Here is a 42,199-nt window from a genome sequence, read left to right as displayed (position 1 = left end):
GGTATCAACATATCTGGCGTTGATTTTTGGCACGCTGTTGAGTTCTCAAGGAACGGACGCTTTCTTTGTACTCACCCTCTCGGGCTTTCCTCCGGGCGCTTCCCTTCGGTCCTGCTGTCTTGCGTTTCCGACTCTATCAGACCGTTTCCGGTTCCGATTTCCTCGGTGCTTTCCAGGTTTTCGCTTTCGCGTTTCCCTTTCCGGCGAGTCCGACTCTATCAGACCCTTTCAGGCCCGATTCCCAGTCGAAGTGGGGGTTGTCGTCCCGGCTGTTGGGCCGTTCCGACGAGTGAGACTTTAGCGGAATCCTGGCCCCCGAGCTAATCGGGGTTACGCCCTCTCGAACGCGGATTCCTCATTTCGCAAACACGCATGAAAGCGAACCGACGACGGATCGTCGATCGCTGTGTGCTTGTTGCGGAATGGCTGTCCGGGGACCAACCGAAGTCGGCGCTCACGTCGGACAACTCGGAGAACACTACGTAGCGGGCAGGGGCGTGTCAACTCGGGTACGGGGACCACCCCTGAGGCGTACGCTCGGTCCCATGACTACGCACGCGTGCACCCAGCTGTGGTGGGCCGCCTGACGGCGGCCGTACATACGCGTGTACTCAACGGCCGCCCCCTCGGCGGCCGTTTTTGTATCTCCTTCCTGGAGCGCCGGCCGGCGGTGGTGGCGGCCTCGACCAGGAGGTAGAGGGATGAAGCGGGTCTTCAGCGGGATCAAGCCGACCGGGCATCTGACGTTGGGCAACTACCTGGGGGCGATGCGGCGCTGGAGCGCGGTCGACCAGCACGAGGCCGACGCGTTGTTCTGCGTCGTCGACCTGCACGCGCTGACCGTGGACCACGATCCCGGACGCGTACGCAGGCTGAGTCGGCAGGCGGCCACCCTGTTGCTGGCCACGGGGCTCGATCCCCAGCTGTGCACCGTCTTCGTACAGAGTCATGTGGATGAGCACGCGCGGCTGTCGTATCTGCTGGAGTGCGTGGCCACGGACGGCGAGATGCGCCGGATGATCCAGTACAAGGAGAAGGCGGCGGCCGAGCGGGCGCGGGGCGGGAGTGTGCGGCTGTCGCTGCTCACCTATCCCGTGCTGATGGCCGCGGACATCCTGGCGTACGGGACCGACGAGGTGCCGGTGGGGGACGACCAGACCCAGCACGTGGAGCTGACGCGGGATGTCGCGGTGCGGTTCAACCAGCGGTACGGGCGGACGTTCGTGGTGCCGCGGACCACGCATCCGGAGGTGGCGGCCCGGGTCATGAACTTGCAGGACCCGACGTCGAAGATGGGGAAGTCCGACGACGTGGGGCCCGGGGTCGTCTATCTGCTCGACGAGCCCGAGGCCGTGCGGAAGAAGATCATGCGGGCCGTGACGGACAGCGGGAGCGAGGTCGTTCACGACCGGGAGGCCCGGCCCGGCGTCTCGAACCTGCTGGAGATCCTCGCTGCCTGTGAAGGTGGGAACCCGAACGACCTGGCCGGTGTATATGAGACGTACGGATCCTTGAAGAAAGACACCGCCGAGGCCGTGGTGGAGTTCCTCAGGCCCGTACAGCAGAGGCACAAGGAGTTGTGCGCCGATCCTGCTTACGTGGAAGGGGTGTTGCGCGAGGGTGCGGAGAAGGCCAGGGAGATGGCGCGGCCGAGGGTGGACGCGGCGTACCGGGCGATCGGGTTGCTGCCGGCAGGTTGAAGCTCGGTGACGGGGACGGACACGGTCACGGTCACGGTCACGGCGCGGGACGGCGACGGCGGCGGCGACCTTGAGCGGTGAGGAGCGGAGGGGGGCCGCTCCCGCACCGTCGGGTTCTAGCTGTTGCCGGAGGCCAGTGCGCGGCTGCGGTCGCGGGCTGCTTCGAGAGCCGCGATGAGGGCGGCCCGTACACCGTGGTTCTCGAGTTCGCGGATGGCGTTGATCGTGGTGCCCGCGGGGGACGTGACGTTCTCGCGGAGCTTCACGGGGTGCTCGCCGCTGTCGCGGAGCATCACGGCGGCGCCGATCGCGGACTGGACGATGAGGTCGTGGGCCTTGTCGCGGGGCAGGCCGAGCAGGATGCCGGCGTCGGTCATGGCCTCGACCAGGTAGAAGAAGTACGCCGGACCCGAGCCGGAGAGGGCGGTGCAGGCGTCCTGCTGGGACTCGGGGACGCGGAGCGTCTTGCCGACGGCGCCGAAGATCTCCTCGGCGTGCGCGAGGTGATCGGCGGTGGCGTGGCTGCCGGCGGAGATGACGGACATGGCCTCGTCGACGAGGGCGGGGGTGTTCGTCATGACACGGACGACGGGGGTGCCCTGGGCCAGGCGCTCCTCGAAGAAGGAGGTGGGGATGCCCGCCGCGCCGCTGATGACCAGGCGGTCGGCGGGGACGTGCGGGGCGAGTTCGTCGAGGAGGGTGCCCATGTCCTGGGGCTTGACCGTGAGGATCAGCGTGTCCGCCGTCTTGGCGGCCTCCTGGTTGCTGACCGGGGTGACGCCGTGGCGCTCCCGGAGTTCCTGGGCGCGCTCGGGGCGGCGGGCCGTGACCAGGAGGTCGGCGGGGGCCCAGCCGGCTCGGATCATTCCGCTGAGCAGGGCCTCGCCGATCTTGCCGGTGCCGAGCACTGCGACTTTCTGGGTCATGTTCGGTTGCCCTCCGGGGGTGCGTCGTCCGGGGCCCATCCTCGCACCGGGGGCATGGGTACGGGCCGCGCTGTCCGCTGGGCGGGACGCGGTCAGGCCGTGCGGCGGCGGAGGGTTGCCGCGCCGAGTGTCAGTACGAGCAGGGCGCAGGCCGCGACGATCAGGGCGTCGCGGACGAAGGCGGCGGTGACGTCGGTGTGCTTGAGGACTTCGTTCATGCCGTCGACGGCGTACGACATGGGGAGGACGTTGGAGATGCCTTCGAGTACGGGGTGCATGTCGGGCCTCGGGGTGAACAGGCCGCAGAGGAGGAGCTGGGGGAAGATCACGGCCGGCATGAATTGGACGGCCTGGAACTCGGAGGACGCGAACGCCGAGACGAAGAGGCCGAGGGCGGTGCCGAGCAGGGCGTCGAGGAGGGCGACGAGGAGGAGCAGCCAGGCCGAGCCGGTGACGTCGAGACCGAGGGCCCAGACGGCGAGGGCGGTGGCGAGGACCGACTGTATGAGGGCGATCGCCCCGAAGGCGAGGGCGTAGCCGGCGATGAGGTCGCCCTTGCCGAGGGGCATGGCGAGGAGGCGTTCCAGGGTGCCGGAGGTGCGTTCGCGGAGAGTGGCGATGGAGGTCACCAGGAACATCGTGATGAGGGGGAAGATGCCGAGCAGTGAGGCGCCGATGGAGTCGAAGGTGCGCGGGCTGCCGTCGAAGACGTAGCGGAGCAGCAGAAGCATCAGGCACGGGATGAGGATCATCAGCGCGATCGTGCGCGGGTCGTGGCGGAGCTGGCGCAGGACGCGGGTCGCGGTGGCGGTGGTACGGGCGAGGTTGATCGCGCGCGGCTCGGGGAGCGCGGTCGGGCTCGTGCGTGGGGTGGCGGTCGTGGTCATCGGACGGACTCCTTGCGGGACTGGTTGTCGGCGGCGGCCGCGATCGCTTCGTCGACCAGGTGGAGGAAGGCCGCCTCGACGGTGTCGGTGCCGGTCCGGGTGCGCAGGGCGTCCGGGGTGTCGGCGGCGAGGATCTCGCCCGCGCGCATCAGGAGCAGGCGGTGGCAGCGTTCGGCCTCGTCCATGACGTGGGAGGAGACGAGGAGGGTGGTGCCCCGGTCGGCGGCGATGGTGTGGAAGAGCTGCCACAGGTCGCGGCGGAGTACGGGGTCGAGGCCGACCGTGGGTTCGTCGAGGACGAGGAGTTCCGGGGTGCCGAGGAGGGCCACGGCGAGGGAGACGCGGCTGCGCTGGCCGCCGGAGAGGTTGCCCGCGAGGGCGTCGGCGTGGGAGGCGAGGTCGACGTCGGAGATGGCGTGCTCGACGTTCTCGTGGCGGCGGTCGGCGGCGGCGCGACCGGGGTCGAGGATCGCGGCGAAGTAGTCCAGGTTCTGGCGGACCGACAGGTCGTCGTAGACGGAGGGGGCTTGGGTGACGTAACCGATGCGGGAGCGGAGGGCGGCGTGGCCCGCGGGGAGGCCGAGGACGTCCAGGGTGCCGGTGACCTTGGCCTGGGTGCCGGCGATCGACCTCATCAGGGTGGATTTGCCGCAACCCGAGGGGCCCAGCAGACCGGTGATCCGGCCGCGGGGGACGTCGAAGTCGAGTCCGCGCAGGACTTGGCGAGGGCCTCGGACGACGGTGAGGCCGGCGGCGTGGACCGCGGGGTGGTCGGAGGGTGGTGGCGTGGGGGCAGGGGTGCCGGACGCATTATTCATCATGTGATGAATAATGCGCCTGGGCGGAGACCCCGTCAAGCAGCCTGGGCGACGATCAGGATGATCTTGTAGCTCTCCTCCACCTGGCCGTCCGGGAAGGTCTTCAGGAGGTGTGCGCGCTCTTCGGCGAAGAAGGCGGCCGTCGCGTCTTCTCCGAGGACCAGGAAGACGGAGTAACTGCTGATGTTGGCGAGGTGGGTGTCCAGGGGGACGGTTCGGCTCCAGCGGATTTCGTGGCGGGTGCAGGCGGGCATGTACGGGGCGCGGGCGAAGACGTCCTCCGTATGGGCCCGGCGGCCCGAGCCGCGCTTCTCGGCGACGTCACCGCCGATGAACTCCTCCACGCGCCGGTTCTGCTCCGCCTGCCAGGGGACGTCGAGGGCGGGGTTGTTCCACCAGAGGGCCAGGGCGCCGGAAGGGCGCAGGACGCGCATGGCTTCGGGGAGCGAGCGGGACGGGTCCGTCCAGTGCCAGGACTGGGCGTAGGTGAGGAAGTCGACGGAGTCGGTGGCCAGGGGCAGCGAGTCGCCGTCGCCCCGGACGATGGGGGTGTCGGGGAGGGAGCGGCGGAACTGGGACGCCTCCGTCGCCGGGTTCGACCGCGATCACCTCGGCGCCGCGGGCCAGGAGGAGCGCGGTGGCTATGCCCGTACCGGCGCCCACGTCCGCGATGCGGGCGCCCTTGAGCGGGCGGGCGGCGGCTCGTTCGATGGTGTCGAAGAGGGTGGGGGGATAGGAGGGGCGGTTGGCGGCGTACTGGGCTGCCGCGCGGTTGAAGGAGTGGGCGTAGGTGGGGCGGGAGGGGGTTTCGGCGGTCATGGGTTCATCGTGGCCGTCCGCGCCGTTCCCCGCGCCCCCTTGCGGGCGGGGCTGTGCTCTAGCCCTGTCGCCGGGTGCGGGCCGTTCGCGCAGTTCCCCGCGCCCCCCAAACAGGCGGGGCTGGTCGCGTCGTTTCCCGCGCCTCCGGTGCGTTCCTCGTGCGCCTCGGAAGCGGGGTGTAGCCCGTTTTTTTGGGGGTGCGGGGAACTGCCCGGGTGCTCCCGACCGGGCCCGCAGGTGATGGCGGGTCTAGTTGCGTTTGCGGTGGGGTGTCGTTTCGTGTTCCTGGCGGTGGAGGCTTTCGCCCGGGGCCTCCGTCAGCGAGCGGAAGAAGTACGCGGTGAGGGTGCCGACGAAGCCGATGGTCAGCAGGCCCCGCAGTGCGGACTGGCTGTCCGGAGCCGGGCGTTTCGTGTAGCCCGCCCACGTGTGGCGGAATGCGAGCGCGCTGCAGACGGCGAACATCACCACGACCAGTCCGGTGACGAAGCCGCCCACAGCCGCGATCTCCAGTCCCTCGTACGCGAAACGCAGGACCAGGCAGCTGACCGCGATCGCGACGAGCGAGCCGATGGTCACGGCCGCGCGGCGGACCGCGTAGCCGCCGTCGTGGTCCACCCAGGTCGTCCCGAAGAAACGGATCGGTTCGGGGCGGGGTCCCGCAGAACCTGCGCGGCCTGCGGGACCGGTAAGACCGGCGGAAGTCGTGCCTGGTTTGTCGCTCACGACTCGATTATCGCCTCGGCGACGGCGTCAGGCGCAGCGCGATGCCACGTACCCGTCGCTTCCGGTGCGCACGTACGCGTCGGAGACGTACTCCCCGACCTCGATGTTGTCCCAGATCTTCGTCGTCCCGTAGGGACCGCTGATCGTCTCCCCCGGGCGCTGGCAGAAGATCGGGACCTTGGAGCCCGGCGCCAGGGTGCGGATCAGGCGGTACTGGGTGCCGGGGCCGCTGCGGACGTTCAGGGTGTAGCCGGGTGCGATCGAGTAGAGCGTCTGTGCCGCGACCGCCGCGGCCGCCTGAGCGCTCGCCTCCGCACTCGCCTCCACGATCTCCGCGCTCTCCGCCGTGGTCCCCGTCTCCACGGTTCCCTCGGCTCCCTCGGTCGCTTCGGTCGCTTCGGTTTCTCTCACTTCTTCAACAGCCATGTGTGTCTCCCCGTTGGATGTGGTGCACGCGGTGTCTCGAATGTGGTGTCTCGAAACGCTGTCTTTGTTTTGTGCACGCGGAGGCTAGCAAGCCGCGTGGGTCTCGTACGAACCATCGACTAGGCTCCGTGCGTCGCGCGTGCGTACGCAATTCACGGGGGTGGACGATGCCGCCAAGACGCATCGCCGGATCGGATGCCGAAGCGGAACTTCCCGAGTACGCAGGGCAGTACCGCCTTGAGTCACGCCTCGGCTCGGGCGGCATGGGCGTGGTCCATCTGGCCCGCTCGGCGTCGGGGCTGCGGCTCGCGGTGAAGGTCATCAACGTCGAGTTCGCCAGGGACCCGGAGTTCAGAGGGCGTTTCAAGCAGGAGGTGGCGGCCGCGCGGCGGGTCAGCGGCGCGTTCACCGCGCCGGTCGTGGACGCCGACCCTGAGGCGGACCGGCCCTGGATGGCCACCCTGTTCATACCGGGGCCGACCCTCGCGGAGCATGTGAAGCGGAACGGTTCGCTGTCGTCGGCCCAGTTGCGTCAGGTGATGGCCGGGCTCGCCGAGGCGTTGCGCGACATCCATCGTGCCGGTGTGGTGCACCGCGACCTCAAGCCGAGCAACGTTCTCCTCGCCGAGGACGGCCCCAAGGTCATCGACTTCGGTATCTCACGGCCGTCGGACAGCGAACTGCGCACGGAGACCGGCAAGTTGATCGGCACTCCGCCCTTCATGGCCCCCGAGCAGTTCCGCCGCCCGCGCGAGGTGGGACCGGCCGCCGACATCTTCGCGCTCGGGTCCGTGCTGGTGCACGCGGCGACCGGGCGCGGGCCCTTCGACTCCGACAGCCCTTATGTCGTGGCCTACCAGGTCGTCCATGACGAACCGGACCTGACGGACGTCCCCGACGACCTGGCTCCGCTGATCGCCCGCTGCCTCGCCAAGGAACCCGACGAACGGCCGACGCCCGACCAGCTCATGACCGAGCTGCGGCATGTCTCGTCCCTCTACGACACGCAGGCGTTCATCCCGGCGCAGCGCACGGCGGAGGCAACGGAGGCGGACGCGGGTGCGGGGGCGGGTGCGGCGAAGTCGGCGGCCGAACCGGGGGACGTCGTGGTCGACTCCCGTGACCGTACGACTCACGTGCGCGGCAAGCCGCGTACGCCCGCGGCCCCCGACGACAACGGCGGCAGCGACAGCGGCAGCGGACGCCGTCGGGGACTTCTCGCCGCCGCGATCGGTGTCGTGGCCGTGCTCGCGGTCGGCGGTGCGCTGCTGGCCGGGTTGCCGGGCGACGACCGTGACGGGGGCTCCGGAGTTCGCGCCGGGGCCGGGCGCGCGTCCGGCGCCGAGGCGTTCCGGCCGTGGGTCACGAAGGTGGGCACGGGCCGGGAGGGCATGGCCAAGTGCACGTACGGCGGTGGAGCCCTGCTCTGTGCCGGTCCCGGTGTGCTCGCCGGCGCCCTCGGTCCGCGGGACGGAAAGGTGCGGTGGACGCGCTCGGCGGAGACCGGGGAGGACAGTTCGGTCTCCGCGCCCGTCCTGTCCGGGGGTCTCGTGCACGCGGTCACCGCGGCCGGCGGGCAACTGGTCGCACTCGACCCCGCCACGGGCAGGACCCGCTGGAAGCTGAACACCTCGGTGTACGGGGGCGGTGCGCAGTACGCGGGCGACACCGTTCTGCTGACCTCGGGCGACGGCACGGTCACCGGCGTCGACGGGAAGACCGGGAAGCGGCTCTGGAGCGGGCGCGTCGCCGACGGGGCCCAGCCCGCCTTCGCGTACTTCGGCGGCGACCTCGCGTACGCGACGACGCTGACGTCCGACGGTACGGGCACGCAGGTGATCGCGGTCGATCCACGGACCGGGGACGTGCGCTGGCGACACCGCCTCGACGGGCTGCTCACTCCGGTCGGCACGCGAAAGGGCACTCTCTGGCTCACCGCCGAGAACGCGTCCCAGGAGACGCGGAGCATCGTCGGATACACGCCGGGCGGTGCGTCGGGCAGCGCATCCGGCGGCACATCGGGCGGCGAGAAGGAGCAGCGGATTGCGCTCGACCTCCCGCTTCCGTCCGCCTCGGCCGCCCTGCACGGCGACGCGGTCTATTTACTGGCCGCGGGTGGTGCGCTGGTGGCCGTCGACATCGAGGCCGGCAAGCAGCGCTGGCATCGTGAGACCTCGGTCAGCAGAGCGTCGGCGCCGACCGCCGACGACCGGAACGTGTACGTCAGCGCCCCTGACGGCCGGCTGCTCGCGGCCGATGTCCGTACCGGGAAGCTCGTGGGCCAGACGCCTCCTCGGCTCGGCGACGACGGCGAACGGGTCGTGGCCGAGGTGCTCGCACCCATGGTCGTGGGCGACCGGGTCTACGCGAGCGCGCCCGACGGCAGCGTCTTCGCCGTGGACGCCCGCAAGCCCGCCGACTGGTGACCGATGACTGGTGACTGGGTGACTGGTCCCGGGTCCCATGTCCCTGGTCTCCGGTGACTGCTGACACGTCCCGGTGAAACGGCGAACCCGCCCGGTGCGGAGAACCGGGCGGGTTCGGTGTGCCGAGAGGCGGCGGCGAGCCAGTCAGGGCGAGCCCCGGGACGGCCGCTGCGGCGGCGGACTAGCCGAGCATCGAGACGTCCCGGACGGCGCCCCTGTCCGCGCTGGTCGCCATCGCGGCGTACGCGCGCAGGGCGGCCGAGACCTTGCGCTCGCGGGCGACCGGGGCGTACACGCCGTTCAGTGCCTCGCGGCGCTCGGCCAGTTCCTCGTCGGAGACCAGGAGCTCGATGCTGCGGTTCGGGATGTCGATGCGGATGCGGTCGCCGTCCCGGACGAGGGCGATCGTGCCGCCCGACGCCGCCTCGGGCGACGCGTGACCGATGGACAGGCCCGAGGTGCCGCCGGAGAAGCGTCCGTCGGTGACCAGGGCGCAGGTCTTGCCGAGACCGCGGCCCTTGAGGAACGACGTCGGGTACAGCATCTCCTGCATGCCGGGGCCGCCCTTGGGGCCCTCGTAGCGGATGACGACGACGTCGCCGTGCGTGATCTCCTTCTTGAGGATCTTGTCGACGGCCTCCTCCTGCGACTCGCAGACGACCGCCGGGCCCTCGAAGGTCCAGATCGACTCGTCCACGCCCGCCGTCTTCACGACACAGCCGTCGACGGCGAGGTTGCCCTTGAGGACCGCGAGGCCGCCGTCCTTGGAGTACGCGTGTTCCGCCGAGCGGATGCAGCCGCCCTCCGCGTCCTCGTCGAGGGCCGCCCAGCGCTCGGACTGGGAGAAGGCCGTGGACGAGCGGACGCCGCCGGGCGCCGCGTACCACAGCTCCAGGGCCTCCGGGGAGGGCGAGCCGCCGCGGACGTCCCAGGTCTTGAGCCAGTCCGACAGGGACGGGCTGTGCACGGCGTGCACGTCCTCGTTCAGGAGGCCGGCGCGGTGGAGTTCGCCGAGCAGGGCGGGGATGCCGCCGGCCCGGTGCACGTCCTCCATGTAGTACGTCCGGTCCTTGGCCACGTTCGGGGCGACCTTGGCGAGGCACGGCACGCGGCGCGAGACCGCGTTGATCTCGTCCAGGCCGAACGGGACGCCCGCCTCCTCGGCGGCGGCCAGCAGGTGCAGGATCGTGTTGGTCGAGCCGCCCATGGCGATGTCGAGGGCCATGGCGTTCTCGAAGGCCGCCATCGTGGCGACGTTGCGCGGCAGGACCGACTCGTCGTCCTGCTCGTAGTAACGCCGGGTGACGTCCATGACCGTGCGCGCCGCGTCCTCGTACAGGCCTTTGCGGGCCGTGTGCGTGGCGAGGACCGAGCCGTTGCCGGGGAGGGAGAGGCCGATGGCCTCGGTCAGGCAGTTCATGGAGTTGGCCGTGAACATGCCGGAACACGAGCCGCAGGTCGGGCAGGCGTTCTCCTCGATACGGAGGATGTCCTCGTCCGAGATCTTGTCGTTCACGGCGTCGGAGATCGCGTCGACCAGGTCGAGCGTGCGGACCGAGCCGTCGACCAGCGTGGCGCGGCCGGACTCCATGGGGCCGCCGGAGACGAAGACCGTCGGGATGTTCAGGCGCAGGGCCGCCATCAGCATGCCGGGGGTGATCTTGTCGCAGTTCGAGATGCAGATCAGGGCGTCGGCGCAGTGGGCTTCCACCATGTACTCCACGCTGTCCGCGATCAGGTCGCGGGAGGGGAGGCTGTAGAGCATGCCTCCGTGGCCCATCGCGATGCCGTCGTCGACGGCGATCGTGTTGAACTCACGCGGGATGCCGCCCGCGGCCGTGATGGCCTCGCTCACGATCCGGCCGACCGGCTGGAGGTGGGTGTGGCCGGGCACGAACTCCGTGAAGGAGTTGGCGACCGCGATGATCGGCTTTCGGCCGATGTCCGCGCCCGGTACACCGGAGGCGCGCATAAGGGCGCGGGCGCCCGCCATGTTGCGTCCGTGGGTGACTGTGCGGGACCTCAGCTCGGGCATGGCCGCTCGCTCCTTCGGAGAGTGTTGACTGCTGTCGAGCGTACGCCCGGCATCCAGGGTTCGGACATGGTGTCCGGTATGCGGGATTGCTGTCTCGGCGGTTGACTCGGGTTCGAGGGGTGCGGGGCGCTCAGCGCTGGGCGACGGGCGGGCGGGTGGGCTTCGGGTCCGGGGCCGCTGTGGGTGGTCGTGCGGTTCCCCGCGTCCCTGGAGGCAGCGGAGGCAGCTCAGGGAGCTGTCAGGTGGGACTGGATCACTGGGGAGACCCGGGTGATGATCTGTTCCGGGGCCGCGGAGGCGAGGGGTTCCACCTTGATCACGTAACGGAGCATCGCGATGCCCACGAGTTGCGCGGCGGCCAGTTCGGCGCGTAGTTCGGCGTCCGGGAGGTCCAGCTGGAGGGCTACGCGGCGCAGCAGCTGGGTGGAGATCAGCCGGCGGAAGACGCCGGCGGCGGTCTCGTTGTTCACGGCGGAGCGGACGATCGCGAGCAGGGCCTTGCGGGTGGCCGGGTTCTCCCAGACGCCGAAGAAGAAACGGGCCAGCCGCTCGCCCACGCCGTCGAGGGGGCCCTCGCCGATCGAGCCGGGCGCGCTCAGCAGGGGGCCGATGGCGACCTCGATGGCCGCCTCGAAAACCTGCTCCTTCGTACCGAAGTAGTGATGTACGAGCGCCGCGTCCACGTCCGCCGCCTTCGCGATGGCGCGCATGGAGGTCTTCTCGAAGCCCCGTTCCGCGAACTCCTCGCGGGCCGCCGCCAGGATGCGGTCGCGGGCCGCGGGGGTGTCCTGCGAGTCCGTACGGGAGGGGCGTCCCCGGCGGCGCGGGGTGGCGGCGGTCATGTACGCGGGACCCGGACCGCCGAAGCCAGGTGGAGGCGGGTGAAGGCGAGGGCCTCCGCGAGATCGGCCTCGCGCTCGGCGCTCGACATGGCCCGGCGGGTGTTGACCTCGATGACGACGTGGCCGTCGTAGCCGGACAGGGCGAGCCGTTCGAGCAGCTCGGCGCAGGGCTGGGTGCCGCGGCCGGGGACCAGGTGCTCGTCCTTGATGGAGCCGCTGCCGTCGGCGAGGTGGACGTGGCCGAGGCGGTCGCTCATGCGGTCGATCATCTGGAGCGCGTCCGTGCGGGCCGTCGCGGTGTGGCTCAGATCGATCGTGAAGTGCCGGTAGTCGTCCTTCGTCACGTCCCAGTCGGGTGCGTAGGCGAGCATCTCGCGATCGCGGTAGCGCCAGGGGTACATGTTTTCGACGGCGAATCGTACGTCCGTCTCGTTGGCCATCTGCCAGATTCCGGTGACGAAGTCACGGGAGTACTGGCGCTGCCAGCGGAACGGGGGGTGTACGACCACCGTGCTCGCGCCGAGCTTCTCGGCTGCCGCCCGGGCGCGCTGGAGTTTGGTCCACGGGTCGGTGGACCAGACGCGCTGAGTGATGAGCAGGCAAGGAGCGTGTACGGCGAGGATCGGGATGCGGTGGTAGTCGCTGAGGCGGCGCAGGGCTTCGATGTCCTGGCTGACCGGGTCGGTCCACACCATCACCTCGACGCCGTCGTAGCCGAGGCGTGCGGCGATCTCGAAGGCCGTCGCTGTCGACTCCGGATAGACGGAGGCCGTGGACAGGGCGACCTTCGCATCCGGGATGCGCACGACTGGTTCTGCCACGGGGACAGGTTACGGGGTGGGTCCGTCGGGTGTGGCGGGGTGGGGTTGTTTGGCCGAGGGCCGTCGGTTTGGGGGGTGGGGGTGAGGTGGTGGCCGGTTCGGGGATTGTTGCGCCGTTCCCCGCGCCCCTTAGGGAGTCGGGGGTGGCCTCGTACGGTGGGTGATCGTGGGTCGGGGGTGCCCGCGCCGTTCCCCGCGCCCCTTAGGGAGTCGGGGTGGCCTCGTACGGCGGGTGATCGTGGGTCGGAGGTGCCCGCGCCGTTCCCCGCGCCCCCTAGGGAGTCGGGGGCGGCCCCGTGCGGCGGGTGATCGTGAGTCAGGGGTGCCCGCGCCGTTCCCCGCGCCCCTTAGGGAGTCGGGGTGGCCTCGTACGGTGGGTGGTCGTGAGTCGGGGGTGCTCGCGCCGTTCCCCGCGCCCCTTAGGGGCGGGGGTTAGGTCGGGGGCATTTGGTCCAGGGTTCGGAGGATTACTCCCTCTCGGAGGGCCCAGGGGCAGATCTCCACCGTTTCCACTCCGAACAGGTCCATCGCGCCCTCGGCCACCACCGCGCCGGCGAGGAGCTGGTTGGCGCGGCCCTCGGAGACGCCGGGGAGTTCCGCGCGTTCGGCGGTCGTCATGGAGGCCAGGCGCGGGACCCAGTCCTCCAGGGACCGGCGCTTGAGCTCGCGCTGGACGTACAGGCCGTCGACCGAGCGGGCGGCACCCGCGAGGCGGGCGAGCTGCTTGAAGGTTTTGGACGTGGCGACCACGTGGTCGGGCGCGCCGAAACGGCTGAACTCCCCGACCGTACGGGCGATCTGCGCCCGCACATGGCGGCGCAGGGCCTTTATGTCCGCCGGGTCCGCCGGATCGGTCGGCAGCCAGCCCGCGGTCAGCCGGCCCGCGCCCAACGGCAGCGAGGCCGTCGCGTCGGGCTCCTCGTCTATCCCGTACGCGATCTCCAGCGAACCGCCGCCGATGTCGAGGACGAGCAGTTTCCCGGCCGACCAGCCGAACCAGCGGCGCGCGGCGAGGAAGGTCAGCCGTGCCTCCTCGGCGCCGGTGAGGACCTGGAGTTCCACCCCGGTCTCCTCGCGCACCCGGGCCAGTACCTCGTCGGCGTTACTGGCCTCACGCACCGCGGAGGTCGCGAACGGCAGCAGGTCCTCGACGCCCTTGTCCTCGGCGGCCTGCAACGCCTCCTGGACGACGGCGATCAGTTTGTCGACACCCTGGGCGTCGATCGCGCCGCTGTCGTCGAGGAGTTGGGCGAGCCGTAGCTCCGCCTTGTGCGAATGCGCGGGCAGCGGGCGCGCGCCGGGGTGTGCATCCACCACCAGCAGGTGCACCGTGTTCGAACCCACGTCCAGGACACCGAGTCTCATGTACGGCACGCTACTGCGCCCGGGCCGCTCGGCCGTCCCCAGAGTGCTCGTCAGCGACTTACTCTGGACTGGTGCCAAAGACGAAAAAGGCGAAGAGCGACAAATCGGACGAGGGTTCCGCCACGGGGTCCGCGGAGGATCCGCTTCGGGTGAACACGTCCGGGTCCAAGAGGACAGTGAAGTCGGAGAAGGCGGAGAGGGTGGAGAAGGCCGGGAAGGCGGGGAAGCTTCCCAAGCCTCCCAAGGGCGACGAGAAGGGGCTCGACTTCGCGCGCGCGTGGGTGGAGTTCCCGGATCCGGCCGACGACGAGCAGATCTTCCGCTGCGATCTGACCTGGCTGACCTCTCGCTGGAACTGCATCTTCGGAAGCGGCTGCCAGGGGATCCAGGCGGGCCGCGCGGACGACGGATGCTGCACGCTGGGCGCCCACTTCTCGGACGAGGACGACGAGAAGCGCGTGGCCGGTCACGTGGCGAGGCTCACGCCGGACATCTGGCAGCACCACGACGTGGGGACCGCGACCGGCTGGGTCTCGCAGGACGAGGACGGCGACCGGCAGACGCGCCCGTACGAGGGGTCCTGCATCTTCCAGAACCGCCCCGGTTTCGCCGGCGGCATGGGCTGCTCGCTGCACATCCTGGCCGTCAAGGAAGGCCGGGAGCCCCTGGAGACCAAGCCGGACGTCTGCTGGCAACTGCCGGTCCGGCGGACGTACGAGTGGATCGACCGGCCCGACGACACGCGGGTGCTGCAGGTCTCGATCGGCGAGTACGACCGCCGCGGGTGGGGTCCCGGCGGGCACGACCTGCACTGGTGGTGCACGTCGGCGACGTCCGCCCACGGCGCGGGCGACCCGGTCTACGTCTCGTACCGCCCGGAACTGATCGAACTGATGGGCAAGTCGGGCTACGACCGCCTGGTGGAACTCTGCGAGGAACGCCTGGCTTCCCAGCTCCCCCTGCTGGCCCCCCACCCGGCGGACCCACCCCACACCCTCAACTAGAGCCCACGGCAAGGCCGCACCCCCGAAGGGGCGCGGGGAACTGCGCGGCCGGCCACAGCGGACCCGCGCCGCCCAGAAAACCACCCGCGGAAGCGGTCAACTCCCCGACGGGCGCGGCTCACCGCTGCCGTCACCGGTGCCGCCGCCCCCCGGCGCAGACCCTCCGGGGGAACCCGGCGGAGGCTCCGGCTCCGGATCGGACGGCTCCGGCCCGCTGGGCGTCGGCTCCGACCCGGGATCCGACGGCCCGGGATCGGACGGCGTCGGCTCGGACGGCGACGGCTCAGGATCCGACGGCCCCGGACCGGGTCCGGGTCCAGGCCCGGGATCCGACGGCCCGGGCCCACTCGGCGCGGGCGGATCCGGCCGGGGCCCCGGCTGCGAGGGCCCCGCGGTCCCGTACCCGCCGATGGTGACCACCGCCCCCGCCGGCCCCACCGACACCCGCGCGCTCCACGCCCCGATCGGCTCCCGCAGCGGATCGACGTACACCTTGATCGTCAGCGACTCCCCCGGTTCCAGCGTCCCCGACGACTGGCTCAGATAGAGCCAGGACGCCCCGGTCCGCGCCGACCAGCGGACCGCTGAATCGCCGGTCGCCGTGAGGGTGATCAGTGTCGTGTCACCGCTGGAACCGGCCGCCACGGAGAGCCCGCTCCGCTGCCCCGGCGCCACACTGACGACCTCTACGGAGACGTCGGACGAGCCGCTGCGCGGGGTGAAGCGGGAGCCGGGCCGCGTATGGGCGTTGCCCGCGTTCTCGTAGCCGGCCGCCCCGCCGCCGAGTTCGTCGGGGCCCTGCGCCTCGTTCGCGGTGACCGGTCGGCCGTCGGCGCCCTCACCGATGAGGGGCGCCCCTCGATAGGCCGCCCACAGGGCGAGTACCGGGGCCGCCACGACGGTGGCGACGACCGTGGTCGTGACGGCACGCGCGCGCAGCCGGTCACGACGGGCCGCGTGGTCCTTGGGGTCCATCGGGAAGCCGCGCCGGTCGAAGCGCGGACCGGCGCCCCGCGCGCGCGGCAGACGCGTCATCGCCAGGTGGAGGGCCGCGCGCGGGGCTTCGAGTACAGGCAGCGCGGCGGGCGTGACGCTGGTGCCGGGCCAGGAGCCGGGGCCCGCGCGCTCGGCGGTCCGGCGGCAGCGCGGGCAGTCGTCGACGTGCCGGACCAGTTCGCGGCGCAGGGCCGTGCTGAGGACGAGGTGGTGGTCGCCGGTGAGCCGGGTCACGCCCGGACAGGTACCGGTCTCGACGACGGCCAGGGCCGCGCGCGTGCGCTCGACCTCGCAGGCGCCCGCCGCGAGGAGTTCCCGGGCGGCCACCGGGTCGGTGCCGAGGACGGCGGCGACCTCGTGCGCGGCGAGCTGGTGGCGTACGGCGAGTTCGAGCGCCTCGCGCTGCTCGGGCGTCGTACCGGCCGCCTCCGGCCAGGCGAGCAGGGCGAGTTCGCGACGGCGACGGTCCTTCTCGGCGTCGTCGAGGAGGTCGGCGGCCCGCTCGCCGTCCCGCCCACCGACGTGCTCGTGGACGCCCGCACCGCCTCGGTCGCCGGCACGGCCACCGGCGGTACGGCCGCCGACGCGCCCGCCGGTCCGGTCTCCGGCACGGTCTCCGGCATGGTCATCGACGTGCGCACCGGCCCGCCCCCTGGTACGCCCCGGTCCCGCGGAAGCGGCGGCACGGGCGGCGGCGGGGGCACCCTCGGCCCGGGCTTCGGGACGAGGGCCGTCCGGGGCAGCCGGGCCGGCGCCGGAGCGGCCGGCGGCGTGGGCGCCGTGGGGCCGCTGCCTGGCCTCGGCGAGCTTGCGCAGGCAGGACCAGCGGGCCAGCGCGTACAGCCAGGCCCTGCGGTCGTCGGGCGTCTCCCGGCCGCGATGACCGCGGCGCTCGGCGAGTGCGAGGACGTCCCCGAGGGCGGCGGTCGCCGTGTCGTGGTCGCACAGCACGGACAGGCAGTAGGTGAACAAGCCGTCCAGGTAGGGCTCGTAACGGGTCGGCGGGCACTGCGCCACCGTGCGCGCCGCTGCCCGGTCGCGCGCCTCGCGGTGCGCCCGGTGTGCGCCGGTGGTGCGGGTCGAGGTCTCGGGACTGCTGCTCATCACCCGTGCGACCGTAGGTGCCTTGTGGCGGCCCCTTCTCCCCGCTTGAGCACATTTAATCCATACGGGTGAAACGATCCCTCATAAGAGGGCAGGGGCCCTGTATCGCGTGTCGTGTCCCTGCGTTTCTCGGTCACGCTCCTGTCGCATCTCTGTCGTGCCCCTGCCGGATCACCGTCGCACCGTGGCCGGTTCGCGAGGAACGCCCCGTTATCGGCATCGGTCGGCGAACGGGCCGTCACCGCTCTGTCAGTGGCGGCGGTTACGGTTCGTGTCATGGCTGCCCGTACGAAGACCGCGAAGGACCGGCCGTCCTACCGCTGCACCGAGTGCGGCTGGCAGACGGCCAAGTGGCTCGGCCGCTGCTCCGAGTGCCAGGCCTGGGGCACGGTCGAGGAGTACGGCGCGCCCGCGGTGCGTACGACGGCCCCCGGCCGCGTCACCACGAACGCGCTGCCCATCGGTCAGGTCGACGGCCGGCAGGCGACCGCCCGCTCGACCGGTGTGCCCGAGTTGGACCGCGTGCTCGGCGGCGGCCTCGTACCGGGCGCGGTGGTGCTCGTGGCGGGCGAACCGGGCGTCGGCAAGTCCACGCTGCTGCTGGACGTGGCGGCCAAGGCGGCTAGCGACGAGCACCGCACGCTCTACATCACGGGTGAGGAGTCGGCGAGCCAGGTCCGGCTGCGCGCCGACCGCATCAAGGCGATCGACGACAACCTCTTCCTGGCGGCGGAGACCGACCTGTCGGCGGTCCTCGGCCATCTGGACGCGGTGAAGCCGTCGCTGCTCATCGTCGACTCCGTACAGACCGTGGCCTCTCCGGAGATCGACGGCGCCCCCGGCGGCATGTCCCAGGTCCGCGAGGTGGCCGGGGCCCTGATCCGCGCCTCCAAGGAGCGCGGCATGGCCACCCTCCTGGTCGGCCATGTCACCAAGGACGGCGCCATCGCGGGACCGCGTCTCCTGGAACACCTGGTGGACGTCGTGCTGAGCTTCGAGGGCGACCGGCACGCGCGCCTGCGCCTCGTACGAGGCGTCAAGAACCGGTACGGCACCACGGACGAGGTCGGCTGCTTCGAACTGCACGACGAGGGGATCACCGGGCTCACCGACCCCTCCGGGCTGTTCCTCACCCGCCGGGCCGAGCCCGTCCCCGGCACCTGTCTGACCGTCACCCTCGAAGGCCGCCGCCCGCTGGTGGCCGAGGTGCAGGCGCTCACCGTGGACACCCAGATCCCCACCCCGCGGCGTACGACCTCCGGGCTTGAGACCTCCCGGGTCCAGATGATGCTCGCCGTCCTGGAGCAGCGCGGCCGGATCAGCGCCCTCGGGAAGCGGGACATCTACACCGCGACGGTCGGCGGCGTGAAGCTGTCCGAGCCCGCCGCGGACCTCGCGATCGCGCTCGCGCTGGCCAGCGCGGCGAGCGACACCCCGCTCCCGCAGAACCTCGTCGCGATCGGTGAAGTGGGGCTCGCGGGCGAGGTCAGACGGGTCACGGGCGTCCAGCGCAGACTCGCCGAGGCCCACCGTCTGGGCTTCACCCACGCCCTCGTTCCGAGCGACCCGGGCAAGATCCCTCCCGGTATGAAGGTCCTGGAAGTCGCCGACATGGGGGACGCTCTCCGGGTCCTCCCGAGGTCGCGTCGGCGAGACGCCCCACGGGACGAGGAAGACCGCCGGTAGACTTTGCCCAGGTCTCGCCCGTCCGTACGAACCGAGGGCGCCCTCAAAAAGCCTGCGACCGGAGGAGTGCAGTGGCAGCCAACGACCGGGCAGCAGTTCCCGGCAAGTCCGGCGGGAGTTCCGGCACCGATGGCCTGATGCGCACGGCTCTCAGCGCTGTGGCACCCGGCACAGGGCTGCGTGACGGCCTGGAGCGAATCCTCCGCGGCAACACCGGCGGGCTCATCGTGCTCGGCTGGGACAAGACCGTCGAGGCCATGTGCAGCGGCGGATTCGTGCTGGACGTCGAGTTCACGGCGACGCGGCTGCGCGAGCTGTGCAAGCTCGACGGCGGCATCGTGCTGGACAAGGACATCACCAAGATCCTGCGGGCCGGTGTGCAGCTGGTGCCCGACCCGACGATCCCCACCGAGGAGACGGGTACGCGGCACCGCACGGCGGACCGGGTGAGCAAGCAGGTCGGCTTCCCCGTCGTCTCCGTCTCCCAGTCCATGCGCCTGATCGCGCTGTACGTGGACGGGCAGCGGCGGGTCCTGGAGGACTCGGCCGCGATCCTCTCCCGTGCCAACCAGGCGCTGGCCACGCTGGAGCGGTACAAGCTCCGGCTCGACGAGGTCGCGGGCACGTTGTCCGCGCTGGAGATCGAGGACCTGGTCACCGTCCGGGACGTGTCCGCGGTGGCGCAGCGGCTGGAGATGGTGCGCCGGATCGCCACGGAGATCGCCGAGTACGTGGTGGAGCTGGGTACGGACGGGCGGCTGCTGTCCCTGCAGCTGGACGAGTTGATCGCCGGGGTCGAGCCCGAGCGGGAGCTCGTCGTGCGGGACTATGTGCCCGAGCCGACGGCCAAGCGGTCCCGCACGGTGGACGAGGCGCTGTTCGAGCTGAACGCGCTCAGCCATGCGGAGCTGCTCGAAATGCCCACCGTGGCGCGGGCGTTGGGGTATACCGGGTCGCCCGAGGCGCTCGACTCCGCGGTGTCGCCGCGCGGGTTCCGGCTCCTGGCCAAGGTGCCGCGGCTGCCGGGCGCGATCATCGACCGGCTGGTCGAGCACTTCGGCGGGTTGCAGAAGCTGCTCGCGGCGAGTGTGGACGACCTGCAGACCGTGGACGGGGTCGGGGAGGCGCGGGCGCGCAGCGTGCGGGAGGGGCTCTCGCGGCTGGCGGAGTCGTCGATCCTCGAACGCTACGTGTAGCCGTCCGGCGGTTTGGCGGGGCCCTCCGGGGGGCGGGCTCGATCGTGGGGTTCGGGTGCGCCCCGGTGCGGGCCGTTCGCGCAGTTCCCCGCGCCCCTAAAAGCAACGGGGCGGCAGTCTGACCCGTTCGTCGGGTGCGCCCCGGTGCGGGCCGTTCGCGCAGTTCCCCGCGCCCCTGAAAGCACCAGGTCGGCGTGTGGGCGGGCTTCTTGGGGGCGCGGGGAACTGCGCGATCTTTTGGGTGCCCCCGGCGGGCCCGCGCCCGTGGCGCAGAACGGACGTCGTGCGTCGTCTTCGCGAGGCGGGTGGTCAGTCCTTCTTCAGGACGAAGGACGTCTGGGACTTGGGCAGCCCCGCCGGCTTCGCTTCGACCAAGTACGTGCCCGGCGTCGCCGACAGCGCCGGCGGAGTCGCGCACTGCGGCGCACTCGCCTTGCGGTTCCACTCGACCGTGCGGATGACCTGATCGTTCGCCGGGATGCGGAACAGAACGCTCGCCGCACCCGTCGGGCAGTCCGCCGAGGACCAGATCTCGTCGTCGCTCTTCGCCTGAGTGATCGTCAGGACCGCGCTCTTCGGACCGAGATCGAGCTTGCAGTCACTGCCCGAGGAGTTCTTCGCGATCAGTTCGAACGTGGGCTTCTCGTCGGGCGTGTACGAGTTGTGGACGCTGCGCAGCGTCAACTTCACCGACCCGGGCGTGCAGTTGGGAAGGCTGGACCCGGCCGGAACCGTGTCGCCCGACCCACCGCCACCCTCGCCGTCGTCTGCGCCGCCCCCACCGGAACCCGAGCCGGAGCCGGAACCCGAACCGGCCCCGCCCGCTCCCGCGGAACCGCCGGAGCCCCCGGAGCCTCCCGAACCCCCGGAGCCCCCCGACCCTTCGGAGCCGCCGTCGCTCGACTCGTCGCGCCCGCCCGGCGCTTGGCTGATCGCGGACTCCGAGTCCGAGGGGCCGGGCGTGATCGACGCGGTGGGGTTCTTGCCGTTGTCCCCGTCGGCGTCGTTCCTGCCGCCGCCTCCGCCGTCGGAGGTCACCACCCAGGTGACCAACAAGGCCATCACGGCGAACATGGACGCCAGAATGGCCCTCCGTCGCCAGTAGATGGAGGAGGGAAGCGGCCCGACCGGATTGCGCAGAGATCCCACGGCGCAAACTGTACGAGAGATCGGGGAGTTCACTGGCCCCACCCGCCGTCAACGGCCCCAACTTTTTCCGATCATCAGCTCGGAGGGCCGTCAGGGAGCACCTTCAGGGGCGTTTCGGGGGCGCGGACACCACACGACGCACCCCGGCCACCCGCACCCGCACACGCACCCCCGCATGAAAGAATCGGCCGTGCCATGACTGCGCCCACGAAACCCTCCCCCCACGCCCAGGCCGGCACAGCCGAGACCATCGGCGACGACCTGCACGCCCCCGTCATCGACTGGTTCGAGGAGAACGCCCGCGACCTCCCCTGGCGGCGGCCCGACGCGGGCCCGTGGGGGGTGATGGTCAGCGAGTTCATGCTGCAGCAGACCCCGGTGAGCCGCGTGCTCCCGGTCTACGAGCAGTGGATGGCCCGCTGGCCGCGCCCCGCCGATCTCGCCGAGGACACCCCGGGCGAGGCCGTCCGCGCCTGGGGCCGCCTCGGCTACCCCCGCCGCGCCCTGCGCCTGCACGGCGCCGCGGTCGCCATAACGGAGCGGCACGGCGGCGACGTACCCACGGAGCACGCGCAGCTGCTCGCGCTGCCCGGCATCGGCGAGTACACGGCGGCGGCGGTGGCCTCGTTCGCGTACGGGCAACGGCACGCCGTCCTCGACACGAACGTGCGGCGGGTGTTCGCGCGCGCGGTCACCGGCGTCCAGTACCCGCCGAACGCCACGACCGCCGCCGAGCGGAAGCTCGCCCGCACGCTCCTGCCCGACGACGAGCGCACGGCCGCGCTCTGGGCCGCCGCGTCCATGGAACTCGGCGCGCTCGTCTGCACGGCGAAGAACGAGACGTGCGTACGGTGCCCGATCGCCGCCCTGTGCACGTGGCGGCTGGCCGGGAAGCCCGCGCACGACGGACCGCCGCGGCGCGGCCAGACGTACGCGGGTACGGACCGGCAGGTGCGCGGCCAGCTGCTCGCCGTACTGCGCGAGGCGGTCGACCCCGTCCCCCAGCCGGTCCTCGACCGTGTCTGGGAGGAACCGGTGCAACGGGCCCGCGCGCTGGACGGACTGGTCGCCGACGGACTCGTCGAACCGCTCGCCGGCGGTCTGTACCGGCTCCCGCAGAGCTGACCCACAGCCGTCACCGAGCCCGGTGACAGGCCCGCGGCGGGCAAAACGCCCCGTACCCGCCCCAGTCGGCACCTCGTTTTACCCAGGCCCTACTTCCGTTACACAACCTATGGACAGCCGAGCGCTTGTCGCATGCTCGCTCGGACAACCCCGTGACAACAGCTCCGTAACTTCAGTGCCGTACCGCGGACCAGCGGTACGGCAGGCAACGGACAGCCGGCAGCACCCAGGCCGGTACGGGGACGGAGGCGGTTGGAATGGCGCACGGCGAGGTGCTTGAGTTCGAGGAGTACGTACGCACTCGGCAGGACGCGTTGCTGCGCAGCGCACGCCGTCTGGTCCCCGACCCGGTCGACGCCCAGGACCTCCTGCAGACCGCGCTGGTACGGACGTACGGACGCTGGGACGGCATAGCGGACAAGCGCCTCGCCGACGCCTATCTGCGCCGCGTCATGATCAACACGCGTACGGAGTGGTGGCGGGCCCGCAAGCTGGAGGAGGTCCCCACCGAGCAGCTGCCGGACGCGAGCGTGGACGACTCCACCGAGCAGCACGCGGACCGCGCGCTCCTGATGGACATCATGAAGGTGCTGGCTCCCAAGCAGCGCAGCGTCGTCGTGCTGCGACACTGGGAGCAGATGTCCACGGAGGAGACGGCCGCCGCCCTCGGCATGTCGGCCGGCACGGTCAAGAGCACACTGCACCGGGCACTCGCCCGGCTCCGCGAGGAGCTGGAGCGCCGGGCCCGTGACGAGGACAGCGACAACAACGGGAACGGCGGGCTCGGCGCAGGTGTGCCGGAGCGTGAGGAGCGGGAGCGTTGCGCGGCCTAGACCCAGAGGCTCCGCGGACCCGTGGGGTCCGAAAGGCGGTGATCACGGCAGCGGCCGTGTTCGCCGCCCTCGGCCTTTCCGTGTCCGCCTGCGGTACGGGCGGCACCGGCGCCCGCGACGAGGGCCCCGCCCTCTCCGACTCGGCTGCCGGGAGCGCCCGGGACGCGGACCCCTCCGTATCGGCAGCGGCGTCGGCCTCTGCCTCGCCGACGCCCGACCGGGTGGACGCGGTACGTCTGGTCAGGGCCGACCCCGGGGTCAGCACGGCGGTCAAGCGCGACCTGAAACCGTGCGTCGGCGACGAGTACCCGGTCGACGTGTCGTACGGCAACCTCACCGGCGGTACCGCGGCCGACGTCGTGATCAACGTGATGACCTGCGGGGACGCGGTCGGCGTCGGCTCGTACGTGTACCGCGAGGAGGGCGACGAGTACAAGAACGTCTTCCGCGCCGAGGAGCCGCCCGTGTACGCGGAGATCGACCGGGGCGATCTGGTGATCACACAACAGGTGTACGAGAAGGACGACTCGGTGACGTATCCGTCCGGCGAGGAAGTGATCACGTACCACTGGCGGGCGACCCGCTTCACCGAGCAGGCCAGGACGCACAACGACTACAGCAAGGTGGTGGGCGGCGAGTCGGCGGCCCCCACCGATCAGTAGCGCCGTCGCAGACCCGTGGCGCCGTCGAGATCAGCAGTGCCGTAGCCCGCAATCGACCGACCGCCCGATGGACCGATGGACCGACCGAGAAACTGAGAGCACCCGGATGGCAGAGCACACCCATGTCCTGTTCGTCGAGGACGACGACGTCATCCGCGAGGCCACCCAGCTCGCGCTGGAACGCGACGGCTTCGTGGTCACCGCCATGCCCGACGGGCTGTCGGGACTGGAGGCGTTCCGCGCGGACCGGCCCGACATCGCGCTCCTCGACGTGATGGTGCCCGGCCTCGACGGGGTGTCGCTGTGCCGCCGGATCCGCGACGAGTCGACCGTCCCCGTGATCATGCTGTCGGCCCGCGCCGACTCCATCGACGTCGTACTGGGCCTGGAGGCGGGCGCCGACGACTACGTGACCAAGCCCTTCGACGGGGCCGTGCTGGTCGCGCGCATCCGGGCCGTGCTGCGGCGCTTCGGACACGCGAGCGGACCGCGTTCGGGCGCCGACGGGACCGACGGCGCGTCGCACGAGCCCGCCGGCGGCGTGCTGACCTTCGGCTCCGGTTCCGGTGCCGGCGAGCTGGAGATCGACACGGAGGGCATGGAGGTGCGCAGGGGCGGCGCCCCGGTGTCCCTGACGCCCACCGAGATGCGGCTGCTCCTGGAGTTCTCGTCCTCGCCCGGTACGGTCCTGTCGCGCGACAAGCTTCTTGAGCGGGTGTGGGACTACGGCTGGGGCGGTGACACCCGGGTCGTCGACGTCCATGTGCAGCGGCTGCGTACGAAGATCGGCCAGGACCGGATCGAGACGGTCCGCGGCTTCGGCTACAAGTTGAAGGCCTGAGCGGAGCGGTCGATGCGGGCGATGCGGGGGACGAACGGCAACCCGGCGGACGGGCGGCAAGGTGAGTTCGGCGACGACGGACGCGGACGTGGGAACGGGCACGGACACGGTGGGCGGGACGGGGCCGGGGACGGTGAAGGACACGGGCAGACGGTTCGGTTCGGTGCGGGCGGGCGGCGCGAGAGACTCGGGCGCCTGATGCCGCGTACGGGGATCAGATGGAAGCTGAGCGCCGCCATCGCGGCGGTCGGGGCGCTGGTGGCCGTCGCGCTGAGCCTGGTCGTGCACAACGCCGCCCGCGTCTCGATGCTCGACAACGCGCGCGACCTCGCCGACGAACGCGTCCAGATCGCGCAGCGCAACTACGAGGCGTCCGGGCGGCCGAACTTCCCCGGCGTCAAGATCGACGACCCGGCCCTGCCGAAGGACCTGCTGGCGAAGGCGACGGCCGGGCGCCGGGCGACGTATGTGACGGAGCACTCCGACGGCGTGCCCGACATCTGGGCGGCGGTACCGCTCAAGGACGGCCGCATCCTGTCGCTGCACACGAACTTCACCGACCGCAGCACGACCGTCCTGAAGGATCTCGACGAGGCGCTGCTCATCGGTTCGATCGCGGTGGTCTTCGGCGGCTGCGCGCTCGGCGTACTCATCGGCGGCCAGCTCTCGCGGCGGCTGCGCAAGGCGGCCACGGCGGCCCGGCGGGTCGCGCAGGGCGAACCGGACGTACGCGTACGGGACTCCATCGGCGGGGTCGTGCGCGACGAGACGGACGACCTCGCGCGGGCCGTGGACGCGATGGCGGACGCGCTGCAGCAGCGCATCGAGGCCGAGCGGCGGGTGACCGCGGACATCGCGCACGAGCTGCGCACCCCGGTGACCGGGCTGCTCACCGCGGCCGAGCTGCTGCCGCCGGGGCGCCCCACGGAGCTCGTACGGGACCGGGCGCAGGCCATGCGGCAGCTGGTCGAGGACGTGCTGGAGGTGGCCCGGCTGGACAGCGCGTCCGAGCGGGCCGAGTTGCAGGACATCCTGCTGGGCGAGTTCGTGACGCGGCGGGTGATCGCGCGGGACCCGGGGATCGTGGTCCGGGTGGTCCACGAGTCGGCGGTCACGACCGACCCGCGCCGTCTCGAACGGGTCCTCATCAACCTGCTGGTCAACGCCGCCAAGCACGGCAAGCCACCCATCGAGGTGACCGTCGAGGGGCGGGTCATCCGGGTCCGCGACCACGGGCCCGGCTTCCCCGACGCGCTCCTCGCCGACGGGCCGAGCCGCTTCCGTACCGGCAGCAGTGACCGGGCTGGGCACGGGCACGGTCTGGGGCTGACCATCGCGGCGGGGCAGGCGCGGGTGCTGGGGGCGCGGCTCACGTTCCGCAATGTGCGGGCGGTGGGGGCGGCGGAGGGGGTTCCTTCGGAGGGGGCGGTGGCGGTGCTGTGGCTTCCGGAGCACGCTCCGACGAACACGGGCAGTTACCCGATGCTGCCGGAGTGACCTGTCCCCGGGCTGTCGCCCCGGCCCCCCTTTGTCCTCAATCGCCGGACGGGCTGGGGGGTGTGGGGGCGGATCACGGGTGCGGGCCGGTGGGGGTGGGCCGCGCAGTTCCCCGCGCCCCCGAAAATGGGGCTGCGCCCCTATTTTCAGACCGCTGGCGTGCGCGCAGCCGGTGACATCCGAGCATCCGTCCCTTCCGGCTCCAGGCTCCCGGCCCCGGCTATGTGCCCCTCGGCGCCCGACCCCCAGCCCCTCCGGCGTTTGAGGAGCGGGGGTTCGGGGGCGGAGCCCCCGAGTACGTGACGGGAATGGGTAGGGGCGGCGGGGGCGGAAAAGGCCCCGGCCCCAGACGCACGTCGTCCGGAACCGGGGCCCCTGGGCCAATGAGCCGCGCAGGCTGAGGCGCAGCCTCAGACAGCCTCCGCCGGCTTCTCCCCGGCAGCGTCTCCGGAGCCGCCAGAGGCCGAGCCCGCCCCCCGAAGCGGAACCTCCTTCACGAACACCGCCCCCACCAGCGCGACCACCGCGACAACCGCCCCCAGCAGGAACGCGGAATGAGTCCCGGACGCGACAGCGTGCTGATACGCCTCCCGCGCGGCCACCGGCAGCTTCGCCAGACTCGCCGCGTCCAGCTGCGCGGACTGCTCGGTCACCTTGGACCCCAGCGCCCCGGCCCGCTCGGACATCACGTCCTGGACGCGGTTGTTGAACAGCGCCCCCATGATGGCGACGCCGAAGGACGAGCCGAGCGTACGGAACAGCGTGGTGCTGGACGACGCGACGCCCATGTCCTTCATCTCGACGCTGTTCTGCGACACGAGCATGGTGATCTGCATCAGACAGCCCATGCCCGCGCCGACGACGGCCATGTACACCCCGGACGTCAGCCGCGACGTGTCCGTGTCCATGAGCGACAGCAGGTACAGACCGATCACCATCAGCGCACTGCCCACGATCGGGAAGGCCTTGTACCGCCCGGTGCTGGTGGTGACCCGCCCGGCGACCATGGAGGTCACCAGCATCGCGCCGAGCATCGGCAGGAGCAGCAGCCCGGAGTTGGTCGCGGACGCGCCCTGCACCGACTGCTGGTACAGCGGCAGGAACAGTACGGCGCCGAACATCACGAACCCGGCGACGAAGCCCACCACGGACATCAGCGTGAAGTTGCGGCTGCGGAAGATGTGCAGCGGCATGACCGGCGCGGCGGCCTTGGTCTGCACGAACAGGAAGCCGATGAGCGCGGCGACCCCGATGCCGATCAGTTCCATGATCCGGGCGGAGCCCCAGGCGTACTCGGTCCCGCCCCAGGTGGTGACCAGCACGATCGCGGTGATACCCACGGTGAGCAGCGCGGCACCCAGATAGTCGATCCGCGCGTCCACCCGCTTCTTGGGCAGATGCAGTACGGCGCTGATGGCGATCAGGGCTACGACACCGAGCGGCAGGTTGATGTAGAAGGACCAGCGCCAGCCCCAGTGGTCGGTGATGGTGCCGCCGACCAGCGGTCCGCCGATCATGGCGAGGGCCATCACGCCGGCCATCATGCCCTGGTACTTGCCCCGCTCACGCGGCGGGATCAGATCCCCGATGATCGCCATGACGCCGACCATCAGACCGCCCGCGCCGAGTCCCTGGATCGCCCGGAACCCGATGAGCTGGCCCATGTCCTGGGCCATTCCGCTGAGCGCCGATCCGATCAGGAAGAGCACGATCGACGTCATGAAGACGCCCTTGCGCCCGTACATGTCACCGAGCTTGCCCCAGATCGGGGTGGAGGCGGCGGTCGCGAGCGTGTAGGCGGTGACGACCCACGACAGGTGCTCCAGGCCGCCCAGCTCGCCCACGATGGTCGGCATCGCGGTGCCGATGATCATGTTGTCGAGCATGGCGAGGAGCATCGCGATCATCAGCGCGAGCAGGACGACCCGTACGCTCCTGGGCTGCTTGCCCGCGTCCGCACCACCCACGGCGTCAGCAGCACCCACGGCGTCCACGGCCACGGTGTCCGACGCCGCCGCCGTCGCAGCCGCCGTCACAGTCGCCGATGCCGCCTGAGCCGTCACCGCGGGCTTCCCCGGCACGCTCCCCGACTCCGCCGACTCCGCCGCCTTCGTCCCCTTGGCCGACCTCATCGGCTTGATCGGCCTGCGCGACCTCGGCGGCCTCTCCGACGCGTCCGCGTCAGCGCCGGCATCCGCGCCCGCGTCCGGAGCCGGTTCCGGCATCGCGTCCGCCGGCTCCGCCTCATTCGCTGCTCCGGCCGCTCCGGCCGTCCTGGTGTCCGCCACTCTGCCCACTCCCCTGGGTACCGCCATTGCCACTTACTTGCCGACCGGCAAGTTGACTACACTGGGGAAAGTAGACCCGTAACTAGCCGGGCGTCAAGTAAGTTTTTTCTTTACCGACGCTGCGGCGTGCGACCAGGACGAGGGGCGGCCACGATGGGCGGCAACAGGCAGCGGCGGCGCGGAGACACCCGCCAGCGCATCCAGGACGTGGCCGTCGAACTGTTCGCCGAGCAGGGCTACGAGAAGACGTCCCTGCGCGAGATCGCCGAACGGCTGGACGTAACCAAAGCGGCGCTCTACTACCACTTCAAGACCAAGGAAGACATCCTCATCAGCCTCTTCGAGGATCTGACGAGGCCGATGGACGAGCTGATCGAGTGGGGCAAGGGCCAGCCGCGCTCCCTGGACACCAAGCAGGAGCTGCTGCGCCGGTACAGCCAGGCCCTCACCGACGCGGCGCCCCTCTTCCGCTTCATGCAGGAGAACCAGGCGACGGTCCGCGAGCTGAGCATCGGCGAGTCCTTCAAGGACCGCATGGTCAAGATGCTGGACATCATCAGGGAGCCCGAGGCCCCGCTGACGGACCAGGTCCGCTGTGTGAGCGCCCTGTTCACCATGCACGCTGGGATGTTCGCCCTCAAGGACATCGAAGGCGACCCCGAGGACAAGCGCAAAGCCGTCCTGGAGGTCGCCGTCGAACTGGTCACCCGGGCACACTCGGGCCCGCACGAGTCCTGAAGCCCGTCAGACACGACTCCTGAACTCGATCAGGGACGAGCCCCGGAGCCCGCCGGAGGCTGAGCCCTGAGGTCCATCAGGGCCGAGCCCTGAAATCCGTCAGAGGCTGAGCCCCTTGGACCGCAGGAACGCGACCGGGTCGACCGCGCTGCCGTAGTTGGCGGACGTACGGATCTCGAAGTGCAGGTGCGGCCCGCTGGAGTTGCCGGTGTTGCCGGACAGCGCGATCCGCTGGCCGGTCTTGACGACCTGGCCGGGCTTCACGTCGACGCGGGACAGGTGCGCGTACTGCGAGTACGTGCCGTTGCTGTGCTTGATCACGACGGCGTTGCCGTACGCGGGCCCGTCGCCGGCGCCGTTGCCGCCGGTCTTCACGACGGTGCCGCCGTGGGCGGCGACGACCTGGGTGCCGGAGGAGACGGCGAAGTCCTGGCCGGAGTGGGTGGACGACCACAGGTTGCCGGCCTGGGCGAAGCTCGCGGAGAGCTTGTACTTCTTGACGGGGTCGACCCAGGAGGAGGCCGTCTTCGCGGCGACGGGCTTGGCCGCGGCCTTCTTGGCCTTCGCCTTCTCTGCGGCGGCCTTGCTCTTCGACTGGGCGGCCTTCGCCTGGGCGGCGGCCTGCTTCTGCACGGAGACGGCGGCCTCGCTCGACAGGGAGACCGCGCTCGGCTTGGCGTCCGCGGCGACCGCGACCCCGGCTCCGACGGCGGCCGAGACTCCCAGGCCGAGGGCCAGGACGGCCGCCCGGGCACGGAGCTGGGACGTGCCGGGTATGCGGGACGTGGTGCGCTGCGACATGGGGACTACCTCCGGGGGACGGGCAACGAACGACCCGGCACGCTGTCGGTGCGCCGGGCGGGGGTCATCCCTTGGTAACCCGTACTCCCGCCGTCCCCCAAAACCCCCTTCTACGATCTCAAGTCGTACTTGACCCTGAAACTTCCGACTCCTTGACAGAACCACCGTCGAATACGAGAACCTCCCGCTTTTATGCCAGAAGTCTGGTTTACGCCCACTTCAGAACGGCCCCCCGCAGCCCGGACCCCACCTCGCCGACCGGCCCGCCCACCCCGAAGGACCTCCGACCCACCCCTAGGGTCAAAGGTCCTTTTTGTCCACCTCGCGTCCGCCACTACCGCCCCTAGTAGGGCGCGAAACGCCTGTGCGTCATGTCACCGGGCGGCAAGATCCAGGAGGTCGGCGATGTGACGGCGACTACAGCCCTCCCCCGTCGGACCGCCTACCCGAGCAGCGGCAACACCCCGAAGACGTGGTCCCGCCACAGCTGCCGGGACACCTCCTCCGGGTACGCCGTCACGGTCGGCCGGGTGTCGAAGAGCCGTACCGGCCGCCGATCGGTGTCGTACGCCGGCCACCCCGGCCCCCGCCCCGCCGCGAAGCCCGTCCACGCGGCCCGGAACAGCGCCGACAGCTCCTCCGCCTCGGCGGGCGGCGCCTCGCCGAACAGCACCGTGGGCAGCCCACCGCGCAGGTTCCCGAAGACCAGCGGCACATCGAGCCCGTGGCAGGCCCCGAGCAGCCCGCCCATGCCCGGCGTCTCCCAGACCAGCTCGTAGACATGGGCGCGGCCGCCGCCCGCGACCTGGGCCTCGGCCAGATGCAGTGACGGCATCCGGAACAGCCAGTCGGAGCGGACCAGCTCGTACAGACCCGCCGCGTCGAGCCCGGGGACGGCCTTCCGGTACGCCTCCTCGCCTCCAACCCCACCAGCGCCACCGGCGCCACGCGCGTTACCCGCGTCGCCCCCGCCACCCGCGCCGGGCGAGAACGTCCGCAGCGTCGCCGTCGCCCGCTCCTCCGTCAGCTCCTCGCCGAGCGTTCCGTCGAGTGCCATGAAGAGCCGGTACTCGTCCCGCGTATGGCCCGCCAACAGCTCGATGTCTCGTGCGGCTCCGGCCGTGAGCGCCTCCCAGGGCGCGCGGGGCAGCACGTCCCCGTCCACCACGGGCGCCAGCGGGATCGCCGTGTGCGCCAGTACCCCCCACCGGTGCGCATACCGCTCCATCCGCGCCCCGACGGCGTCCGCCGCCGCGGACAGCAGCCCCGGCTCGACCCCTCCCAGGTCGTCCACGGTCGGCCGCAGCCCCAGCTCCGCCGCGAACTCCCCGGCGATGTCCGCGGCGAGCGGCGCCGACAGGAACGGGCCGGGCACGCTCTGCGTGATCGCCCGCCGGAAGAGCCCGGCCGCGCGCGGCATCGAGAGCAGCGCGGCGAGACACCCCGCGCCCGCCGACTCGCCGAAGACCGTGACGCGGTCCGGGTCGCCGCCGAAGGCACGGATGTTGTCCCGCACCCAGGCGAGCGCGGCGACCTGGTCGAGCAGTCCACGGTTGGCGGGCGCGCCCTCGATCTGTGCGAACCCCTCGACACCGAGCCGGTAGTTGAGCGTCACCAGGACGACGCCCTCCTCCGCGAGCCGCCCGCCGTCGTACTCGGGCTGGCCCGACATCCCGATGACGTACGCGCCACCGAACAGCCACACCATCACCGGAAGCCCGGCACCGGGGGCGGGGTCGGGCGTCCAGACGTTGAGGGTCAGCCAGTCGCCGTCGTCGGCGTCCGGGGGCGCGAGCGCGTCCATGCCGAACACCGCGGACTGCGGCGGCGGTGTCCCGAACGCGGTCGCCTCCCGTACGCCGTCCCAGCTGCGCGCGGGCCGCGGCGCCCCGAACCGCAGCGCGCCGACGGGGGGTTCGGCGAACGGGACACCCCGGAACACGGCCGTACCCGCCCTCCCGGCCTCGCCCCTCAACACCCCTGCCTGCGTGCGGACTTCGGGTCGGTCGACATCCATGGCGGCTCCCTCCTGAGACCTGGGACAGTTCGGGACGGCCCGAATCCTCCCGCCGCACCGGGTCGTACGGCCACCGCATTTGTGGCGCCAAGATCCACGGACACGGCCGCGCCCGGCGGTTACGCTGGCAGCCGCCCACCACCCACCATGCCCTCGGGGGAGCGTCATGGAACCGGCAACCGTAGGCGTGCGGCTGGCATCCGGCGTGGCCACACCGCTCATCAGGAAACTCTTCGTGACGGAGGGTCCGGGTGCGGGCCTGGTCGACAAGCCCGTACGCATCTCGTCCCGCGTCTCCTTCAGGGGCGAGCAGCGCACGCTGAGCGAGAGGGACGTGACCAGGCTCGCCGCCGAACTGGTCGGGCGGGCGCTCAAGGACGCTGCCGAACGGCCCGTCGTCGCCGACGAGGAACAGCCCCTCGTCCACGCACTCGCCGACACCCTGTACGCCCTCGGCGACCTCACCATGACGGACGTACAGGCCGTGGAGCTGGGTCACGCGGGTCTCGCCCTGCGGCTGCGGAGCGCCGCCGGGAACCCCGACCGGGACCTCGGTCTCGACGCGACGCTGTTCTACGAGCGGCTGCTCGACACCGCCTGTCTGCACATCCTGCACTTCTTCACCCAGCGCTCGACGTTCGTGGCGAGGACACTCGTCGAGCAGACCCGCAGGCAGGCCGAACTGATCGCGAAGGTCGACGAGTTGATCGCGAGGACCCCGCTGCCCGGCGGGGGCGACGCCGCGTTCGAGCGGCGCTTCCTCGCGTACACGGCGACGAAGCACAGCCAGCTCACCATCTACGGGCTCGACCTCGTGAACTCGCCCGACCGCTGGCCCCTGGACGCCGCCTACCTCACCCTCCAGGCCCTGTGCCCCACCACCGGCGACGAGGACGACGGGGTCATCGGCGCCCCCGGTCCTCCGCTGTGCGCCGAGGAGGTACTGGCCGAGCAGGACCTGGTGCTGCTGCGGGGCGTGGCCGGCTCGGGCAAGACGACGCTGGTGCAGTGGCTCGCGGTGACGGCCGCGCGGGGCGAGCGCGACGACCGGGTCCCGTTCGTCCTGCCGCTGCGCACGCTCGTACGCCGTCCCGACGGGCTGCCCGCGCCCGCCGACTTCCTCGCCGCGGTCCGCGTGCCCTTCCATGGCGCGGCGCCGGACGGCTGGCCCGACCGGGTGCTGGCGGCGGGCCGCGGGCTGCTGCTCGTCGACGGCATCGACGAGATACCCGAACCCGACCGCGAGCGCACCCGCCGCTGGCTGCGCGACCTGCTCGACGCCTATCCGGGCAACCAGTGGCTGGTCACCTCACGCCCCTCGGCCGTACGCGAGAACTGGCTCGCCGCGGACGGCTTCACGGAACTCGCGCTCTCCCCGATGAGCCGCGACGACGTCACGGCGTTCGTCGAGCGCTGGCACACCGCGGCCCGCGCCGACACCCCGGACACCGAACGCGACTCCGAGCGCCTCGCCACGTACGAGACCTCGCTCCTCGACGCCGTCCGCACCAAACCCGACCTCGGCCGCCTCGCCACCAACCCCCTGATGTGCGCCCTGATCTGCGCGCTGCACCGGGACCGGCGCGGCTATCTGCCGCACGGACGGCAGGAGTTGTACGACGCCGCCCTCTTGATGCTTCTCGCGCGCCGCGACCAGGAGCGGGACATGCTCCCGCACGACACCGTCCGGCTCACCGAGCTGCCCCAGATCCAGCTCCTCCAGCGGCTGGCCTACTGGCTGATCCGCAACGGGCGGCTGGAGATGGACCGCGAGCGGGCCGAGCGGCTCATCGCGGACGCCCTGCCCGCGCTGCCCGCCGTCGCGAGCCAGGGAGACGCCTCCACGATCTATGGCCATCTCCTCCTGCGCAGCGGACTGCTCCGCGAACCGTCCGTGGGCACCGTCGAGTTCGTCCACCGCACCTTCCAGGACTACCTCGGTGCGAAGGCCGCGGTGGAGGACGGCGACTTCGGGCTCCTCGTCCGCAACGCCACCGACTACCAGTGGTCGGACGTGATCCGGATGGCCGTCGCCCACGCCCGGCCCCGCGAACGCGCTGACTTCCTGCGCCAGTTACTGGCCGCCGCCGAACAGTCCGGGCCCGCCGGGGGCACCCGTGTCCGGCTGCTCGCCCTGGCCGGCCTGGAGCACGCCACGGAACTCGACCCGACGGTCCGGGCCGCCGTGGAGGAGCAGGCGGCCACCCTCATCCCGCCCCGTACGGCGGAGGAGGCGCGCGAGCTGGCCGCGGTGGGCCCGCTCGTACTGGAACTCCTGCCCGGGCCGGAGGGCCTGTCCGAGGAGGAGGCCAGGGCGGTCGTCGTCACCGCGTCCCTCATCGGCACCGACGCGGCCGTCCCGGTCCTGGCCCGCTTCCGCACCCACCCCTCCCTGTCGGTCCGCGCCCAGCTGACGTGGACCTGGCACCGCTTCGACGCCGAGCGGTACGCCGCCGATGTCATCGCCCACCTACCGGAGGAGGACCTGTACTTCACCGCGCACTCGACGCGGCATCTGAGGGTCCTGCGTTCCTTCGGCGGACGCCCCCACCTCCAGCTCGTCGGGGATATCGAGGCGACGGAGCTGACGGCCTGCCTGGGAGCCGACACGACGCGGCTGCTCGTCATCCGGGACAACGACCGGCTGCGCGACCTGACCGCCCTCGCGCCTCTGCACCGGCTCCAGCAGCTGGCCATCAGCCGCAGCGTCCACGTCGACGACCTCGCCCCGCTGGCCGGACTGCCGCTGAAGCAACTGTCGCTGGACTACATGCCGGGGCTGGAAAAGCCGGAAGCACTGGCCCCGCTTTCGGACTCGGCCACCCTGCGCGAACTCGACACCGGCGTACCGCTCCAGGGCGAATCCCTCGATGTCGCACTCCCGCGGCTTCCGCTGACATCACTGCGATTCACCAAGAACGCCCTCCGGTTCACCGGACTGCGCGGCTTGCGGCGTATGCGCTCGTTGAAAACGCTGACTCTCGGGACCCTCCTCGAACCGCTCACTCCCGAGGACTACGAAGAGGTCGCACAGCTCCCCGGACTTGAGGAATTGAGCATCAAGTGGACCGCCCTTCGATGGAGTGAAGGCCCCGTTCTGCCGGGCATCAAGCGGCTCTACCTGAGGAAATTCACCGGATTCGAAGACCTTTCGGCAGTTCCGGCTCTGTTTCCCGGGCTGTGCTCCGTCGAATTCATCCTCGCCCCGGAAGCAGGGGAGGTGCCCGAACACACTCGCCGGCTCTTCCCGGGCATCCACACCGTCACAAGGACGTACACCGTCCTGTAGAGGTCTGGCCCAACCCCACCTGGGCGCCCTACAGTTACCGCCCAGTAATCTCCTCGCCCCCCACCGGCCCCACGCGCCCACGAGCATGCACCACGAGCCCTGCCCCGCAGCGCTCCCGTGCGATTCCACGCGCCCCACGCGCCCCACGCGCCCCACGCGAGAGGAACCCCCACCCATGACCCGAAGCAGCCTGCAGCGCCTGATCGGCGTGGCCGTCGCCGCCACGGCCGCCACCGCGGCCCTGATGAGCCCGGCCGGCGCCGCGACCCCGACCGCGGCCCCCACCACCGTTGCGTCCGCGGCCGCCGCCGACGTCGACCACGCCACCTGGCAGCAGGACTGCCGGGCCGTCATGGCCGAGGCGCTGCCCTACCTCAAGGACCGCATCGCCGACGCGGCCCCGGGCGAGAAGCAGGCCATCGTCTTCGACATCGACAACACCACGCTGGAGACCGACTTCGGCTTCAGCTATCCCTCGCCGGCCAACGCGCCCGTCCTCGACGTGGCGAAGTACGCGCAGGACCACGGCGTCGCCCTGTTCTTCGTCACGGCCCGCCCGGACATCATCAAGTCGGTGACGGACTACAACCTCAAGCACGTCGGCTACAAGGTCTCCGGTCTGTACGTACGCAGCTTCGTCGACCTCTTCAAGGACGTGGCCGCCTACAAGACCGCGCAGCGCAAGGCCGTCGAGGCGAAGGGCTACACGATCATCGCGAACATCGGCAACAGCGCCACCGACCTGTCGGGCGGGCACGCCGAGAAGACGTACAAGCTGCCGGACTACGACGGTCAGCTCTCCTGACGGGCCGGCCACCCTGCCCGCGTCACCCCGGCATGCCGATGGGGCCGGTGCTCGAAAGCACCGGCCCCATCAGTTGTTCTCAGACGGACCCGGAGGTCACGCCTCCTTGCTCAGGTTGGGACCGGCCCCACCGGCGGCCTGCTCGATCGGCGGGACGTCCGGCAGCGCGGTCTTCTCCTCGCCGCGGAAGGTGAAGGTCTGGTTCTCACCCTCGCCCTCGGTGTCCACGACCACGATGTGGCCGGGGCGCAGCTCGCCGAAGAGGATCTTCTCCGACAGGGTGTCCTCGACCTCGCGCTGGATCGTGCGACGCAGCGGACGCGCGCCCAGCACCGGGTCGTAACCCTTCTTGGACAGCAGCTCCTTGGCGGACTGGGAGAGCTCGATGCCCATGTCCCGGTCCTTCAGGCGCTCGTCGACCTTGCCGATCATCAGGTCGACGATCGTGAGGATGTCGTCCTGGGTGAGCTGCGGGAAGACGACCACGTCGTCGACGCGGTTGAGGAACTCGGGCCGGAAGTGCTGCTTGAGCTCGTCCGAGACCTTGTTCTTCATGCGCTCGTAGTTGGTCTTCTTGTCACCCGAGGCCGCGAAGCCCAGGTTGAAGCCCTTGGAGATGTCCCGGGTGCCGAGGTTGGTCGTCATGATGATGACCGTGTTCTTGAAGTCCACGACCCGGCCCTGGGAGTCGGTCAGACGACCGTCCTCCAGGATCTGCAACAGGGAGTTGAAGATGTCCGGGTGCGCCTTCTCGACCTCGTCGAAGAGGACGACGGAGAACGGCTTGCGGCGGACCTTCTCGGTCAGCTGCCCGCCCTCCTCGTAGCCCACGTAACCGGGGGGCGAACCGAAGAGCCGCGAGACCGTGTGCTTCTCGCTGAACTCCGACATGTCGAGGGAGATCAGCGCGTCCTCGTCACCGAAGAGGAACTCCGCGAGCGCCTTGGACAGCTCGGTCTTACCGACACCGGACGGGCCGGCGAAGATGAACGAACCACCGGGGCGCTTGGGGTCCTTCAGACCGGCGCGCGTACGACGGATCGCCTTCGACAGCGCCTTGACGGCGTCGACCTGGCCGATGACCCGCTTGTGGAGCTCGTCCTCCATGCGCAGCAGACGCGAGGACTCCTCCTCGGTCAGCTTGAAGACCGGGATGCCGGTGGCGGTCGCGAGGACCTCGGCGATCAGCTCGCCGTCGACCTCCGCGACGACGTCCATGTCGCCGGCCTTCCACTCCTTCTCGCGCTTGGCCTTGGCGGCCAGGAGCTGCTTCTCCTTGTCGCGCAGCGAGGCGGCCTTCTCGAAGTCCTGCGAGTCGATCGCGGACTCCTTGTCGCGGCGGACGCCGGCGATCTTCTCGTCGAACTCACGGAGGTCCGGCGGCGCGGTCATCCGGCGGATGCGCATCCGGGAACCGGCCTCGTCGATCAGGTCGATCGCCTTGTCCGGCAGGAAGCGGTCCGAGATGTACCGGTCGGCGAGCGTCGCCGCCTGCACCAGGGCCTCGTCCGTGATGGACACGCGGTGGTGCGCCTCGTAGCGGTCCCGCAGGCCCTTGAGGATCTCGATGGTGTGCGGCAGCGACGGCTCCGCGACCTGGATGGGCTGGAAGCGGCGCTCAAGGGCCGCGTCCTTCTCCAGGTGCTTGCGGTACTCGTCGAGCGTCGTGGCACCGATGGTCTGCAGCTCACCACGGGCCAGCATCGGCTTCAGGATGCTCGCGGCGTCGATGGCGCCCTCGGCGGCACCCGCACCGACCAGCGTGTGCAGCTCGTCGATGAACAGGATGATGTCGCCGCGGGTGCGGATCTCCTTGAGGACCTTCTTCAGGCGCTCCTCGAAGTCACCGCGGTAGCGGGAGCCGGCGACCAGCGCGCCGAGGTCCAGGGTGTAGAGGTGCTTGTCCTTGAGGGTCTCGGGCACCTCGCCCTTGACGATGGCCTGGGCGAGGCCTTCGACGACGGCGGTCTTGCCGACGCCGGGCTCGCCGATGAGCACCGGGTTGTTCTTCGTACGGCGGGACAGCACCTGCATGACCCGCTCGATCTCCTTCTCGCGCCCGATGACCGGGTCGAGCTTGGATTCGCGAGCGGCCTGGGTGAGGTTCCGGCCGAACTGGTCGAGGACCAGGGACGTCGAGGGGGTGCCCTCGGCAGGACCGCCACTGGCGCCGGCGGTCTCCTTGCCCTGGTAACCGGAGAGCAGCTGGATGACCTGCTGCCGCACCCGGTTGAGATCGGCACCCAGCTTGACCAGGACCTGGGCGGCGACGCCCTCGCCCTCACGGATCAGGCCGAGCAGGATGTGCTCCGTGCCGATGTAGTTGTGACCCAGCTGAAGGGCCTCGCGGAGCGAGAGCTCCAGGACCTTCTTGGCACGAGGGGTGAAGGGAATGTGACCGGACGGAGCCTGCTGGCCCTGCCCGATGATCTCCTCCACCTGCTGACGGACCGCCTCAAGTGAAATCCCGAGGCTCTCCAGGGCCTTAGCGGCGACACCCTCACCCTCGTGGATCAGGCCCAGGAGGATGTGCTCGGTGCCGATGTAGTTGTGGTTGAGCATCCGGGCTTCTTCCTGAGCCAGGACGACAACCCGCCGCGCGCGGTCGGTGAACCTCTCGAACATCGTTAATCGCTCCTCAGAGCGGTCAGGCAGTAAGGGGACGCTCCCCTCCCTGTCCTTCCGCAGCTTAGTCCCGCAAGCGGGGACCGCTCATTCCAACTGCCGACACCGTCCTTGGCCTCCTGACCCCGAACGCCGACATCTGCTCCAACCCGATGGTGCGAGACGATGTTCCCGCAGGCCAGACAGATACCCCCACCATCAGTACGCCGATGGCGAACGCGAGATGCCCGATCCATGCGTGTCGCCCCTCCCACTAGGGATGTCTTACCCGTACGCACCGACACTCCATGCCGAGTGCGCCGGTTCCCTCCGCTACGGGCGAACACCCTTGCGTCGCCGACCGCCTCCGGGCGCCCACTTTCCGGGCACCCTTCGCACATGCCGGACCACCCAGCGTAACCCGGGCGCTCCCGTGGCGGTTGGCCTTGCATGGTCTCCACGGTCCCCTTTCCCCGTCGTCCGTCCGACGCGCCCCGTCGTGCGGCCGCCGCGGTCCGTCCGGACGAAACGGTCCGGCACTGGTACGAGAACGAACTGGGGTGGGCGACCGTGCCCGGTACCCCGGTCGACCTGCTGACGGGGCTGCGCTTCGACGTCCTGGAGGTGCCGGCGGAAGCGGGTTACGCGGCGCTGCGGCATCTGCGGCCGGGCTCTCCGGTGGCCGTGCGGGCGGACCGGATGCGGCTGTTCGTCGCCGCGGGGAGCGCGGAGGAACTGCCGGGACTCCTCGACTGGCTGGAGTGGGGCTCTCTCGCGCTGGACCTCGGGGCGACCGGCTCGGGCGGGCGCGTGGAGGCGCCACTGCCACCGGGTCCGGCCCGCGGCACGCACGGGGGCTCCGGCGAGGCTGGTGCTGGTGAGGTGACTCCCGGCGGGGCCGCCGGCTCGCAGGGGGCCGCCGTCTGGTTGCGGCCCCCTGAGCCCGGCTGCGAGGTGGAGTCGTCGCTGCCGACCCTGTCGGCACTTGGCGGGGGCGGTGGGGGCGCCCCCGATCTCGTACGACTCGTGGAGACGATGGCCTCGGAGTGCCATCGCGTCCGGCTGCGCCGTGGCTGTGCTCAGCCGTTGGCCTTCTCGTAGGCCTCGCGAATGGACGCCGGAACGCGGCCACGGTCATTGACCTCGTAACCGTTCTCCTTCGCCCAGGCACGGATCTGCGCGGTGTCCTGGCTGCCACCCGAAGCGGCGCGCGCCTTTCCACGGCCACCCGAGGCACGGCCTCCGGTACGACGGCCGCCCTTGACGTACGGCTCAAGAAGTCCACGGAGCTTGTCCGCATTGGCAGTCGTGAGATCGATCTCGTACGTCTTGCCGTCCAACGCGAACGTCACGGTCTCGTCCGCCTCGCCGCCGTCGAGGTCATCGACAAGAAGGACCTGAACCTTCTGTGCCACCGGATTTCCTTTCATCGATATCTTCAGGGCCGAGGATCCACGGCGGCTGCCGCAGTTTCGTGTCCCCTGTTATATGCACTACTGCAGTACGTCGGAAAGCAAACCGCTTTTGATGGAAAAACACAAACCCCTGGGAGAGACCGACGGGACCCCCGAAGACCGGAAACATGCGCGTTTCGGACATAGAGGCACCGGGCATGGGCCGACGGGCCGGGAGCGGAGGTATGTCCGGGGTATTACGCGGAGGCGATCACAGATGCAGAAGCATCCGGCTGTTGCCCAAGGTGTTCGGTTTCACTCGTTCGAGCCCGAGGAACTCGGCCACGCCCTCGTCATAGGAACGCAACAGCTCGGCGTAGACATCGGTGTCAACAGGCGTCTCACCGATCTCGACGAAGCCGTGCTTCGCGAAGAAGTCGACTTCGAAGGTCAGGCAGAATACGCGGCGAACACCGAGCCAGCGGGCGGTCTCCAGCAACTTCCCCAGCAACTGATGACCTACCCCCGCCCCCTTCATCACCGGGTTCACCGCGAGAGTGCGCACTTCCGCGAGGTCTTCCCACATGACGTGGAGAGCGCCGCAGCCCACGACCTCCGAACTCGGACCGGTACCGCGTTCCGCGACCCAGAACTCCTGGATGTCCTCGTAAAGCGTGACCGTCGCTTTGTCGAGCAGGATGCGCCCTCGGACGTACGAGTCAAGGAGGCCGCGAACCGCCGGGACATCGCTGGTCCTGGCCCGGCGGACAGTGAGGGCATTAGTGCTGACTTCGGGCTGCTCTGCTGGCATGAACCGGACGCTATCCCCCGGCCGTGCCCTCTGCGGCGGCGGGGTTCTCGCCGGCCGTGTTCTGCACAGGGGGTGTTTCCGGCCCTTGGACGATACGTACGGCATCGCGCAGTGCTTCGCGCTGTTCCGGGGACATCATGCCGAAGAAGGCGACGAGAGCGGCGGTCGGGTTGTCGCTCTGCGTCCAGGCGTCGTTCATGAGTGCGGCCGAGTAGGCGGCCCGGGTGGAGACCGCCTCATATCGATAGGCCCGGCCTTCCGCCTCACGACGCACCCAGCCCTTCTGATGGAGATTGTCCAAAACGGTCATCACCGTGGTGTAGGCGATGGACCGCTCCTGCTGAAGGTCTTCCAGGACTTCTCGTACGGTCACCGGGCGGTTCCACTTCCACACCCGCGTCATGACCGAGTCTTCGAGTTCTCCCAATGGGCGAGGCACAGCCAGAACAATAGGGGGAGATGTCACCGATCACGTGGTGGACGTGGCGTTGAGCGACAAACAGCAACAAAAAGGGCGTACGACTCGAAAAGCTTATGAGTCGTACGCCGTTCCGTGAGCGGGCGTGCGCGGTCCCGCCCGGTGCGGGCCGGGAAGCCGAGCTCAGGCCTCGGTGTCGCGGGGGGTCTGGCGGGTGTGCTCGGCGCGGGCCAGGACCGCGTCGACGACCGCGTCCTCCTTGGCCTTGTTGGCACCGCCCTGGGTCTTCACGATCGTCACGATCAGACCGACGAAGAACACGGCCATCACTACCGGGGGCACGAGCGCGGAGACGTATTCCATGCCGTCCAGAGTAGCCAGGGTTGCGGGGCGGGCGGGGATCGGGGTCACGGACCCGCCTACACGGCGGCGAGCCGCCGGGCGGGGCCGTCGGGGCTCGGCTGCGGAGCCGACGGCTTGCGCTTCGGGGGGAAGACCTCGCCCGGGGTCGGAATGGGACGGTCCTTGGGCGGCGTCTCCGGGGCGGGCCGGGAGGCCGGCTCCCCGGCGGGCCGCTCGGCGGGCTTCCCGCCGGGAAGGGCCGTCAGGCGCGTACGGGAGCGCATACGAGGGCTGGTGCGCGAGGCGGGCACAGAGTGGCGGGCCAGACGCATGCGCACGTCCTGCTCCACCAGCGTCTCGCAGCGGTCGAGGAGGGCGGCCGCCACGGGGTTGCCGCGCAGGGCGCGCAGGGCGGCCATGTCGTCGGGGACCGGGCGGTGGCCGGCGCCGAGGGCCTCCTCCATGAGCGTCAGATAGCCGGCCGCCGTTCCCGGCAGGGCGGCGCGGTAGCGGGCGAGGTCGGCCAGCAGGAAGGTGCGCAGCCGGGCGCCCTCGCGGGTCACCTCGTCGACGCTCTCCGCCAGGCGGAGGCAGTCCTGGACGTCCTGGGCCGGGGCGGGGCCGGGGTGAAGGGCGAGAGCGAGCGCACGTCGGAGCACACGCAGCTCCTCCGTACCGAACGCCATGCCGCCGCGGGATCCGTGAGGCGTGGGCATGATCACGACGATACGCGCTAATCAGACAAACCCCGCAGACCCCCACGCCCCGGCGTGGCTCCACCCCACACCCCCGCAACGCCGCGCGGAAC

General features: G+C 70.8%; 34 protein-coding genes and 1 pseudogene. 14 read left to right on the top strand and 21 right to left on the bottom strand.

The genetic code is table 11. The annotated features are described in order from the left end of the window. Positions 1–701 precede the first annotated feature (701 nt). Positions 702–1,700: a tryptophan--tRNA ligase gene (trpS, locus tag IE278_RS17555; protein WP_189773309.1), complete on the top strand. Its 999-nt coding sequence runs from the start codon at positions 702–704 to the stop codon at positions 1,698–1,700. 116 nt (positions 1,701–1,816) lie between these two features. Here the strand turns inward: trpS and proC are convergent, their stop codons facing one another. From proC to IE278_RS17525, 6 genes and pseudogenes are all read right to left on the bottom strand, one after another. Then, positions 1,817–2,626 carry a pyrroline-5-carboxylate reductase gene (gene proC, locus IE278_RS17550; RefSeq protein ID WP_189773307.1) on the bottom strand — a complete coding sequence of 270 codons (810 nt, stop codon included), beginning with the start codon at positions 2,624–2,626 and terminating at the stop codon, positions 1,817–1,819. A gap of 92 nt (positions 2,627–2,718) precedes the next feature. Then, the gene (locus tag IE278_RS17545; RefSeq protein WP_189773305.1) at positions 2,719–3,513 is read right to left on the bottom strand and encodes an ABC transporter permease; all 795 of its coding nucleotides are present in this window, start codon (positions 3,511–3,513) and stop codon (positions 2,719–2,721) included. Continuing rightward, positions 3,510–4,334, bottom strand: a complete 825-nt coding sequence (locus IE278_RS17540; RefSeq protein ID WP_189773303.1) for an ABC transporter ATP-binding protein — start codon at positions 4,332–4,334, stop codon at positions 3,510–3,512. Before IE278_RS17540 ends, IE278_RS17545 begins: the two co-directional genes overlap by 4 nt. A 32-nt stretch (positions 4,335–4,366) precedes the next feature. Continuing rightward, positions 4,367–5,150: pseudogene (locus IE278_RS17535) on the bottom strand (class I SAM-dependent methyltransferase). 249 nt (positions 5,151–5,399) lie between these two features. Next, complete coding sequence (locus tag IE278_RS17530) at positions 5,400–5,876, bottom strand: EamA/RhaT family transporter (protein ID WP_189773301.1); 477 nt, start codon at positions 5,874–5,876, stop codon at positions 5,400–5,402. A gap of 27 nt (positions 5,877–5,903) precedes the next feature. Continuing rightward, complete coding sequence (locus IE278_RS17525) at positions 5,904–6,302, bottom strand: SH3 domain-containing protein (RefSeq protein ID WP_189773299.1); 399 nt, start codon at positions 6,300–6,302, stop codon at positions 5,904–5,906. Between the two features lie 167 nt (positions 6,303–6,469). Between IE278_RS17525 and IE278_RS17520 the strand changes: the two genes are divergently transcribed. After that, complete coding sequence (locus tag IE278_RS17520; RefSeq protein WP_189773297.1) at positions 6,470–8,728, top strand: serine/threonine-protein kinase; 2,259 nt, start codon at positions 6,470–6,472, stop codon at positions 8,726–8,728. 181 nt (positions 8,729–8,909) lie between these two features. Here IE278_RS17520 and ilvD read toward each other — a convergent pair whose 3' ends face one another. The 4 genes from ilvD to IE278_RS17500 form a co-directional block, all read right to left on the bottom strand. Beyond that, on the bottom strand, positions 8,910–10,763 hold the full coding sequence (ilvD, locus tag IE278_RS17515) for a dihydroxy-acid dehydratase (RefSeq protein WP_189773295.1): 1,854 nt from the start codon (positions 10,761–10,763) through the stop codon (positions 8,910–8,912). Positions 10,764–10,990: 227 nt separating this feature from the next. After that, positions 10,991–11,605 carry a TetR/AcrR family transcriptional regulator gene (locus tag IE278_RS17510; protein WP_189773293.1) on the bottom strand — a complete coding sequence of 205 codons (615 nt, stop codon included), beginning with the start codon at positions 11,603–11,605 and terminating at the stop codon, positions 10,991–10,993. Next, positions 11,602–12,426: a sugar phosphate isomerase/epimerase family protein gene (locus IE278_RS17505; RefSeq protein WP_189773291.1), complete on the bottom strand. Its 825-nt coding sequence runs from the start codon at positions 12,424–12,426 to the stop codon at positions 11,602–11,604. The genes IE278_RS17510 and IE278_RS17505 overlap by 4 nt, the downstream gene beginning before the upstream one ends. A gap of 432 nt (positions 12,427–12,858) precedes the next feature. Continuing rightward, positions 12,859–13,791, bottom strand: a complete 933-nt coding sequence (locus tag IE278_RS17500) for a Ppx/GppA family phosphatase (protein ID WP_189773289.1) — start codon at positions 13,789–13,791, stop codon at positions 12,859–12,861. A 71-nt stretch (positions 13,792–13,862) separates the two neighbouring features. Here IE278_RS17500 and IE278_RS17495 point away from each other — a divergent pair, with 71 nt between their 5' ends. Further along, positions 13,863–14,795, top strand: a complete 933-nt coding sequence (locus tag IE278_RS17495) for a DUF3109 family protein (RefSeq protein ID WP_189773287.1) — start codon at positions 13,863–13,865, stop codon at positions 14,793–14,795. A gap of 96 nt (positions 14,796–14,891) precedes the next feature. Here the strand turns inward: IE278_RS17495 and IE278_RS17490 are convergent, their stop codons facing one another. After that, positions 14,892–16,895 (bottom strand): BACON domain-containing protein, encoded by a 2,004-nt coding sequence (locus IE278_RS17490; protein ID WP_220451679.1) that lies wholly within the window; start codon positions 16,893–16,895, stop codon positions 14,892–14,894. Positions 16,896–17,171: 276 nt separating this feature from the next. On the opposite strand from IE278_RS17490, the gene radA reads away from it, so the two are divergent. Both radA and disA read left to right on the top strand, forming a co-directional pair. Next, positions 17,172–18,581: a DNA repair protein RadA gene (gene radA / locus IE278_RS17485; RefSeq protein ID WP_189773284.1), complete on the top strand. Its 1,410-nt coding sequence runs from the start codon at positions 17,172–17,174 to the stop codon at positions 18,579–18,581. Positions 18,582–18,652: 71 nt separating this feature from the next. Beyond that, positions 18,653–19,777, top strand: coding sequence for a DNA integrity scanning diadenylate cyclase DisA (gene disA, locus IE278_RS17480; RefSeq protein ID WP_107022362.1), 1,125 nt, complete (start codon positions 18,653–18,655; stop codon positions 19,775–19,777). 309 nt (positions 19,778–20,086) lie between these two features. Here disA and IE278_RS17475 read toward each other — a convergent pair whose 3' ends face one another. Continuing rightward, the gene (locus tag IE278_RS17475; RefSeq protein WP_189773282.1) at positions 20,087–20,926 is read right to left on the bottom strand and encodes a hypothetical protein; all 840 of its coding nucleotides are present in this window, start codon (positions 20,924–20,926) and stop codon (positions 20,087–20,089) included. A gap of 195 nt (positions 20,927–21,121) precedes the next feature. On the opposite strand from IE278_RS17475, the gene IE278_RS17470 reads away from it, so the two are divergent. From IE278_RS17470 to cseC, 5 genes are all read left to right on the top strand, one after another. Continuing rightward, a complete protein-coding gene (locus tag IE278_RS17470; protein WP_246570363.1) occupies positions 21,122–22,051 on the top strand; it encodes an HhH-GPD family protein in 930 nt (309 codons plus the stop codon). A 257-nt stretch (positions 22,052–22,308) separates the two neighbouring features. Beyond that, complete coding sequence (locus IE278_RS17465; RefSeq protein ID WP_189773280.1) at positions 22,309–22,884, top strand: SigE family RNA polymerase sigma factor; 576 nt, start codon at positions 22,309–22,311, stop codon at positions 22,882–22,884. A gap of 38 nt (positions 22,885–22,922) precedes the next feature. Further along, positions 22,923–23,546 carry a hypothetical protein gene (locus tag IE278_RS17460; protein WP_246570362.1) on the top strand — a complete coding sequence of 208 codons (624 nt, stop codon included), beginning with the start codon at positions 22,923–22,925 and terminating at the stop codon, positions 23,544–23,546. A 106-nt stretch (positions 23,547–23,652) separates the two neighbouring features. Beyond that, positions 23,653–24,387 (top strand): two-component system response regulator CseB, encoded by a 735-nt coding sequence (cseB, locus tag IE278_RS17455; protein ID WP_189773276.1) that lies wholly within the window; start codon positions 23,653–23,655, stop codon positions 24,385–24,387. A gap of 21 nt (positions 24,388–24,408) precedes the next feature. Continuing rightward, positions 24,409–25,884, top strand: a complete 1,476-nt coding sequence (cseC, locus tag IE278_RS17450; RefSeq protein WP_373312015.1) for a two-component system sensor histidine kinase CseC — start codon at positions 24,409–24,411, stop codon at positions 25,882–25,884. Positions 25,885–26,294: 410 nt separating this feature from the next. Here cseC and IE278_RS17445 read toward each other — a convergent pair whose 3' ends face one another. Next, positions 26,295–28,016 carry an MDR family MFS transporter gene (locus IE278_RS17445; RefSeq protein WP_444546112.1) on the bottom strand — a complete coding sequence of 574 codons (1,722 nt, stop codon included), beginning with the start codon at positions 28,014–28,016 and terminating at the stop codon, positions 26,295–26,297. Positions 28,017–28,325: 309 nt separating this feature from the next. Here IE278_RS17445 and IE278_RS17440 point away from each other — a divergent pair, with 309 nt between their 5' ends. Further along, positions 28,326–28,910, top strand: a complete 585-nt coding sequence (locus IE278_RS17440) for a TetR/AcrR family transcriptional regulator (RefSeq protein WP_189773272.1) — start codon at positions 28,326–28,328, stop codon at positions 28,908–28,910. Positions 28,911–29,009: 99 nt separating this feature from the next. Here the strand turns inward: IE278_RS17440 and IE278_RS17435 are convergent, their stop codons facing one another. Together IE278_RS17435 and IE278_RS17430 are read right to left on the bottom strand one after the other, a co-directional pair. Beyond that, entirely contained in the window at positions 29,010–29,711 is a 702-nt protein-coding gene (locus IE278_RS17435) for a M23 family metallopeptidase (RefSeq protein WP_189773270.1), read from the bottom strand. Positions 29,712–30,153: 442 nt separating this feature from the next. Beyond that, positions 30,154–31,728: a carboxylesterase/lipase family protein gene (locus IE278_RS17430; protein ID WP_189773268.1), complete on the bottom strand. Its 1,575-nt coding sequence runs from the start codon at positions 31,726–31,728 to the stop codon at positions 30,154–30,156. Between the two features lie 166 nt (positions 31,729–31,894). On the opposite strand from IE278_RS17430, the gene IE278_RS17425 reads away from it, so the two are divergent. Next, positions 31,895–35,017: an NACHT domain-containing protein gene (locus IE278_RS17425; protein ID WP_189773266.1), complete on the top strand. Its 3,123-nt coding sequence runs from the start codon at positions 31,895–31,897 to the stop codon at positions 35,015–35,017. A gap of 175 nt (positions 35,018–35,192) precedes the next feature. Next, positions 35,193–35,822 (top strand): HAD family acid phosphatase, encoded by a 630-nt coding sequence (locus tag IE278_RS17420; protein ID WP_189773265.1) that lies wholly within the window; start codon positions 35,193–35,195, stop codon positions 35,820–35,822. A 96-nt stretch (positions 35,823–35,918) separates the two neighbouring features. On the opposite strand, the gene IE278_RS17415 is transcribed toward IE278_RS17420, so the two are convergent. Beyond that, on the bottom strand, positions 35,919–38,447 hold the full coding sequence (locus tag IE278_RS17415) for an ATP-dependent Clp protease ATP-binding subunit (RefSeq protein ID WP_189773264.1): 2,529 nt from the start codon (positions 38,445–38,447) through the stop codon (positions 35,919–35,921). 429 nt (positions 38,448–38,876) lie between these two features. Here IE278_RS17415 and IE278_RS17410 point away from each other — a divergent pair, with 429 nt between their 5' ends. Then, a complete protein-coding gene (locus IE278_RS17410) occupies positions 38,877–39,527 on the top strand; it encodes an SCO3374 family protein (protein ID WP_189773263.1) in 651 nt (216 codons plus the stop codon). On the opposite strand, the gene IE278_RS17405 is transcribed toward IE278_RS17410, so the two are convergent. The 5 genes from IE278_RS17405 to IE278_RS17385 all read right to left on the bottom strand — a co-directional run bounded on the left by IE278_RS17405 (position 39,506) and on the right by IE278_RS17385 (position 42,077). Further along, complete coding sequence (locus tag IE278_RS17405) at positions 39,506–39,841, bottom strand: histone-like nucleoid-structuring protein Lsr2 (protein ID WP_030573823.1); 336 nt, start codon at positions 39,839–39,841, stop codon at positions 39,506–39,508. The two genes, IE278_RS17410 and IE278_RS17405, sit on opposite strands and share 22 nt — an antisense overlap. A 250-nt stretch (positions 39,842–40,091) precedes the next feature. After that, entirely contained in the window at positions 40,092–40,631 is a 540-nt protein-coding gene (locus tag IE278_RS17400) for an amino-acid N-acetyltransferase (protein ID WP_189773262.1), read from the bottom strand. Positions 40,632–40,641: 10 nt separating this feature from the next. Further along, positions 40,642–41,070 carry a BlaI/MecI/CopY family transcriptional regulator gene (locus IE278_RS17395; RefSeq protein WP_246570360.1) on the bottom strand — a complete coding sequence of 143 codons (429 nt, stop codon included), beginning with the start codon at positions 41,068–41,070 and terminating at the stop codon, positions 40,642–40,644. 162 nt (positions 41,071–41,232) lie between these two features. Continuing rightward, positions 41,233–41,412, bottom strand: a complete 180-nt coding sequence (locus tag IE278_RS17390) for a hypothetical protein (RefSeq protein WP_189773261.1) — start codon at positions 41,410–41,412, stop codon at positions 41,233–41,235. A 56-nt stretch (positions 41,413–41,468) separates the two neighbouring features. Beyond that, positions 41,469–42,077: a hypothetical protein gene (locus IE278_RS17385; protein WP_189773355.1), complete on the bottom strand. Its 609-nt coding sequence runs from the start codon at positions 42,075–42,077 to the stop codon at positions 41,469–41,471. Positions 42,078–42,199: the final 122 nt, after the last annotated feature.

This window comes from Streptomyces tauricus (genome assembly GCF_014650955.1).
GTDB lineage: Bacteria > Actinomycetota > Actinomycetes > Streptomycetales > Streptomycetaceae > Streptomyces > Streptomyces tauricus.
The sequence above is the reverse complement of the archived record's forward strand: the minus strand, read 5'-3'. Positions and strand labels throughout refer to the sequence as shown.

Bases quoted from the DNA above. Each gene is read 5' to 3' on its own strand.
- trpS (WP_189773309.1), top strand. From the start codon at position 702: ATGAAGCGGGTCTTCAGCGGGATCAAGCCGACCGGGCATCTGACGTTG.
- proC (WP_189773307.1), bottom strand. From the start codon at position 2,626: ATGACCCAGAAAGTCGCAGTGCTCGGCACCGGCAAGATCGGCGAGGCC.
- IE278_RS17545 (WP_189773305.1), bottom strand. From the start codon at position 3,513: ATGACCACGACCGCCACCCCACGCACGAGCCCGACCGCGCTCCCCGAG.
- IE278_RS17540 (WP_189773303.1), bottom strand. From the start codon at position 4,334: ATGATGAATAATGCGTCCGGCACCCCTGCCCCCACGCCACCACCCTCC.
- IE278_RS17525 (WP_189773299.1), bottom strand. From the start codon at position 6,302: ATGGCTGTTGAAGAAGTGAGAGAAACCGAAGCGACCGAAGCGACCGAG.
- IE278_RS17520 (WP_189773297.1), top strand. From the start codon at position 6,470: ATGCCGCCAAGACGCATCGCCGGATCGGATGCCGAAGCGGAACTTCCC.
- ilvD (WP_189773295.1), bottom strand. From the start codon at position 10,763: ATGCCCGAGCTGAGGTCCCGCACAGTCACCCACGGACGCAACATGGCG.
- IE278_RS17510 (WP_189773293.1), bottom strand. From the start codon at position 11,605: ATGACCGCCGCCACCCCGCGCCGCCGGGGACGCCCCTCCCGTACGGAC.
- IE278_RS17500 (WP_189773289.1), bottom strand. From the start codon at position 13,791: ATGAGACTCGGTGTCCTGGACGTGGGTTCGAACACGGTGCACCTGCTG.
- IE278_RS17490 (WP_220451679.1), bottom strand. From the start codon at position 16,895: ATGAGCAGCAGTCCCGAGACCTCGACCCGCACCACCGGCGCACACCGG.
- radA (WP_189773284.1), top strand. From the start codon at position 17,172: ATGGCTGCCCGTACGAAGACCGCGAAGGACCGGCCGTCCTACCGCTGC.
- IE278_RS17470 (WP_246570363.1), top strand. From the start codon at position 21,122: ATGACTGCGCCCACGAAACCCTCCCCCCACGCCCAGGCCGGCACAGCC.
- IE278_RS17465 (WP_189773280.1), top strand. From the start codon at position 22,309: ATGGCGCACGGCGAGGTGCTTGAGTTCGAGGAGTACGTACGCACTCGG.
- cseB (WP_189773276.1), top strand. From the start codon at position 23,653: ATGGCAGAGCACACCCATGTCCTGTTCGTCGAGGACGACGACGTCATC.
- cseC (WP_373312015.1), top strand. From the start codon at position 24,409: ATGCGGGGGACGAACGGCAACCCGGCGGACGGGCGGCAAGGTGAGTTC.
- IE278_RS17445 (WP_444546112.1), bottom strand. From the start codon at position 28,016: ATGAGGTCGGCCAAGGGGACGAAGGCGGCGGAGTCGGCGGAGTCGGGG.
- IE278_RS17440 (WP_189773272.1), top strand. From the start codon at position 28,326: ATGGGCGGCAACAGGCAGCGGCGGCGCGGAGACACCCGCCAGCGCATC.
- IE278_RS17435 (WP_189773270.1), bottom strand. From the start codon at position 29,711: ATGTCGCAGCGCACCACGTCCCGCATACCCGGCACGTCCCAGCTCCGT.
- IE278_RS17430 (WP_189773268.1), bottom strand. From the start codon at position 31,728: ATGGATGTCGACCGACCCGAAGTCCGCACGCAGGCAGGGGTGTTGAGG.
- IE278_RS17425 (WP_189773266.1), top strand. From the start codon at position 31,895: ATGGAACCGGCAACCGTAGGCGTGCGGCTGGCATCCGGCGTGGCCACA.
- IE278_RS17420 (WP_189773265.1), top strand. From the start codon at position 35,193: ATGACCCGAAGCAGCCTGCAGCGCCTGATCGGCGTGGCCGTCGCCGCC.
- IE278_RS17415 (WP_189773264.1), bottom strand. From the start codon at position 38,447: ATGTTCGAGAGGTTCACCGACCGCGCGCGGCGGGTTGTCGTCCTGGCT.
- IE278_RS17410 (WP_189773263.1), top strand. From the start codon at position 38,877: ATGGTCTCCACGGTCCCCTTTCCCCGTCGTCCGTCCGACGCGCCCCGT.
- IE278_RS17400 (WP_189773262.1), bottom strand. From the start codon at position 40,631: ATGCCAGCAGAGCAGCCCGAAGTCAGCACTAATGCCCTCACTGTCCGC.
- IE278_RS17390 (WP_189773261.1), bottom strand. From the start codon at position 41,412: ATGGAATACGTCTCCGCGCTCGTGCCCCCGGTAGTGATGGCCGTGTTC.
- IE278_RS17385 (WP_189773355.1), bottom strand. From the start codon at position 42,077: ATGGCGTTCGGTACGGAGGAGCTGCGTGTGCTCCGACGTGCGCTCGCT.